We start from the raw sequence: 57671 nt of genomic DNA on the forward strand, positions 1-57671 counted from the left end.
ACCGAGGAAGAGCAAAAACTGATGGCCTCCGCAGAAGAGCGCAAAAAAATGCGCAAGGAGCGAAAAGGAAGCCTGCAAGCTTTTGTCAGCCAGTTGAACGTGGAAAAAACGATTTGATTTTCGCATGCTTTCTCCCTGAGCGACAGTTCGCTCAGGGGCTTTTCTACATAGTGGCACGAGGAGGAATCGGCGATGAAGTACCGCAGACTAGGCAAGACGGAACTGAATGTTTCGGTCATCGGCGTGGGAACGTGGCAGTTCGGCGGAGAGTGGGGGCAAGACTTCACTCAGCCTGAGGTCGACGCGATTTTGGACACGGCCAAAGAACTTGGAATCAACTTGATTGACACGGCGGAATGCTACGGAGATCATCTCTCGGAGCAACTGATCGGGGGCTATTTGAAAAAGGGCGGTCGCGCAGACTGGATTATCGCAACGAAGTTCGGGCATCATTTTCACGACAAGTTTTCCCGCACGGACGAGTATGGGGCAGCGCAAGTACAAGTGCAGCTAGAGAACTCGTTGCGAGCTTTGCAGACGGACTACATCGATTTGTACCAGTTCCATTCCGGGCCGGACGCAGCGTTCGACAACGACGAGTTGTGGACGTATTTGGACAAGCAAGTACAGGCAGGAACGATTCGCCACCTCGGTTTGTCGATTGCGAAAAATGACAACATGCATCAAGTTGCGAATGCAAGCTCCGTGCAGGCGAAGACGATTCAGGTCGTGTACAACCGACTGGACCGGAAGCCGGAGGAAGCGGTTTTTGCTTCGTGTACCGAACAAGACTTGGGCGTACTTGCGCGGGTGCCTTTGGCAAGCGGATTTTTGAGCGGCAAGTACAAGCCCGGTGTCGTTTTTGCCGGAAACGATGTGCGGCATCGCCGCGACCCGCAGCAAGTGGCGGAGTTGCTTGCAGAAGTAGCCAACATCAAGGAAACCGAAGTGCCGGAAGGAATGGACATGGCGCAGTGGGCGCTTGCCTGGTGCCTGAAGCATCCCGCCGTCACGGCGGTAATTCCGGGCAGCAAAAGTCCGGCGCAAGTGGAAGCGAATGCGAAAGCGGCAGCATACGCCGCGGACGACCATCCGCAAGCGCAAAAATAACAGCAAAAAGAGGAGCCGACGCCAAGTGCCGGCTCCTCTTTTTTATGGGCGGTCAATCGAGAAAACGCGCCTTGATTTCGCGGGTCGGCAGCATGCACTGCTCTTGCTTGCCAAACCAGCGGTAACGATTCCGGGCGACCCAGTCGTAAATGAAATCGCGGGCAGGACGGGGGAGGAAGCGGCTGAGGTAAAAGCACAGCGGCCACGCTCCAGACAGTTTGCGCGCGACCTGCGAAACCGCGTCCGATTTGGTATACAAGCGACCGTTGGCCAAAAAGACGACAGATGAAAGCTGCGTGGCATCGTACTGATGCGACGACAAAATCTGTTTCGCCGTCTCTGACTGCAAGGAAGCGAAGTGAATCGCGCCGGACGAGTCGCGTTTCAAAACAAATTGTACGGCGCTGTTGCACATATGGCATTCGCCGTCAAAAAACAGCAGATTGTCAGGGTGTTGCAACGGCGTGGATATCGGTTTCATCAGCCAGCCCTCCATGCTTCAAAGGCGAGTGAGTTGGAAATCACTCTTCTCTCTTAGGATAGCAAAGAACGGAGGGCATTCCCAGTGGCATGATGCTTTTTAGGAGCGTGGATGTGACCCGCTTGTGGTAAAAGCTCCTGTCTCCCAAAGCGGGTACAACGGTCAACGCTCAACAGTCGTGCCCCTTTTGTTTACACGATCACGAGTGTCCCTTTTTTGATCAATTCTTCGGCCTTGACCAAGTCCGGGTGCATCTCGCGGTCTTCGTGGAGACGAGGGATGACGCGGCGCAGTTCCGCGTATGCCTTGCTTGTGCCTGCTCCCAGATCGCCTGTTCCGAAGTCGATCGCTTGCGCTGCGGCCAAGTATTCGATGGCAAGCACCTTTGTTACGTTGGAGATCACGGTGCGCAGCTTGCGGGCAGCGGTAGTGCCCATGCTGACGTGATCTTCCTGGTTGGCCGAGGATGGAATCGAATCGACAGACGCAGGGTGGCACAGCACCTTGTTTTCGGACACGATGGAAGCGGCTACATATTGGGTGATCATAAAGCCGGAATGGAGTCCGCCGTTTTCAGTCAAAAACCCGGGCAAACCGCTAAGCTGCGGGTTCACAAGCCGCTCTGTCCGACGCTCGGAAATGTTCGCCAGCTCTGCCATGGCGATGGCGAGAAAATCGGCAGCGAATGCCATCGGCTGACCATGGAAGTTCCCGCCAGAGATGACATCGCCTGTCTCGGTAAAAAGAATCGGGTTGTCGGTCACGCTGTTGCACTCCCGGCTCACCGTCGTCCAGACGTACTCCAGCGTGTCGCGTGTCGCGCCGTGAACTTGCGGGAGGCAGCGCAGGCTGTAAGGGTCCTGGACGCGCAGCTCGCCCTGCTGCGAGGTGCGCTGGCTGCCGGACAAGTGTGCGAGCAGTCGTCTGGCCGATTCCTGTTGTCCGGGATGAGGACGAACGAGGTGCAGCTGTGGATCGAATGCTTTCGGGATTCCGCGCAAAGCTTCAATCGTCATCGAAGCGATCAGCTCTGCGCTTTCCAGCACTACCCGGGAATCATACAGCGCCAGGCAGAGCTGCGCGGTCATGGCTTGCGTGCCGTTGATCAGCGCGAGTCCTTCTTTCGCTTGCAGGCGAATCGGGGCCAGACCGACTGCTTTGAGCGCTTCGCTACCGCTCATTTGTTGCCCGTTTACATAAGCTTCCCCTTTGCCGAGCATGACCAACACCATGTGGGCGAGCGGCGCCAGGTCACCGCTGGCGCCAAGCGAGCCTTGCTGCGGGATGACCGGATGCACGCCGCGGTTGCACAGCTCTACAAGCTGGAGCAGCGTTTCTTCGCGGATGCCGGAATAGCCTTTTGCCAGAGCGTTGATGCGCAGTGCCATCATGGCGCGGACGACTTCTACCGGATACGGGTCGCCCATGCCGCACGCATGGCTCATGATCAAGTTTTCCTGAAGCTTGCTGACATCTTCGCCTTGAATCATCACATCGGAAAATTTGCCGAAGCCGGTAGTAATTCCGTACACGACTTTTTGTTGCTGGACCATCTCTTCCACCATGGCCCGGGAACGGCGCACATTTTCCAGTGCTTCCGAAGTCAATTCGATGTGGACGAACTCTCTGGCGATCAAGGCGACATCTTCAATGCGCAGTTGATCCCCGTTCATTTGGATAAGTGTTGGCTGATTCATGGATAGTTTCCTCCTTTAACAGAGCAGAGAACGAAAAGAGCGAGGGGTTAGGATACTAATATCCTAACCCCTCGCTCCTGGGTTCTATATGTGATTGGATGAAACGTGTAAGCCTGCTCGGCGGCTGCATACGTCTGTCCTCACTTTCGCTCTACAACTGTCAGATAATTTTTGTTATTAGTATTATTGTAACGGAAGTGAGCGCGCAGTCAAGAGCAAGATTGTCACGGCGGCTTCCCCAGGATAGAAAAAACGGGCTCAATCCATTTTTGGAAACTGGGCGAGTGTCGTTTCTTGAGCGGGATAAATGTCATACCATGTACTGTGTTATTTCATCAGAAAGGACGTGTTCGTTTCCGTGGAAAAGCGACGTAAGATGCCGCCAGTGCCGCCATCTTCTCCAAGGCGTCCAAAAGAAATGCCAAAACCGCCTTCCTCGATGATGCCGATGCCATCGCCATCGTTGCCGTCACCGAATGTGCCATCACCAAACGTGCCATCGCCGTCCAAACCAAATCCGCCGCAAAGCTCGGAGAATCCACAGCACAACATTCCGGCACGCCCGATGCCACAACGGCCAATCATGCCTTCGCCTAACCAGAATATGCCGAACATACCGAAGCCTATGCCACCAAAAGCGATGCCGTCGAATCCGATCCCGCCAAAAGCGATGCCGCCGAATCCAATGCCGCCAAACCGGATGCCAGCGAACCCGATGCCGCCAAACCGGATGCCAGCGAACCCGATGCCGCCGAACCGGATGCCAGAAAACCGGATGCCGGCGAACCCGATGCCGCCAAACCGGATGCCAGCGAATCCGATGCCGCCGAATCGCAGACCAGCGAATCCGATGCCGCCGAATCGCAGACCAGCCAATCCAATGCCGCCGAACTCCATGATGCCAAATCGGCGTCCGCCCAATTCTTCGCCGAACATGCGCCCGCCATCAGCGGAAAATGCACGTCCCGGAACGGAAATCGAGCTTTATTTGTTCAAATTCCATTTCCATATGGACCGGATGCAATACTTCCGCCACAAATGTGAGCAATACCGCGATCATCGCAAAAAGTACAGCGAGTACCGCAAGTATTACAAACACCATCAGCGCAGAATGAAGCATTATCACGATCGTTGCCAGGTTTGGCATCATAGGGGCGGCAGCAGTTCTTTTGGACGTGGCAGCTCCTCGTCTCATGGACATAGAGGATCTTCTTCCGGACATGGATGCGGCTGCGGTTGCGGCTGCGATTAAGCAAAGCCAAAAGGACGCCTGTTTCACCAGGGGCGTCCTTTTGTTTGTTGTTTCGCACGGAAATGGAAAGAACAGGCGTACTTTCTGGCGATCAAGGAGCGGAAGCGAACGCCTCGACTTCCAGCCCGCGCTTTTTCAAATGATGACGGAGCGACAGCAGGGCATCATCTTTGTTTTTGCATTCCAAAACAATGTCGACATGGTAATCGGCAAGGGCGCTGACAAAAGCGATAAACTCGTCGGGGTCAATATTGTCGGCATGGGCGCGAAATTCTTTGGCTGATTTTGGCGAGGACATATGCATTTTCGGAGTGCGCTTTCCCCATGTCTGGATGATGCGCGGAAGGTACTCCTTCCAATCTTCTCCATCCGAATGGCATTGATGGTGATGCATGTCAAACACCATAGGCACTCCGATTCGCTCGCATAGCCCCAGCACATCGAGCATCGTAAAAGACGTATCGTCGTTCTCGACGACCAGCCTGCGCTTTACGTGCTCGGGAAGACGCTCGAAGTTGGCGGCAAATCGATCGAGCGAAGACGCTTTATCCTCGAATACGCCGCCGACATGGGTGACCAGCACCGAGTTGTCGTCAAGCCCGAGCAGGTCGAAAACTTTGGCATGATAGGAAAAATCAGCGATGGTCGCTTCTACGACAGATGGCTTCTCGCTGTTTAAAATGCTGAAGTGGCCGGGATGCGCCGTCATGCGGATGCCGTTGTTGCGAATAAACTCCCCGGTTTTTTGAAAATCCCAGGCAAACTCTTTGGCCCAATCCCATTCTGCCGCAACCGGGTGAGTGGCGAGCGGTACAAACTCGGAAGGGAGGCGGTACAAAAAAATGCGGTTGTCCACGTTGTAGGCGAGCAAATCCATCAGGTTAAAGAAATTCGTCTGCAAAACTTGGCGAAGCTTTTTCAACCGCGCCTGCGGCTCCAGCTTGTTGATTTGGGCGACGGTCGTTTTTTTGTTCGGATTGTTTTTGAGCTTCACGCTGATGCAGGCATAGCCCAAACGGATCAAGGAAATCACCCCTAGGATCGTCGTCTTTCTGTAGTATCTCCCAAAAGCAGTCCCAAGGTCGGGATGAAAACTTCCCAGTGAAGGGAAACGAACCATGCAAGCAATCCCCCAAAGAAATATGTATGTGAGCAAAAGCAGACAGTGACTTGTTTCCGTCTGCTTTTTATGGAGAAAAAAACTTGGACGAGCCGTTAAACGGTCAGGTCGTCAAACATGTCCGCGATCAAGCCGATAGGTCTAGCTGTCAAACTGGCACGTAAAATGTACTGATCCTGTCATTTGTTATGAGTAGGAAGGGAGGTGACGAAGACATGCTGGTACTGGGCATCATCCTGATTTTGCTGACGGTTGCCGTTGCCATTGCCATTGGCTACAGGGCGAATGAAAGCGTGCGGAAATTTGACGAAAACGAGCATGAAAGCTTTATCGGTTCCAGGACTAATTCGTGACAGGGGGAAGGAGGGAGGCAATATGCAGCAGGATAAAGAACATCAGTTGCTTGAGGATAAAAAAGACTTGAACAAGTTCGGCTATGCCCAGGAGCTGCTGCGGGATATGGGCGGATTTTCGAACTTTGCGATTTCTTTTTCGATCATTTCGATTTTGACAGGGGCTGTTTCTTTATACGGGCACGGGCTGTTGTACGGCGGGCCAGGCATGATGGGGTTTGGCTGGACGATCGTCGCCTTGTTTGTCATCCTCATCGCGGCTTCGATGTCAGAGCTGGCATCCGCGATTCCCACAGCAGGGGCGCTGTATCACTGGGCGGCTATTTTGGGCAGCAAACGCTGGGGCTGGTACACCGCCTGGATCAACCTGATCGGACAAATCGGAATCGTAGCGGGAATCGACTATTCTTTTTCCTTGTTTGCCGATCCGCTGTTAGCCAGCGCGTTTGGCTATACTTCGACCGAGACGACCACCTTGATCTTGTTTGGCATCACTTTGCTTTTACACGGCATTTTCAATCATATTGGCATACGGCTTGTAGCGAGATTGAACGATTTTTCCGCCTGGTATCATATTGGCGTTGTCGTTGTGCTTGTAGGCAGTCTTGTGTTTTTCTCGCGCAATGAGTTGCAGCCGCTCGACTATTTGTTTCAGGTCGGACAAACGTTTTCCGACAAACCGTACGCCATCGCATTCCTGATCGGACTGTTGCAGGCGCAGTGGACGTTCACGGGCTATGATGCTTCTGCCCATACGATCGAAGAAACGATCAACCCAAGGGTTCGCGCCGCTTGGGGCATTTTCACTTCTGTGGCCTTTTCCTTTATTTTTGGCTTTATTATGCTTGCTTTTGTCACGCTGTCCATTCACGATGCAGCAGCTGCCAGCGCCGCGGACAATGCCTTTATTTACGTGATCAGCGCCGCGCTGGGTGGAACGTTCGGTTCCGTTGTACTGTGGCTGGTCACCTTTGCGATGTGGTTTTGCGGCCTTGCTTCGATCACCTCCTTTTCCCGCATGCTGTACGCTTTTTCCCGGGATAAAGGCATGCCGTGGAGCAGACAGTGGGCCGAAATCTCCAGGAAATACAGAACGCCTGCAAAAGCGATCTGGCTGGTGGTCATCCTCTCGTTTGCCCTTGCCCTGTTTGACTACATTTTGAAGCGGATCAACCCTGATGCCGAATACACGACATTGGCTTTTCTCACCGCAGTAAGCGTGGTCGGACTGTATGTCGCTTACGGTATTCCGCTCTATCTCAAGCTGCGTGCCGAGTCGCGAGGGGTGTTCCAGCGAAAGCATTTTGGCCCGTGGAACCTCGGCAACTGGAGCAAGCCAATCAACGTGCTCAGCTTGCTCTGGATCGTGTTTATTTCGATCATGATGGTGATTCCTCCGAACCAGACAGCAGCGTATGCGCTGATCGCCATGTTTGTCGTCCTGATCATTATGGATCTCGCTTACTACCGCAAACATTTTGCGGGTCCGCAGGCGGCGCTCTCGACTTCGGCAGAGGAAATCAAACGCCAGGAAGCGAAATTCCGCGAGTAACTCGCATCAATTCCAATGGAAAATCGTTACGAATATCAGCAAGCCCCCGCTCATGTGCGAGCTGCGGGGCTTTTTTGCATTCATCAGCGCTCATAACGGACGCACACGGGAGAAAAGCTAGTTGTATCCCGGCAAAATGAATGAAAAGGAGCAGCAGATCATGCAAAAAATGAAAAGCGCGATAGCGACTGTGACGGGGATCGTCATTTTGGCCCAACTGTCGGTACCAGCAGCAGCGTGGCAAGGCATGGAGATGGGGAAGCGAGCCATTCATACGATGATCAAGCAGGCTTCGGAGAAAGTGCACAACCGCTATGAAGCCGCTGGCATTACCGATCCGGTTGCCTTTGAAGCCTTTTTCCGAAAGCTGCAGGAGGCAGTACAGGCGGGAGATAAGCGCCAAGTAGCCAAAAAAGTACACTTCCCGCTGCGGATCAACAAAGACGGGAGTAGCCGCTACATCAGGGATGAGCAGCAATTTTTGGCGGAGTACGACCAGATTTTTAGCGATAAAGTCAAAAAAGCGTTGCTCGCGCAAAACGTCCAGGAGACGTTCGTCAACGCGGAGGGCGTGATGGTCGGCAACGGCGAGTTGTGGCTGGGGCAAATCGGCGGGAAATACGTGCTGTTTGCTGTCAATGAATAAACGGAAGGAGGAGGGCTTTTTTGCGGAAAAGCCCTAAAGTTTCATCAAAAAAATTTTATTGAACATTGTGTATATTTTACGTGGACATTATAGATAGAAAATTCTAAAATAACTAATAAATAGACAAGGATTGAGGTGGATTCGACAAAGAATGTCCGCTCGGAATGGACATTTGTAATTTTAGTTAATACGTGGTAAGATTCACGAAAAGCTGATTTGTTTAATTAAACTTAACTGAACATGAACGTAGAGAGAAAAGGAGTGGTTACAGTGAGTTTGGATACAAAACGATTGGCGGACGAGCTGGCAGAACAGGTTGTTGCGTGGCGCAGACATCTCCACCAACATCCGGAATTGTCATTCGAAGAAGAGCAGACGTCTCAATACGTCTATGAAACGTTGCAATCTTTCGGAAATTTGGAACTGTCGCGTCCGACAAAGACGAGCGTGGTTGCCCGTTTGATTGGTTCCCAGCCAGGGCCAGTGCTCGGGATGCGCGCCGATATGGACGCCTTGCCGATTCATGAGGAAAACGCAGTGCCTTACGCTTCCGGCAAAGCTGGCGTCATGCACGCATGCGGACACGATGGGCATACGGCCATGCTGCTTGGAGCGGCCAAAATATTGTCGCAATACAAAGACAAAATCAAAGGAGAAGTGCGCTTCTTCTTCCAGCACGCAGAGGAACTGCCGCCGGGTGGTGCCGTGGAGATCGTCCGGGCTGGAGCAGCGGACGGGCTGGATTCCATCATCGGCATCCACCTGGCCTCGTACATGCCAGTAGGAAAATTCGGTGTGCTGTACGGAGCGCTTACCTCTTCCACAGACCGGTTTGATATCAAAATCCAGGGCAAGGGCGGGCACTCCTCGCAGCCAGAGTCGGCGATCGACCCGGTTGTCATCGGCGCTCAGGTGATTACGGCCCTGCAACAAATCGTGTCCCGCAATGTCAGCGCATTGGACAAGGTGGTCCTGTCCGTCACGATGCTGAATGCAGGCACAGCGTACAACATCATCCCGGATTCGATGACGCTGACTGGCTCAACCCGTTGCTTCGACGCCAAGATTCGCGAAAATCTCCCGGTATGGATCGAGCGGATCGTCAAAGGAACGACGGAAGCGCACGGAGCCAGCTACGAATTTTCGTTCTCCCACGGCTACACATCGGTCGTCAACGACCAGCAAGTTACCAAGCTGATGGAAGACACGATTCGCGAGAGATGGGGCGAGGAAGACATTATTTACATCGATCCGCTGATGCCGGGCGAAGACTTCTCCGAATACTTGAAAAAAGCGCCAGGCTGCTTCATTCAGCTGGGAGCCGGCAATCCGGAAAAAGGCTTTGTTTACCCGCACCATCATCCACGCTTTGATTTCGATGAAGATGCACTTGCTCGAGGTGTAGAGTTGTTTGTTCGGGCCGCACAAAAAGTAGTCATGGAATAACAGACAGGAACGAGACCGAACAGGGGGAAACATTATGACTGAGGGACGCGTGAATGTGTTCAAGCTGCATTTCTTGGTGCTTATACTGGTTGCTTTGACAGAGTTTATCGGCACGAAAAAAATTAACATCGGTATCGGGGTAATCGCTTTGTTTCCAATGCTGTACGCACTTGTTTTGGGCGGTGTGATCAGTTGGCCTTCATTTAAATTTTTGAAAGAAAAAGACATGAATGTCGCTGCGAATATTTTGGGAGTTTCGTTCTTGCTCTTCGTATGCAAGCTGGGTGCGAATATTGGGCCGGAGCTGCCAAAGCTGTGGGGAGCGGGTGTATCTCTGCTCGTGCAGGAGGTAGGGCACATCGTCGGAACGATCATTTTGGGCTTGCCGGTAGCGCTCTTGCTCGGACTCAAGCGTGAATCGATCGGGGCCACTTATTCGCTCGACCGCGAGCCGAACCTGGCCATTGTTGTGGACAAGTTTGGCGCGAGTTCTCCTGAAGCGCGCGGCGCATTGGGCGTTTACATTTGCGGTACGCTGTTCGGCGCGATTTTCATGTCGCTTTTGGCAAGCATTTTGGGAAGCAGCGGACTGTTCCATCCGATTTCCCTCGCGATGGGCGCGGCAGTTGGCTCAGGCAGCATGATGGCCGCAGCGACAGGATCACTGGCTGTTATTTTCCCGGAAGCACAGCAAGACATCGCCTTTTACTCAGGTGCGGCCAACCTGATGATGAGCATCATCGGCACGTATGTATGTATCTTCGTGTCGTTGCCGCTGACTCAGCGCCTGTACGCATGGCTTGAACCGATTATTGGGCGTAAAAACGCTTCTGCGGAAACAGAAGGGGGGCAAAGAAGCGCATGAATCAAGTCCTGACGATTCTCATCATTGGTGCCATCACACTTGTCGGAAACTGGATCGGCTACAAGGTTCCCATCCTGGAATCCTTGCCAGGCATTGCGCTTTTGGCGGTCATTACCTTGATCGGGATGGGCTTCACGAAAATATTGCCGTTCAAATCTCCAGTCATCGTCTGGATTTCCTTGTTTGCCATGATTGCCACTTCGCCTTTTTTCCCAGGAAGCGCGTATACGGCTGCGGCGATTGCCAAAATCAATTTGCTGGCTCTCGCTACCCCGATTCTCGCCTATGCAGGTTTGTCGCTGGGCAAAGACATCCATCTGTTCAAGCAACTGAGCTGGCGGATCGTCGTCGTGTCCCTCGTTGTTTTCACTGGTACGTTCCTGTTCGCAACCTTGTTCGCAGAGATCGTATTCAAAATTCAAGGCAAGTTTTAACGCACAAAGCATGACCGAAAACCTTCGTGGCACATAGCGCGAAGGTTTTTTCGTCTCTACCCGGGGTGTACAAAAGAATTGATCGATCAGGATTAGACAGGTATACTCTTAATAATCAGAAAGATTACGGCATACGACAAAAAGAGAGAGTGGAGGCAGCACATGATCATTGACGTAAATCAGGTCACCTGGCAGCGGGACGACACAACGATCTTGAAAAACATTGATTGGCAAGTGCAAGAAAACGAACATTGGTGTCTTGTCGGCTTGAACGGTTCCGGCAAGACAAGCTTGTTGAAAATCATCTGCGGGTACACATGGCCGACGAAAGGACAAGTAAGCGTTCTCGGCGATTTGTACGGGACGGTTGATTTGCGTGAGGTGCGAAAATCGATTGGCTGGGTAAGCACGGCCTTGATCGCGCAGCTCCACGAACACGAAACGGCTTTTCGCGTGATTTTGAGCGGGCGGGAAGCGACGATCGGCTTGTACTCTGTTCCGAGTGAGGCAGATGTGCAAAAAGCGCAAGAGCTGCTGGAGACGTTTGGCTGCGCCGAGCTGAAGGACAGGCCGTTCGGTGCGCTGTCCCAGGGCGAGCGGCAAAAGATTTTGATTTCGCGGGCACTGATGGCATCTCCGCGTCTCTTGATTCTGGATGAGCCATGTACGGGGCTTGATTTGCTCTCCAGAGAGCAGCTTTTGTCGATGATTGAGCAGATTGCCAAACAGCCGGAGGGACCGACGCTTTTGTACGTCACCCATCACATCGAGGAGATTTTGCCGTGCTTTACTCACACGCTGCTGTTGAAATCAGGTGAGGTAGAGCGGGCTGGACGAACCGATGAGGTATTGACAGCCGAAGGGTTGACCCGCTTTTTCGGCGTTCCTGTCAACATCGCCCGTTCCCAGGGACGCTCCTGGGTCAGCCTGGGAGAAGAGGCATCTGTGCGTTAGCAGTCCATCATTTGGCAAGGATCGGCAATGTCGTGTATCATTGTGTATAATAATATCAATAGGAATAAAAAACTGGGAGGAGAGGAGAGATGGAAGCATGAACAACGCGATTGCGCCAATCACAGACTCCACCTGGGCGATCATCACTTATGAGGACGCATGGAACAGCTACGTGAACAGTTATGTGATCAAACAAGGTGACTCGTTTGTACTGATTGACTCCCATCAGCGAAAGCAACGGGCGTATTTTCAACAGGCATTGGAGGGAATTGGCGCCAAGCCTGAGCGGATTGACTACGTGTACTTTACGCATCGACACGCTGACCATATCGGGAATGCCGACATGTTCCCGTCTCGCAACAACTGGATTCATCTGGACGATTACTACGAACTGGACGATTTTTCGCAGACGCTGTTCGGACACACCTTCACGGGGAGCGGAGGAGATTTGCCGTCCTTGCGATTTCGTCAGCTGGCCTTTCATACGGAAGGCTCTGTCGCTTTTTTTGACCCGCAGAGCAAAATTTGCTTTGTCGGCGATCATATTTGCTTTGAGAAAACCGAGCTGGGCGAAGTGATCGGGAAGGAAAGCGAATGCCGGGCCGCATATAGGCAGCAGCTCAAAACATGGGCAGGGGAAGAACCGGATCGCGTTCCTGAATATGTAGAAAGTCTTGAAGCCTTGCTGGATTGGCCGATTGAATTTTTGGCGACCGGACACGGCCCGATTTTGCAAGGGGAGATTGCGGATTACTTGCACGAGCTGATTGGGGTGCTCCGCACGTAATGGTCGGAAGTGAAGACGTGCAAAAAGACTTGTGAAGCCAGGAGGCGACACAAGTCTTTTTGCTATCCCGATTGGCGTATGGGAACTATTCTTGCTCCGGTTCGATCAGGACAGGGTCGGAAATTTGCACATTGTATTTTTTTTTGAGTTGAGTGATCCACTCGTCGACGTTTTTGCGCTTGTTCCGATCTTGAAGCTTCTCGGCAATCTCTGGACGGGCTTCTTCCAGCGGTTTTCCGAGTTTTTCCTTGTTTTTCTCGTAGTATTCCTTGATTTGCTCGTCTGTTACCGGATACGCTTTTTCAAGCAGCTTGTCGCGCAGCAAAATCATTTTGATACGTTCGCGCAGCTCTTTTTCGTTCGTAAAGTTTTTTTCCTTCAAGTATTGTTGGAATTTTTCCGGCGTTTTCAGCTTGTCCTTGATCGGATTGACTTTTGCGTCAACCTCCTGCTCGGATACGGTAATGCCTTGTGCGGCGCCTTCCTGTCGGCACAGCTCGATGGCGACCAGATCGGACATGACACTTGCGCCGGACTCTTTTTTCATCTGCTCGTACAGTTCGTGTTGCGAGATGGAGACGTTGCCGATCTTGGCTACTGCATTTGTATCGAGTGCAGCGGAATCTTTTGCTTGGGACACTCCGATGACTGCCAGCCCGGTCAGGAGCACGGCTACAGTCAGGATGGAAACATCAAACTTTTTCATAAAGAAACCTCTCTTTCTGGCGTACCTATGTGAAAATAGTATAGAGCAGCGATGCGGGGGAAAAATGGAACGACTTTTTACGAGAATCCCACATTTGCCTGCCAACCATGCCTAGAGCTTGGGGCGAAAAGGCGGCAATAGAAAACCGCACACCTGAATCATGTGCGGTGTTTGGTAAAATTCATGCAACGGCAAGGCGTGTTTAGCTGACGTGGGTCGATGCCTTTTGCCACTCTTCCAGGCGTTTTTCCAGCTCGGAACGGTTGAAGTGCAAGGAGCTGGCCGATTTGTCCAGCAGCTGGCGAAGATAGGTCAAAGCGTGTTCGTAATTCCCTTTGGCCGCCTCGATTTCAGCCAGGCAAAACAGCTTCCATTCCTTGGCGGAGCGCTTGCTGGAGATCAACTGGTACGCTTCCAGCGCGCTTTCGATTTCGCCCAGTCTGGCGTGCGAGCAGGCGATGAGCGCCAAAGAATCGGTCATTCCCTGGTCGCGCTGGTAAATGCGGAAAGCCACTTCGAGCGATTCGTTGTATCGGCCGGAAGAGTAGTACACGACCGCCAAATTGTAGAACAAGTAGTGAATCATCGCTTGGTTGAACAAAGAAGGGCGTTCCTTGCACACATTGATGCCGGAAACAATATATTTTTCAGCCAGTTCGTAATTGCCAATCATAATTTCATGAGTCGATTTATCCAGCATGGCTACTGCACGCGAACGGTTTTTTCGGTAGGAAGCCTCCAACCAGCTAAGCCGTACATCCAAACGGCGTTTGTACAAATTCGCCATATATTGAAAACGGAAGGGCCAGTGCAGGCGAATGAACATGACCAACAGCACGGCTGCCAAACCCGCCAGTGTCGAGGTCAAATTAAGACTCAAATACTCCACGTAGTGACACCCTCTCTTTTTGCGCTGCCTCTATTACCCCATCTTAGCACAGAACCTGTCCGGGTGACAGACCATTCCCTTTATTTCGTCAGAGTGAGTGTCCGCCCTGCTTTTGACCCGTCAAGCTGCTGGGTTTTGAGGATGTCGTCCGAGACGGTGTACAGCGTGCGGTCAATCGTCAGGATGCGTTTGATGTTTTTGCTGTTTTCGTACCAGCCTTCTCCAGCTTTGTTCAAATCTTCTTGGCTCAGGTGCGTGATCTTGTCGGTCAACGTGAAGCCTTTGGCCAAATCGAGATGATAGACGTAGGCGCCCTGGAAGGTGAAGTGGCCGTAATCGCGTATGTCCGGGCTTTGCTTTTGCTCCTCCGTTAATTCAAAGACAGTGACAGGGAAAGCGAGCAGTTCCTTTTCTTTGGAGAAAAGCAGCGCCTTGTGATTGTACAGAAGCTCGGAATCGGTGCCTCTGTCGCCAATCACGGTTTTGAACTTTTCTTTTGGCTTGCTGACGTCGCTGACATCGAACAGCGCGATTTTCATCCCTTGGTAATAGGCTCTGTCCTTGTCAGATTCGGCTTCCTTGCCAAAACCGATAATGTGATTCTCGTCGTACGGGTGCAAATAGTCGCTGTAGCCGGGAATTTTCAGCGCTCCCAAAATGCGGGGTGCTGCGGGCTTCGACAAATCCAGCACAAACAGCGGGTCTACGTTTCTGAAAGTGACCATGTAGGCGCGCTTGCCCATGAACCGGACCGAGTAGATTCGTTCGGTAGGCGCGACGCCTTCCAGCTTGCCGTGCAGATCGAGCTTGCTGTCGAGGACGTAGACGTTGTTTTGCGAAGTGTTTTCATCGGTGCGCCAAATGTTCCCGCTCGTCGTCGCGAGCCGGAAATAGCCGTCGTACTCATCCATGGAAAACTGGTTGAGGATGCGCCCCGGCACGCTGCCTTTTGCTGCGTAGGTCACTTGGCCGTTGTTCATGCCAAAGCGATAGATGGTCGTGTCGGTTTGCATGGGCGGCGGAGCGAAGGTAGGGGCGATTGACTCTCCTTGCTTCATTTTCGTCGGCAACACTTTTTGTTCGGTCACGGCAACATACAGACTCGTTGGCGAGGCGTAAATGTTCTCGCCTGCCCCCAAATAGGCGGACAGCGACATTTTTTGCTTCGGATCGTCGAGATTGACGCCTGCGACCATCAAGTAACTCGGCTGCACGTTTTCGGGAAAATAGCGGATGTCGTCATACGGGACTGTCAGGAACTTGTCGCCCGAGGCGCTGTCGCGATAGGCAGGGCCGGGCAGTTCATTGTTTTCCTGCAAAATCCGGTACGTGTCGATGTAGCGGTTCGCTGTCAGGTACAAGCTGCCGCCGATTTTGCGGGAAGACAAATACTGGCCTTCCACATCCAGCTGCCGGATCAGGCGAGGATGCGCTTTGTCCGCAATGTCGTAGACAAACGCTTTGACCAGTTGATTGTTTTGATAGTACGGAATGCCGCGCTTGGAAGCAGGGAGGGGGGCCATTTCGACGGTTTCATTCGCCTGGCCGATCACGATCAGCCTGCGATCGTCGACGAACATTTCCAGCGGGGTGAACAAACCGTTTTCGTAGCCGATTCTGCTCACGACATGCATCTCGGTTGCAGGGTAAGCCTTGACGATTCGCACTTCCCGGTTCGTCGACTGGTACAGGTAGGTTCCGTCAATTTTGACGATGTCGGCTTCATCTACGCCTTGTACCTGCGTGTTCGTCGTTGAAAAATCGCGGGATGCACCTGCTGCTGCATTGTCCGCAACCGCTTTCGACATCGGGGCTGCTGTTGGCATGCTTAAAGCCGATTCTGCGATGGCGTAGTTGTACTCCGTTGCTTTGAGTAGCTTTTTCAATTGCCCGTAGCTGCCGACGAGTGGCAATCCGTCTTTTTCTGCGGCCGCAGTCACTGTCGGCTCGTGGAGCGTGCCTGCCGGGAACAAGAGCGGCATGGCGCAAAGCACGATGACTGTCGCGAGCAGCCCGGCTGCTTTTCTCTTCATTTTCAATCCCCCGTTTCTCTATCTGGTCAGGATGTGGATTCAGTAGTAAGACGTGGCAAAAGGCAAGAACGTTTCACGGATGATGAAGTCTTTGCCCAGCGGTGTACGGACAGGGGGGAGAGCGTGTGCTATAATAATAGGCGGTTTAAGCTACCATTCACACTTACGTCAAAAGGGGCGTCTTAGATGGAAAACTTGAAGCAAAGCATTCTGGAACTGATCACGGATACTTCTACGAACTTGCCGCCAGACGTGCGTCGCGCCGTCAATGCTGCCAAGGTAAAAGAAGATCTCGGAACACGGGCAGCACTGTCTTTGTCCACCATCGCGCAAAACGTCGTCATGGCAGAAGAAAATGTTTCTCCGATCTGCCAAGATACGGGAATGCCGACATTTGAAGTGAAAACTCCGATTGGCGTTAACCAGCTCACGATCAAAAAAGCGATCAAGGAAGCGATTGTAGAGGCGACCAAAACAGGCAAGCTGCGTCCGAACTCCGTTGATTCTTTGACAGGGGCAAACAGCGGCGACAACCTGGGGCCAGGTACGCCTGTCATTCACTTCGAGCAATGGGAAGAGGATGAAGTTGAAATCAAGCTGATCTTGAAAGGCGGCGGCTGTGAGAACAAGAACATCCAATATTCCCTCCCCTGTGAGCTGGAAGGTCTGGGCAAAGCAGGCCGCAACCTGGATGGCGTGCGCAAGTGCATCCTGCATGCTGTTTACCAAGCCCAAGGCCAAGGCTGTAGCGCCGGCTTCATCGGCGTAGGAATCGGTGGCGATCGCACCTCCGGCTATGCGCTGGCGAAGCATCAACTGTTCCGTTCTGTGGACGATGTCAATCCAAACCCGGATTTGGCTGCCCTGGAAAACTACATTATGGAAACAGCCAATCAACTGGGCATCGGTACGATGGGCTTCGGCGGAAACTCCACTTTGCTCGGCTGTAAGGTGGGCGTGGAAAATCGCCTGCCAGCAAGCTTTTTCGTTTCCGTCGCCTACAACTGCTGGGCATTCCGCCGTCAAGGGGTTCGTCTGCATGCAGAAACAGGCGAAATTTTGCGCTATCTGTACAAAGATGAAGCTGTGGCAATGGATCTGGCTCCGACCGCAGCTGCGAGCGAAGCGGCAGAAGAGCGCCGCGAGGTTGTGCTCCAGGCGCCGATTTCCGAGGAACAAATCCGCAGCCTGAAAGTGGGCGACGTGGTCATCATCAACGGGGAAATGCACACAGGCCGCGATGCTTTGCACAGCTACCTGATGGACCATGACTGTCCGGTCGACCTCAATGGAGGCATTATTTACCATTGCGGTCCGGTAATGCTGAAAGACGAAGCAGGCGAGTGGCATGTAAAAGCGGCTGGCCCGACAACCTCCATCCGCGAGGAGCCATACCAGGGTGACATTATCAAGAAATTCGGAATCCGCGCTGTTATCGGAAAAGGCGGAATGGGCGCAAAAACGTTGAAAGCGTTGAATGAGCATGGCGCTGTGTACCTGAATGCCATCGGCGGTGCCGCGCAATATTATGCGGAGTGCCTGGAAAAAGTCGAAGGCGTGGACTTCATGGAATTTGGAATCCCGGAAGCGATGTGGCACTTGCGCGTAAAAGGCTTCGCCGCGATTGTCACGATGGATTCGCACGGAAACAGCCTGCACGCAGATGTCGAGCAATCGTCTCTGGAAAAATTGGCGCAATTTGCCGAACCGGTATTTAAATAAGAATAACGAGATAGCCAAAAAAGCCTCTGGCGCCGCATTGTGCGCTGGGGGCTTTTTGCTTTTTTTGCCGCAACGGTACGCTGTACGCCGAGCTTTTGGCTCTGGCTGCCTTTAGCCTTTGCCGCGATTTTTCGAGCCTGTCACGGCGAATATACTGGGTGAATGACCATTTTCGCAAAGATAGGTATTGGTTTATTTCCGTTGCTTGCGGGCGGGCATAGGTTAGTAACGAACAAAGAAACGATAGGAGGAGTGAGATTCGTGAACTACACAGTTCGTGCGGGAGATACATTGAACAGTATCGCGGCCCGCTTTGGCGTGCCGGTACAGGAATTGATCCGAGTGAATAACATTGCCTATCCGTACTACATTTACGTGGGTCAAAACTTGTACATCCCCGTCAGTACAACACCTGCCCCCACAAGCGATGTCGAGCGGAGACTGACTCGCGTGGAAAACCGGGTGGACGCGTTGCGCGACGATTATACCAAGCTCGACGATCGGGTAGATCGCTTGGAGACGCGCATGAACCGCCTGGAAGCCCGCGTAACCCGTCTGGAGCGAATTGTCCCGGCACCTCCGCCGACACCAACCGTCAGACCGACACCTAGACCAACTGCGACCCCGCGTCCGCGTTGATTGAACAAATAGCCCGGCTATCCTTTCTTTGCAAGGGGCAAAGAAAATTCCCGCTTCGCCATTTCCTCTTGGCCCCGATCTGCATAAGGTGGTACTAGAGGATTACGAGGAGGTGCGGCCATGCTAGGGTTTTTCAACGGTAAAAACGTCAGACACCATTTCATGGGCGTCTATGGGAAAGTGGTGCAAATTCGGGAGCTGGTAGAAGTGATCGACCAAGTCTTCGATTCCTTCCACAAAGTGAACAGCATCAGCAAGACGATGCTCGGGCCCCGGAAGCCGAGTGCGAAAAAACTCGACAAACTCAGATGACGACCAGCTATGAAGCTGGACAGCAAAAAAACCGCCTCCAATCTCGGGGCGGTTTTTATGTAAACAAGTATTCAGCGAGGCTTTGCACGGAGTGTTTTTCTCCGGGATGCTCCTGATCCTCATCAGCCTGGCTACCAGTCTGCTTTTGGGCAAGGCGCGGCTAATCGAAAAAAAGAACCCCGCCGCTTGATTTCATCAAAAGGCAGGGTTCCCAAAGCGTGAGACTGTTATGATTTTGGCTTCATCGCTTGCGCAGCCATCCGCACCATTTCTTTGACCATGCTGCCGCCCAGTCTGCCGCCGATCCGGCCTGCATCGTGCGAAGTGAGCTGGCCGTTGTATCCGCGCTGCAAAGGGACGTGAAGCTCGGATGCCACTTCGTACTTGGCCTGGTTCGGGTCAGCGACATGGGCGACTCGTGCTTTCAACGCATCCAGCCCTTCTTGGGCACCCGGGACGAGAGGACGTTTTCGTCTGCTCATGGATCATCACCTCTCGTCTTAGCGTGCCCAACTAGACGAGTGCCTTGCGCATCGTGAAATTCGTCTCCGGGTAGTAAGTGTTGGCAACGAGCAGGTTTGGCCCTGCGCATTTGGCCGCTGGACAGAAGCAGTTGATTTTCTGGTTCATGGAATGTCCCTGCCAAGTGTCAAACATGCGTTGCAGCTCGTCTTTTTGAATATTGCCGAGCGGTTCCACGTCTCCGAAGTCTGTCACGATCACGTCGCCCGTAAAAATGTTGATATTCAAGCGATTCCGACCATCCGGATCGTTGCGGGTCGTGACATTTTTCGCCGTACGGAGCCGCTGGATCAACGCCCTGTCTGCTTCGTCCGCACTGCAAGCGAAAAACGGCAGCGTGCCGAACAGCATCCACAAATCTTCGTTACGGACATCGAGCATCCGGTGAATGGCCTGGCGCAGCTCATCGAGAGAAAGCACGTCGAGATCGCGGGCAAAGTCACTCGCGTACATCGGGTGCACTTCGTGTCTGCGGCTGCCCATTTCCTGAATTTGCCGATGGAGCGTCTCCAGCTTGGGCCAGGTGCGATGATTGAGCATCGTCTCCGCCGAGACAAACACGCCTGCCTCCGCGAGCTTGCGCGCGTTGTCCATCATCCGCTCAAACTGCACTTCTGCCTGTTTGCCTGAAACCGGCTGCCTGGCTTTTGCGTAAACAATATCATGAAACTCCTCCGGGGTAGACCAGTTCCAGGAAATATGCATGACATCTATGTAAGGCAAAACCAGTTCGTAGCGGGAAAAGGGCATGGACATGTTGGAGTTGATCTGGGTTCGCAGCCCGCGATCCGCGGCGTAGCGCAGGATGGGCTGGATGACTTCCTTGACAGTTCGTTCGCTGTACATCGGTTCTCCGCCTGTTATACTTAGCGTAAGCAAATCTTTGGCTTCGTCCAGGCGACGAAGGATGAGATCGACAGGCAGAGCGGGATCGTCTTTATATCGCAATGTATCGCCAACCGCACAATGCTCGCAGCGGAGATTGCACAGATTCGTTACAGTAAACTCGACGCTGGTCAATTTATAGGCGGGGGGTGTCGCATTAAACAACGGCTCCCATGGATCGTGTATCGGTGTTAGTGGTGTTGTTGGAACCATGCGGATCAATTGTGGAAACCTCCTTCATTCTGCGTACAACTCAACCTATTATAACGACATTAGAGCGGAAGGAGAATAGCTAACGACATGATTATGGGGATGTCTTTTGGGCGCGGTGTGCTTTTTCACGATCGCAATGTGCTGGCTTGTGCGGAAGTAAAAGACGGCGTTATCCACATGTGGGCGGAAAAAATCACACTCAAAACGATTGGAAAGCTATGGTATCGTATTTTTTTCTCCTTTCCCTGGTATTATCAGCTTTTTCACCTGCTCCTCGCCTGCTATGTAGTGGCGGCTCTGGTGCATCCGTCCTGGGCAGTCGTAGACCCGATGTGGGCGGCTGTCTATATCGGCGGCTTTCACTTTGTTTTTCCAAAAATGATGAAAAAGTTTCACGGTGCAGAACATAAAGTATTCAGCTATTCCGGCAGAAAATCGCTGACTGCCTTGCCGCAAATTGCCAAGGCTGACATCGTCAATGACGGTTGCTCGACTAACCTGGTCGTCTGGTTTTTCGTTGGCTTTCTGCTCTCTGTCTGGTTTTTGCCGATGGAGTGGAGCATCGTCTGCGGCGTCGGCGGACTTTTGGTGGGAATGTTCGGGGATCGCTACGTGCGCAAATATTGCGGAGTTGTTTACAAGCTCTCGGTCTTTTTCCAAAAGCATTTTACGACGAAAGAGCCGGATCGGCTGCATCTGGAGACGGCTATTCGCTCCTACATGCTGTTTGAGCACATACGCGATATGGAACGGCAGCACTCGGCATGAGAAGGAAAGAGAAGTGAGAAGAAACAAGCCTCTTGGGCAAAGGGGGCTTTTTTGGTCACGACAACGAAGGAGGCAGAGGGATATGAAAATAGCACCGCGAGATTTTGCTGGAAAAGGACTCGCTTATACGCTTCGTTCGGCTCAAGAGGAAGACGCGAGTGAGCTGGTAGCCGTACGACTGCAAATCGATGGGGAAACGGAAAATATGGACAGAGAGCGAGGCGAGGGGTTTCTGGATGAAGCTGCCTTTCGCGAATTGATCCGGGCTGACTCGGAAAGTGAGCGCAATCTGTTCCTGGTCGCGGTGGCGAATGGTCGCATCGTTGCCTTTTCGCGCTGTCAAGGAAGCTCGCTCAAGCGACTGGCGCACCGGGTTGAATTTGGCGTAGGCGTTTTGCAGGAATATTGGGGATACGGCATCGGGAAGCAGCTGCTTCAAGAATCGATCGCCTGGGCAGATGAACAGGGCGTGAAAAAAATGACGCTGCAAGTTCTGGAGACGAATGAAAAGGCGATTGAGCTGTATCAACGGCTTGGCTTTGAGACAGAGGGCGTGCTGAAACAGGACAAGCTGTTATCAGACGGCAACTATTACAGCACGATCGTGATGGGACGATTTGCCGAATAAAAAAGGTCGAGGGCATACGCATTGTCCTCGACCTTTCGCTTTATCTCTCCAGCGGGTTTTCTTCCAGCTGGCGGTACGTTTTTCCTTTGTCCACATAGGACTGGCGAATGCGCACCAGCTCCTTGAAGTCGGCTTCTGTCAGCTCGCGCTTTACTTTCGCGGGATTGCCGACGACGAGCGTGCGCGGTGGCACTTTCATTCCCGGAGGAACGAGCGCTCCGGCGGCGACCATCGCCTCTTCGCCGATTTCGGCCCGGTCCAAAATGATCGCTCCCATCCCGATTAACGCGCCGCGGCGCACCACGCAGCTGTGCAGGACGGCATTGTGCCCGACGGTGACTTCATCTTCGAGGATCAGCGGATTGTTCGGGCTTTGGTGCAAGGTGCTGTTGTCCTGCACGCTCACCCGTTTGCCGATCACGGTTGGCGCGATGTCACCGCGAATTACGGTGTTGTACCAAATGGAAGAGTCTTCGCCAATCTCAACGTCGCCTGTTACGACAGAGCCTTTGGCCAGAAAAACGCTGGGATGAATGTTAGGCTTGATGTTTTCAAAGGGAAGCAGTAGCATAAAAACCTCCTGGTCAGTGAGTAAGCGTGCAGCTGTTTTCTTGCGGACGGGGATGATGAATCGAGAATCGCCCCGTGACAGGGTCGCAGTCAATGACGGTGCCGATCAGCTTGTCCACATCTTGCGGTTGATAGAAGAAGCGGATGCTGTTGATTTCCTCAATCTGGTCGCGCTTGTCCGCTTCGGTAATGGCAATGCTGTAGGTGAAGCTGCCGCATCCGGTCGTGGTTGGAACAAGCTTGATTCCGAGCTTGTCTGCGTCGTGTTCTTCCGCAATCATCAGGGCAAGGCGCGCTGCCGCCTGCGAGGTAATGTTTATCACAATCAACCCTCCTTGTAGCCTCTCTATTGTACTACAGGTTTGCGATTGGATCGAATGCGAACATTCCAGCTTCTGTTAGTTGACCGCAAACGGCGCATGTGATAGAGTATGTAGTACTGATTCGTGAATGCGGGAAATGTGGGTAGTCGCTGCCGCAATCGCTTCGGCGGTTGGCGGTAGAGGAAAGTCCAGGCTCGCCCAAGCTGAGATGCTTGGAGTGTTCGTACCTGGCGCAAGCCAGGGCAGTGAGGCGCAAGCTTTGCTGACGGCGTGGAAAGGGCTCTCTCTGAGGCCCGAGTACGCTGAAAGTGCCACAGAAACGTAGCTTTTCTGGCGACAGAAAAGATGGAACGCGGTAAACCCTGCGAGCGAGAAACCCAAATTTGGTAGGGGAACCGTCCTGAAGGAACCAAACGGAAGGGACGGATGGTATCTTTGGATGCCATAGATAGATGGCTACCGCTCTTGGTGCGAGGGCTTGGCCCGTTTGAAGCACGGGAGAGACAGAACCTGGCTTACAGCATTTCCTGCTGGATATGATTGGAATACCGGGAGGCGCCAAGCTTTGGCGACGTTCCGGTTAAAAAGCAAAGACCGCCTTCATGCGAGGGCGGTCTTTTTGCATGCCAAAAGCAAGCGCGGCACAGCGGCAAGTGTGCTTTGGAGGAGCAAAAGACAACCTTCTGTGATAAGATAAAGGTATGTTTCTCGATCTGCTTACACGGAAAAAGGTTCGGGTGAGGGATCGAAGGAAAAAAGCGCAGACGAAAGAGGGATCGACCGTGAGCTTCACGACAGAGGAAAATGGGATTTTTCCAGCCGTTTGTTCGCTGGATTGCCCGGATCAATGCGGGTTGTTGCTTCACAAGCAGGATGGCAAGCTGGTCAAAGTAGTAGGCGATCCGAATCATCCTGTGACAAAAGGAAACATTTGCAACAAAGTGCGCAACATGGCGGCGCGATTGAATGATCCCAAGCGTCTGGCCTATCCGCTCAAGCGGGTCGGGAAAAAAGGCAGCGGCGAATTTGTCCGCATCAGCTGGGAGGAAGCCATCGATACGATCGTCTCCCGCTGGCGCAGCCTGATTGCCACAGACGGACCGGAAGCGATTTTGCCGTACAGCTTTTACGGGAACATGGGCAGAATCAATGTGGAGGGAATGGATCGGCGCTTTTTCCACCGGATGGGAGCGAGCCAGCTTGACCGGACGATTTGCAACAGTGCTGGCGGAGTTGGCTACAACTACACGATGGGCGGAGCTTTCGGGACCGACCCGGAGGATACCGTTCACGCCAAGCTGATGATCATGTGGGGGATCAACACGGTCAGCACGAACATGCACCAGGTAGTCCTGGCTGAACAAGCCCGGAAAAATGGCGCGAAGATCGTCGTCATCGACGTGCACAAAAACCAGACAGGGCGTTGGGCCGACTGGTTCATTCCGATCTTGCCGGGCACGGACACGGCGCTGGCCTTGGGACTGATGCATGTATTGTTTGCAGAAAACTTGGTTGATTCCGCCTTTTTGCAATCGTATACGGTTGGATACGAAGAATTGCGAGAGCATGTGAAGGCATACGATCCGGCAACAGTCTCTGCCATTACAGGCGTTCCGGTTGACGATATTGACAAGCTGGCCAGATGGTATGGGGAGACGTCGCCTTCGTTTATTCGCATTGGCAACGGCATCCAGCATCATGACAACGGAGGAATGTGCGTCCGGGCGATTTCCTGTCTGCCGGCGCTCACCGGACAGTGGCTGGTCCGGGGCGGCGGCGCGATCAAAGGGAACAAAGGCTTTTTGGAACACAACAAAACGGCCGTGCAACGGCCCGACTTGTTAGCGAACAAAAACACGAGAGTCATCAACATGAATGAACTGGGCAAGGTGCTGCTTGAAGTACAGCCTCCCGTGAAGTCGCTGTTTGTGTACACGAGCAACCCGGCTCTTGTCGCACCGGAAGGCAACAAGGTCAGACAAGGGCTGGCAAGAGAAGATTTGTTCACGGTCGTGCACGATCTGTTTTTGACCGAGACAGCCAAGTATGCGGATATCGTTTTGCCCGCCACGTCTTCCTACGAAAACATGGATTTCTACACGAGCTACTGGCACCATTACATCCAGTTGCAACAGCCCGTCCTCGCCCCGTATGAAGAGAGCAAGTCCAATACGGAGCTGTTCCGGTTGTTGGCAGCCGCCATGGGCTATGATGAACCTGCTTTCCGCGATTCCGACGAAGACATGATTCGCCAGGCGCTGGAAGGGCACGGCAATCCGCATATGGAAGATATCACCTTCGAGTCGCTGGTGGAGCACAACTACCGCAAAGCCAAGGTCGACTCGTACTTTACGGGCCGCCTGTCCACGCCGAGCGGAAAAATCGAGCTGTACTCGCAGACGATGGCGGACAGAGGGTATCCGCCGTTGCCGACCTATTCGCCGCTCGCAAAAGACGGCGATTATCCGTATCAGTTCGTGCCCGGGCCGAACCATAACTTTTTGAACTCGACGTTTTCCAACAACGAGAAGCATATGAAGATGGAAAAAATACCGAAGCTGCACATGAACCAGGCGGACGCCCAGCAAGTCGGGATTGAGGATGGGGATACCGTCCGGGTGTGGAATGACCGTGGAGAGTGCGAACTGGTTGTCTCTGTTGGCGAAAATGTGCTGCCGGGCGTGGTTGTCAGCCAGGGCTTGTGGGCAGATGGACCAGAGTCCAAGCATTACGTGAACGCGTTGACCCCGGATCGGATTGCCGACATGGGCGGTGGAGCGACATTTTTCTCCGGACGGGTGGATGTAGCCCGGATCGCGCGGTAAATCGGGCGTAAAAGGGCGTACTAGCATAAGCCCTTCTCCATACGGTTTATGGAGGGGGTGAAAACGTTGGATGAATTGCGTATGTTCAAGCAGTTTATCAGTTCCGCCGAGCAAGTCTGGACGCAGATTGCCACCTCGCCCCGAGGGAAGGTTGTCTACACCGTGAACGGCGTCGATTACACGCCGTTGCCGGATAAGTACAACACCAAGCGAAAAATCTCCCGCATTTTTCGCAGGTATTGGGGAAAGCAGCTGACAGAAACGATGATCCGCAATCTCCAATTACGGCTGCTCAAAGGAAAGCTGTGCATCCCGTGTGGAACCATCCCTTCCGTACCTTGCGCGGTGCAATCCTTGCAAGTAAAGGCCAATCTGCCGAATCAGCGGACGATTGCCGCTACTTTGGTCGGGGGAGAAAAGAAGACAAAAGTAGACTATCGGTTGATCCGTTCGGGGGAGACGCAATCGTTTACGATCATGAAGCGATCCGGTCGTGAGCTGGATGTGCGATACCGTCCGCCAGTCGCTCCCGCAGCCGCACCGAAAGCCGCCGCAAAACCTGTTGCCAAGCCAGCGCCGAAAAAAGCAGCGCCGAAACCGTTGCTGAATCCAGCCGTGAAGCCGGAAGCAAGCTCAAAGCGGAAACCCAAAGGCAAAGGCAAAGGGAAGCAAAAGCTCCTCAAAACCCCATGATGATGGGGTTCGGGGAGCTTTTGCCTTTTCCAAAAACGATTATGCCTTGATCGTCACGCGATATTCGCGCAGCCAGTAATCCATTTGGCCGAGGTAGGCGAACAGCTGCGGCGTGCTCATGAGCTGGCCGAAAAACGGAATGCTGGAAGCCTGGGCGTCCGACTCGGCGATTTTGCGAATGACCGGGACGTCAATCAGTTGCAGCAGCGGGGAGCTGGGATCGTTCAAAATGTCGAGCAGCCACGTGCGAACCGCTTTTGTATAGGAAGGATTGTGCGTTTTCGGATACGGGCTTTTTTTGCGGTACAGCACTTCGTCCGGCAAAATGCCCTCCATCGCTTTGCGCAGAATGCCCTTTTCGCGATTGCCGTGTGTTTTCATTTCCCAGGGGATATTCCAGACGTATTCCACGATCCGGTGATCGCAAAAAGGGACGCGCGCTTCCAGGCTTGCAGCCATGCTCATCCGATCTTTGCGATCCAGGAGCGTATTCATGAACCAGGTGATGTTGAGGTAAAACATTTCTCTTCGCCGTGCTTCAATCGGGTCCTCACTGGGCAGATGAGGCACTTCGTCCAGCGATTCCGCGTAGCGCATTGCGACGTACTCCTCCGGCTTGACCCAGGCGCGCAGCTCGGGCGACAGCCACGAAGCCCGTTCCTTGACCGCCCGCGACCAGGGGAATGTCCCTGCATGCAGCAGCTCCTCGCGGTAAAACCACGGATAGCCGCCAAATACCTCATCCGCGCATTCTCCTGAGAGAACGACGGTTGTCTCTTTTTTGATTTCCCGGCAGAACAAGTACAGGGAAGCGTCGACATCGGCCATTCCCGGCAGGTCGCGGGCGAGTGTCGCTACCTTCAGCGCATCGACCAGTTCGGCTGTGTCAAACTCAATCGTATGGTGCTGGGTGCCCAAGTATTGCGACACGAGCTGGACGTAAGGCGCATCTTCATTTGGCTGAAAAGAGCTCGCTTGAAAATGCTTGTCGTTGTCCACGTAATCAATCGAGTAGCTGTGGAGCGTTCCCCGGCCTGTTTCCTTGAAATGCTCGGCGGCTACCGCCGTAATGACGCTGGAATCAAGCCCGCCGGACAAAAGCGTGGCAACAGGGACGTCCGCGACGAGCTGCCGCTTGATCGAATCGACGACAAGCTCTCTGACCCGTGCCGCTGTGGTTGGCAAGTCATCGGTATGCGGACGGCTCGCAAGCCGCCAGTATGTTTCCTGTTTGACACGGTCGCGCGTTACGGTCAAAAAGCAGCCGGGCCGCACCTCGTGCACTTGATGGAAGACGCCGTGACCAGGGGTGCGAGCAGGGCTGATGCCGAACACTTCCGCCAGTCCTTCCCGCGAAAGCTCCGGTTTGACGTCTGGATGCGCCAGCAGTGCTTTGAGTTCGGAGGCGAACAAGAAAGAGCTGCCTCTTTGCGCGTAAAAAAGCGGTTTGACTCCCATCCGGTCGCGGGCGACAAACAGGCGCTGCGCCCGTTCGTCCCAGATCGCAAAAGCGAAAATACCGTTCAGCTTGGCAAGGCAGTTCGTGCCCCATTCGAGATAGCAGTGCAAAAGCACTTCGGTGTCGGAGTGGGACTGAAAAGTATGACCGCAAGCAAGCAGCTCTTGCCGGAGGTCTTCCGTGTTGTACAGCTCACCGTTGTAAATCATCGTGCAGGCATGTTCGCTTTTGAGAGCTGTCATCGGCTGCTGCCCGCCGGCAGGGTCTACGACGACGAGGCGGCGATGGCCGAGGGCGGCGCGTGGAGTCAGCCAAAAGCCTTCTGCATCTGGCCCGCGATCTTTGAGGCATTGCGTCATTTGCTGGAGTACCGGACGCTCCTGGGAAAGGTCTTTTTCCCAATCAATCCAACCTACGATTCCACACATGTTCTGATCACCCTTCCCATGAAGCATTGCACACTCAGCGTATGCAGGACGCCCAGTTAGATTGCCTGTCCAGCAGGGAATTGGGAGTAAAATGCGGAATTTATAGAAGATTTCAACAAGCAAGCAGGAGGACGCCGTGGACAATCTCACGCTGTTGCTCATCGAGAGAATGGGCATTCTCTTGACTCTCGGGTTTATGTTGACGAGGATTCCGCTGTTTCGGCAGCTGCTCGATCGCGAACTGCACGTTGGCACGTCTGTTGCCTTTTCCATGATGTTTGGCTTGTTCGGTGTGGCAGGTACATATGCAGGCGTAGTGGTGCACGAGGATGGATACGTTCCGAGCTTCTGGATTTTTCCGCTTTCCGGAGACGAGATTGTGGCAAATTCCACGCTGGTCGGCGTCGTGATCGGCGGTTTGCTCGGCGGGCCAATGGTCGGGATGGGGGCCGGAATCATTGCGGGCTTGCATTTGTATGATCTCGGCGGATTTGCAGCGCTTCCGATGGGGCTGTCTGTTCCGCTCACTGGATTTTTGGCAGGCTATGTGGCGCGGTTTTTTTCCCAGGAGCGGGTCATTTCTCCGTCCAAGGCATTGTTTATCGGAATGTTCGCGCCTGTGATCCAGATGTCGCTTTTGCTGATCATGTCGGGCCCGCCTGATCTCGTGCGCACGATGGTCAATGTGATCGGCATTCCGATGGTCTTGACCAACAGCATCTCGATTGCGATTTTTACGACGATGATTCGCGTCGCTTTGCAAGAAGAGGAGCGTTCTGCTGCGCTGGAGGCTGAGCGTGCGTTCACAATTGCGCAGCGAATTTTACCGCAGTTGAAAATGGGTCTGAATCCGCAAACAGCCCAGGCGGCGGCGCTCGTGCTTCAGCGGGAGGCGAAGGCGATCGCCGTAGCGGTGACCGATCGGGAGCGGCTGCTGGCCCACGTCGGAGCGGGTACGGACCATCACGCTCCGGGAGAGCCGATCCAAAGCGACCTCGATCAGCGGGCGATGGCGAGTGGCTGCATTGAAAAAGGCCATGGCCGGGAACTGCTTGGCTGCCGACAAAAAAATTGCCAACTGCATGCAGCCATCCTCATCCCCATCAAAGAAGGAGGCAGTGTCGCCGGACTGATCAAGCTGTACTTCCGCCGCCCCCAGCAAATCGGCAAAGTCCAGGAAGCATTGGCCAAAGGGCTGGGAAATCTGATCTCTAACCAGCTGACCATCTCGCTTGCGGAGCAGATGAAAGGGTTGATGAAGGACGCAGAGCTGCGAATGCTGCAAGCCCAGATTCATCCGCACTTTTTGTTCAATACGCTTAATTCGATCGTGACCTTGATTCGCATCGATCCGAAGCTCGCCAGACACATGACGATTCAGCTGGGAGTGTTCATGCGCTTCAACCTGAAGCTTACGTCAAGCGCACAAGTAACGGTCGGTCAGGAGCTGGAGCATTTGCACGCCTATTTGGAAATTATCCGCATTCGCTTTTCCGAGCAATTTGCCGTGCAGACGCTGGTTGATCCCGGTGTGGAGGATGTGCTTATGCCGCCTGGCACCCTTCAGCCGTTGATCGAGAACTGCATCCACCACGGACTGCGCGATATGGGCGCAGGCGGAGAAATCAGGCTGTGTGTGCAGCGACAGCCAACCGCCGTTCATTTTACGATCGAAGACAACGGCAGAGGATTCCCGGAGGAACTGCTTCCTCTGTTGGGCAAAATTCCGATGGAGCGCAAGGAAGGAAACGGCATCGGGGTTCATAATGTCAATCAGCGGCTGATCAGCTTGCAAGGCCCGGATGCCCAGCTTCATTTTGCCAACAGGCCAGAAGGCGGTGCTTTGATCACATTTACGATCCCGATCAAACAGGAGGTGAGTGCCTGATGCCGATTCGCATCATGATTGCCGAAGATGAACGACTGGCACGCGAAGAGCTGAGCTATTTGTTGCAGCAGGAGGAAGATGTCGAGCTGCTTCCCTGTGCCACCAACGGAAGAGAGCTGCTGGAAATGGTAGACGAGCACGAGCCGGACGTCGTTTTTCTCGATATGAAAATGCCGGAGCTGGAAGGGGCACAGGCTGCCCGAATGCTCGCCGCCAGAAAGCCGCAGCCGCTCATCGTGTTCTGTACAGCGTACGAGGCGTTTGCGGTGGATGCTTTCAAGCTGAACGCGGTCGATTATTTGCTAAAGCCGACCGAGCCAAAAAGACTCGTGGAAACGATGCAGCGCATACGCGAGCGACTGGTCAAGCCGAAGCCGGAGCCTGCGACTGCCAAGCGCTCCAAGCTGCTTGTCGAAGAAAACAGCAGGCTGGTGGTGATCGACCCGGCGACGATCGTCTACGCGGTGCGGGAAGAACGGCTCGTTCGTATCATCACCCAGTCGGACGCTTACTCCACGCGGATGACCTTGACGCAGCTCGCTGACAAGCTCAGTGGCTACGATTTTTTTCGCACGCACAAAAGCTATCTCGTCAATCTGAACTACGTGAGCGAGCTTGAGCCGTGGTTCAACGGCGCGTACAACCTGCTCTTGAAAGGAGAGGCGAAAACGCGAATCCCCGTTTCCCGGACTTCCGCCAAAGACTTGCTCAAACGACTCGAAGAAACGTAAACCGCAGATCGCGATGCAAAACTTGCCGTTGGCGCACGCCCCCAGACATCTTGCGCGCAAAACCACACGAATTACCAATGATTCCCTACAATAGAGGAAGCGCTTACATTTTGTTTGAAGAGGGGGAGGTTCCCATGAGCAATCCGCTATCGGCGAAAAAAGCCGGCAGTCAAAAGCAGGACGCTACCGATTACACGGCGATTATCCAATCAGCCACCTTCAAGGAACTTTTGCGAAGCAAAAGGGCGTTCATCCTGCCATCTTCCATTTTCTTCTTCGTGTTTTACTTTACTTTGCCGATCCTGACTTCTTACTTCACGGTGCTCAATCAGCCGGCGTTCGGGGCGATCTCGTGGGCGTGGGTGTTCGCCTTTGCCCAATTTATCATGACCTGGGGGCTCTGTATTCTGTACACCAAGAAAGCGGAACGTTTTGACGAGCTGGTGGAGAAAGTCAAACAGGAGACAGGGGGCAGAGGCTGATGAATGTAACGGCATTTTTACTGTTTTTAGGAATTGTTCTGCTCACGCTTGTCATTACGTACTTCGCTTCGAAGCGGACGAATACGACGAGCGAGTTTTACACGGCAGGCGGCGGGCTGACGGGGTGGCAAAACGGGCTGGCGATCGCCGGAGATTACATGTCGGCCGCTTCCTTCCTCGGAATCGCCGGAATGATCGCTCTCAGCGGGTTTGACGGGTTCTTTTACAGCATCGGCTTTCTTGTCGCTTATTTGGTCGTGTTGTACCTGGTGGCGGAGCCGCTGCGCAACCTCGGCAAGTACACGATGGCAGACATGATTGCCGCGCGTTTTGACAATAAGCAGGTACGTGGTGTGGCCGCGCTGAACTCCATCGCCATCTCGATTTTTTACATGATCGCCCAGCTGGTCGGGGCAGGGGCGCTGATCAAGCTGCTCCTGGGGCTGGAGTACAGCACTTCGGTGTTGATCGTCGGTGCGCTGATGACGGTCTACGTCGTGTTCGGCGGCATGACGGCAACCTCGTGGGTGCAAATTGTCAAAGCGGTGCTGCTGATGCTCGGGACGTTCGTGATTTCGCTCATGGTGTTCGCCAAGTTTGATTTCAATTTGCTGACGATGTTCGAGCAAATGAAAACAGCGACACCGCTCGGGGACCAATTTCTCAATCCCGGGAACAAGTTCAAAGTCGGGCTGGATACGATCTCGCTCAATCTCGCGCTCGTACTGGGAACAGCGGGTCTGCCGCACATCCTGATTCGCTTCTTTACCGTAAAAGATGCGACGACCGCGCGCAAGTCCGTCGTGTACGCGACATGGATCATCGGGATCTTTTACGTCATGACGATCTTCCTCGGGTTCGGAGCAGCCGCTTTCGTCGGCGCTGCCAACATGGATGCGGCTGGCAATATGGGCGCTCCGCTGCTTGCCCAATCGCTCGGCGGCAACTTCCTCTTCGCTTTCGTATCGGCTGTAGCGTTCGCGACTATTTTGGCGGTCGTGGCAGGACTCGTACTGACAGCGGCTTCGGCATTCGCGCACGATTTTTACGGCCATGTGATCCGTCAAGGCAAAGCGACGGAAAAAGAGCAGATGAAAATGGCAAAATGGGCTTCGGTCGGCGTCTCGATCGTTTCGATCTTGCTCGCGCTGTTTGCCCAGAAGCTGAACGTGGCCTTTCTCGTTGCGCTCGCCTTCGCGGTGGCAGCAAGCGCGAACTTGCCCGTCATCTTGTTCACGATTTTCTGGAGAAGGTTCAACACGACAGGGGCGATCAGCGGCATGCTCGTCGGACTGTTCAGCTCACTGATTCTCGTGGCGTTGAGCCCCAACGTCTGGAACCCGGTTGCCGGAAAAGCCATTTTGGTCGGCGAAGCGCTGTTCCCGCTGCCGAATCCGGGGATCGTCTCCATCCCGCTCGGGTTTTTGGCAGCCTGGATCGGAACGCTCCTGTCCAGCTCGCGCAACGATGCGAAGTACGACGAAATTTTGGTGCGGGCCAACACAGGAATGAAAGATTCAGCGTAGAAGCAATTAACGCAAGGAAGCTCGTGCCAGTTCAAAGGCTGGGGGTCATCCCCGGTCTTTTTCCATTTGTACGGGAGAGGGGGCTTGTCGGTGACGACGATCATTTTCTTTTTGGCTGTCATCATCGGGACGATGGCGATCACGTATTCGGCGGCCAAACAAACGGGAACGACCAAAGATTTTTATGCGGCAGGCAACCGCCTGACAGGGCTGCAAAATGGCATCGCGATTGCGGGCGACTACATGAGTGCCGCGTCGTTTCTCGGCATCGCCGGGACGATTGCGATGTACGGCTTTGACGGCTTCGTCTACGCTATCGGCTTTTTCGTCTCCTACTTGATCATTTTGTTCCTGATTGCCGAGCCGTTGCACAATCTCGGGCGCTACACCTTGGCAGATGCCATCGCGGTGCGGTTTGACAGCTTGTGGCTGCGCGGAGTGGTTGCCTGTACGACTTTGCTGATCACGATTTTTTACATGATCGCCCAGCTCGTCGGGGCGGGGGCGCTGATTCACTATTTGCTTGGGGTTCACTACGATACGGCGGTGATGATCGTCGGCAGTCTGATGACTTTTTACGTCGTCTTCGGAGGGATGGTCGCTACTTCGTGGGTGCAGATCATCAAAGCGATCTTGCTTTTGACCGGGACGCTGGTGCTCAGCCTGATCGTCTTTTCCCGTTTTGGCTGGAGCCTGTCGGAAATGTTTTCCCATGTCAGCACGATTACGCCTTTGCAGGAGCAATTTTTGCATCCGGGCAACCAGTTGAACGACCCGTTGGAAACGATCTCGCTGCATCTTGCGCTCATCCTCGGGACGGCCGGGCTGCCGCACATCATCTCCCGCCTGTTTACGGTCAAGGACGCAGTGACAACCCGTTCCTCGATCTACACCGCTACGTGGGTGATCGGCGCGTTTTATTTGCTGACGATTTTTCTCGGCTTTGGTGCAAGCACGTTTGTCGGGTATGAGGCGCTGAAAAATGTAGGCTTCGGCGGCAATTTGACGGTGACGCTTTTGGCGGACGCGCTTGGCGGCGAATTTTTGATGGCATACATCGCGGCTGTCGCTTTTGCCACGATACTGGCTGTCGTGACAGGGCTGGTGCTGTCCGCCTCGTCGGCTTTTGCCCATGACGTTTACAGCCACCTGATTCGCCGCGGGCTGGCTTCGGAAAAGGAGCAGGTCGTCATGGCGAAATGCTCGTCCGTTGCGGTCGGATTCGCCTCGATCTGGCTGGCGATCGGCGCGGAAAAAATGAACGTGGCGATTCTCGTCGGCTTGACTTTTGCCGTAGCCGCTTCTGCCAATTTGCCGCTGCTGTTGTTCACCCTGTATTGGCGCCGCTTTACCGTGCGCGGTGCGATTTGCGGCGTGCTTACCGGACTGGTTGCATCTGTCGTGCTCGTCATGGCCGGGCCGACTGTGATGAATCCCGATACTGGCTTCATCCGGGCGCAGCCTTTGTTCCCGCTGACCAATCCTGGCCTGATTTCCATTCCACTCGGCTTTTTGGGGGCGGTGCTCGGGACGCTGCTGGACCGGCGCGACATACAGGCCGAGACACATTACGACCGCGTGTTGCTCCAGGCTTTGACCGGCATTCGCGCCCATGGACCAAAAGTGGCGAGTAAGGCCGACTCTGCATAAAAAACGGCTTCTGCTCCAACCTATAGGGGAAGGAGGAGGGGCCACTTGTCGAAGAAAAAAGCAGCAGATGCCGTTTCCACTGATCAGCCGGATGTGTACGAACGGGCGCGAATCGCGCTGGATGAGTTGATCGCAGAGCTGTGCGAAGCATTGGATGAAGAAAATACGGAAACGTTCAAGCGAAAAGGCTATGAAATGATCGGGCATTATTTTCGCACACCAGTCAATACGGGAGATTTGACCTTGATCGTCGCGTCTGTGCTCTCGGATATCCTTTACAAACTGGAGCTGACCCAGCAAGGGGATGACGTCTCCATGGTCCGCGATGAATACAGTGTGATGCGAAAAGAAGAGTAAGGAACGGCGACCCGTGCAAAAGGGTCGTTTTGTTTTTTTACCGGGGGATTATTTGATCCCCCCTGATCCAAGCAGGTCGATGTTCACCTTGATGTTCCAGTCGAGCCGGGGGTAGATGCTCAGCCATTTTTCCCAATCTTGATCCCGTTGGTAATGGGTTGCCCGATAGCGTAGCCCGAATCCGATCGGATCGACTTTCAGTGACTGGAGCTTCCGCAGCACATGAGCGTATCGTTTCGCCGCCTCTTTTTCCGCTTCTGCTTTATAGCGATCCCAATTCGAGTTGTAAAAAGACTGATTCGATTCCTCTGACAATCCTCTGATGTGGACGTTCATTTTCAGCTTTGGTTCCGCTTCGTTGCGTTCATCAAACTCGTACGAATAGCGGAAAGAGGTGACATTCAAGGCAAAGCGGGCCTGCTCCGTCCTGGTTTCGATATCAAAGTTGCTGATTTTCTTGGACAATTCATTGAAGATCCGCGTTTCCTCGGGACTTAATACCGCTTTGATTTTTTCTTTGTCAAAAACAGCGACTTGATCGATCAAATACGTGTCTTTGAGCGGGCGGATGACGGGCATGTACGGGTCCAGACCCTTTTCGCTCAACCGCCGATGAAAATCAAACAAAAAAGCGGTGACGATAAAAGACGATTCCGTTCCTTCCTGATCAAAGCTCAGCATCAGGCTGTCAGCAGGCATGCGTTCGGACTTGGGGCGGACGCCCAGCACTTGTTCGGCTGTCGGGGAGCCTAGCGCCATGAAGGCGATGCCCTGAATTTCCGGCTTCCGCAAAAACCAGTCGATAGTTGTCTTGTCCAACCGTTCCTCGGCCAGCTTTGTCCCGAAAACGAGAATTTTCGTCTGCGAGAAATCGAGGTCTTTATCGACTTTTGATTTCAAATGCCGCACCGCTTCGGTTATCGTCGGGGCATCGTCGCTGATGAGATGAAACGTATTCGACTGCCCGGGTCTGATTTGCGCTGTCGGAATCGCGAGCTTCAACGATACGCGATAAGGCTTGTCTTTCAGCTCCGACTTATCGACGCCGACCGCCATGACTAAATAGCGCTTGTCAATATCTTTAAAGCCGCAGCCCGTAAACAGAAACAAGACCGCGAGCCACATCCAGACATGTTTCACAAAGCTTGCCTCCACCTGCTCAAGATATAAACGGAAAAGACCACACAAATATCGAGTGGGGATCGTATCATCATCCAATACGAGGATACCGAAAACAGGTCGTCTTCACCGAGCCAATTGCCGACGATCACGGTTCCGATCCCGAATACGATACAACTGATCGCGTTCGGCAGCACAGAGTTGATGGACGACGTGTTGGGCTGGTAGTGGGAGAAACAGCCGCGTATGAACTCGGACCCGACATGCCAGGTCGTCATGGCGAATAAGTAAGAGATGCCTAAATAAACGAGCAGAAAAATATAAACAACGCGTTCAATAAAGGCATACTTCATCCGAATCGCATCTGCCGTCGAAACCCAGGTGAAAATAAATTCGTTCACGCCATCTGTGCCCAAAATGCCGATCGGCACAAAAAAGGCGGTAAACAGGATGCTGAAGCCGATGCAAGGGACGGCCCAACGGTGCTTGAGCTTGGGGATATCGGCAAACACGCGGTTAAAAATCGACAAGCTGATGTATCCCGTAACGGCGTAAGTGGATACGGACAAGCTTTTCCAGCTGGGCAGGATGTTCGAGTAGTCAATCATGGCGCGGATTTCATCGTAATTCATGTTTTGATTCGTATACGCTTTGAAAATGGAAAACAGGAGAAACGGCAAGCAGAGAACGAGAATCATTTCCGTGCTGTACAGCACCGTTTGCGACGATTGCATGGCGCCAAAGCTCGCTACGAGAACGAAGAGAATCAGCACGACATAGATCGGGGTGTTCGGGATTAAATATCTGGACACGATAAAGGCGTAATTGATCAACACGAGCGCTCCCGAGATAAACGACACGCTGCCCATCAGGAGCAGGAACGGAACCACAATGCTTTTGGGCAAAGCCTGTCGCATGATTTCCGGCAACCCTTGACCGCGAAACTTGAACATGGAGCTGGTAAACAGGTACATGAGTGCGCCGCCGATGATCACCCCGAACAGCATGGACGAAATCGCCCCGTCATAGCGCTCGTCGATCAAAATGCGCGGGACAAACAGGATGGCATTAATCAGTATGGAAAGCGTCACAAAATAGAGAAAATAACGGGACAACCGATTCACCTGCTCTTTTTGGCTTCACCGATGAAAAGCTTCAAATAAGGTTGACCGAAGCTTCGCAAGCTGGTTGTGTAGACAAGGAAACAAAATAACCCCGTCAACACCCCCGTCAACCCGAAAAAGATCGCCAACACGACAAGGGGAAACTTGATTACCCGCAGGGCGAGGTTCATCGTATTAATCGGGATGACAAAGTTGGAGATCGCTACCATGGAGGCGACGATAATCATAATACTGCTTACCAATCCTGCCGTTTGAGCGGCTTGCCCCAAGATTAATCCGCCTACGGTAGTGGCCATCGAACCGATGTATTTGGGGAGACGGATGCTCGCTTCCGTCAACGCCTCAATCAGAAACAGCATGAAGAACACTTCGTAAAAGGAAGGGTAAGGCACAGCCGCGCGACTCCCTGCCATCTCGATCGCCAACTGGGCGCGAAAAATCTCCGGATTGTGCGAGACAGTCGCCACGTACAGAGCGGGAAGAGATGTGGTGATGAACGCGCCTATATAGCGCAAAGCCATGAGCGGCCGGGTGAACCACGGGACGTCGTAAAGATCGTCCATCGATGCCAGAAAGTCGAAAAAAACGGAAGGCACGATAATCGCAAAAGGGGTTCCGTGCAAAATCAGGATCACTTTTCCTTTGCTTAAATTCAGGACGGATCTGTCAGGCCGCTCGGAAACAATCGCAGTCGGCAGCAAATTAAATCGTTTCGTGATCAGCATTTGCAGTTGATTCGAAGCTTGGACGACTTCTGCGTCGACTTGTTGCAACTTGTTTTTCAGGCACAAAAGCACGTCGTGATTCACCTTGGAATGGTCGTAGACGATGGCTAAAGGAGTTTGGCTCACGGAACCGACTTTCATATATTCGACATGCAAGTCCTGCAACGGATAACGGGTGCGAATAATGTGAATGTTCGTTTCGATATCTTCGGAAAAAGCGTATTGCGGCCCCTGCAAGATGTATTCGATGGTGGCTTTTTGAGGTTGAAAGGGCGGGGGCTTTTTTGTGTTGATCGCACACGTTTCGCGGGGGAGAAACAGCAAAGCGTATCCTTGAATGAGCTTGTCTGCCAATTGCTGGCGGTCTTTCATCTGTTCGTATCCTGGCATAGCCTGCAACATCGCTTCAAACTCGGATAAATGCTGGCTTTCCAAAAATGGCTTCACGATAGTGCTGTGAATCGTGGAATTGTCGCACATGCTGGATAAATAGACGAGCTGAGCGGCTTCTGTGTTGAAGTTGAGTTTGCGGGTTACAAGATCGCCTGACTGAGCCAGCCCGTGAAGATGGGCGTCCAGGTTAAATTCTTGCATGAGAATCGCCCCTTTGTCTGTTGCATCATGGGCATAGGCTTCCTCGCTTCCTGAAAAATATGCATAAAGTTCCAGTTGCCTGCAAGCGGCAAGCTATTGGCACCGGGAGCTTTTTCGACGTTTTTTTGCTATAATGGTTTCGGAAAGCCCACAGATCGGCAGTCTTGAAACAATGCTGGCCGATCCTGGTATTTTCGTTTTTGCATGGCGGGATGGATCACAGGTATGAACACATGCCTGTTGCTACCCCCATAAAACTTTTGGCGTACAGCTTTTTTGTGCCGAAAAGTTTTATGGGGGTTTCTTTTTTGCAAAATAGCAAGGAAATAGTGTTCCGAAGGAGAGCGAGATTATGAATATCAAAAAAATGCTGGAAGCGTTGGAGCCAAGGGAAATCGACGGGGAACAGCTGATTGCCAATCTGCGTAACCAATTGGTTGACCTTTTCAACGACAAGAGCGTCGACAAGTACGCAGTTGTTTTAAGAGACATGTTGCATATAGCCGTCATTGAAAAGCACGAGCTTATTTTGAAACATTTTGCTGCTGCACCTGTCGTGGCCCGGGATGAAACGATGCAGCTTCAGGAAATGTTTACATGTCTGGCTCTGCGAAGCCGCAATCGGAATTGGTTTCTCGACTTGTTTGCTCTCTTTCTCGGATTGGCGGTCGTCCTCCGCTTCCCGTCAGCTGACGTCGAGAACGCTTTTTTCAAGGGGAAAGACTGACCAGGGGTAGCGCCCTGGTTTTTTTGTGGGCAAATCCGACCTTGGCCGTCCCTGAAAAACACATGCATAAAAATGTATATCCAACCATTTTTACGGAACAATACAGTCGAATAGCAAGGTGAAAGGCGTTTTTGTGCCGCGATTTTGGAGGGATATAAAATGGACGACCGATCGTACTCGATCCAGATCAACGACGAAACGTACCATGCCGTGCAAGGGCAAAGTATCTTGGATGTGGCAGAGTCGCACGATTGTTATATACCTCATATCTGCAAACATCCCAATTTGCTTCCGATTCAGACGTGCGACACTTGTATGGTGGAAGTCGATAGTCAGTTGGTGCGTGCCTGTGCAACCGCCAGCGAGCCGGGAATGAGAGTGAACACAAAATCAGAATTTGTCAAAGAAGCGCAATTGGAAGCCATGTCCCGCATTTTACGAAATCATGAGCTGTACTGTACGGTTTGTGATAACAACAACGGCAACTGCGTCGTCCACAACACAGCAGAGTATTTGGAGATTGAACACCAGAAATACGAGTTCAAACCGAAGCCGTATCCCCCCGATCTATCCCACCCGATGTATCGCTACGAACCCGATCAATGCATCCTCTGCGGCCGCTGTGTGGAAGCCTGTCAGGATCTTCAGGTCAGCGAAGTGCTTTCGATCGACTGGAACCGTGAAAGTCCGCGAGTAATCTGGGACAACGATGTGCCGATCGATCAGTCATCCTGTGTGTCCTGTGGTCATTGCGTAACAGTCTGTCCATGCAATGCGCTGATGGAAAAATCGATGCTCGGCGAAGCCGGATACATGACAGGCATCCCGGCAGATGTGCTGGAGCCGATGATTAACATCACGAAAGAAGTGGAGCCTGGCTACAAAGAAATTTTTGCCGTATCAGAAGTAGAGGCAAGCATGCGAAAAAGCCGGATCAAGCGGACCAAAACGGTCTGTACATACTGCGGCGTAGGCTGCAGCTTCGAGGTTTGGACCAAAGGACGCAAAATCTTGAAGATCGAACCGCAAGTAGAAGCTCCCGTAAATGGCATTTCCACCTGTGTAAAAGGAAAGTGGGGGTGGGATTTCGTCAACAGCGAAGAGCGCTTGACGAAGCCGCTGATTCGCAAAGGAGACAAGTTCGTAGAAGCGAGCTGGGAAGAAGCTTTGACTTTTATCAGCAATAAATTGAACGAGCTGAAAGGAAAGTACGGGCCAGATTCGATCGGGTTTATCGCTTCTTCCAAATGCACCAATGAGGAAAACTACATTTTCCAAAAGTTCGCCCGTTCCGTGATCCGGACGAACAACGTGGACAACTGCTCCCGGTATTGCCAATCGCCAGCGTCGATGGCGTTGATGCGGACCGTAGGCTACTCCGGCGACTCGGGAACGATTCAGGACATTGCCAGTGCTGGATTGGTCATCGTGGTCGGGGCGAATCCTGCTGAATCTCATCCGGTGCTGACAACTCGCGTGAAGAGAGCGCACAAGCTGTTCGGGCAGAAGCTGGCAGTGGTCGATCTGCGGAAAAACGAATTGGCGCAAAAAGCGAATTTGCATCTGCACCCGAAACCAGGCTCGGACTTGGTGTGGATTTCCGCGATTACGAAGTACATCATCGATCAAGGCTGGGAAGCCAAAGAGTTTCTGGAAGCGAGAGTGAACGGCTACGACGAGTTCGTCCAGTCGTTGCAAAAATACACCTTGGACTATGCCGAAAAAGTTACGGGCTTGTCAAAAGAAGACATGATCAAACTGGCTACGATGATCCACGAAGCAGACGGGACGTGCATCCTCTGGGCGATGGGGGTCACCCAGCACGTTGGCGGAACTGATACGAGTACAGCCATCTGCAACCTGCTGTTGGTCACGGGCAACTTCGGACGTCCAGGCGCGGGAGCGTATCCGCTGCGCGGACATAACAACGTTCAAGGAGCGTGCGATTTCGGGACAATGCCTGCCTGGTATCCGGGCTATCAGCCTGTGCAGGACGCGAAAGTAAGAGCGCGTTTTGAAGAGGCGTGGGGCGTGCCATTGCCAAAAGATCCCGGTTTCAACAACCACCAGATGGTCGAGGGAATTTTTGAGGGGAAAATCAAGGCGATGTATTTGTTTGGCGAAGACATGGCTGTGATTGACTCCAACATCAATCACGTCGATTCTGCTTTTGAGAAGCTGGAGCTGTTCGTTGTTCAAGATATCTTTTTTTCCAAAACGGCGCATTTTGCCGATGTCGTGTTGCCTGCATCGCCAAGCTTGGAAAAGGACGGGACGTTCGTGAACACGGAACGGCGGATTCAGCGGCTGTACAAAGTGTTTGAACCACTCGGCGAGTCGAAGCCGGACTGGATGATCATCCGCGATCTGGCGAACAAGATGGGGGCTAACTGGAACTATACGCATCCAGGGGAAATCATGGCGGAAGCGGCCAGCTTGTCTCCGATGTTTGCCGGGGTCAGCTACGAGCGGCTGGAAGGCTGGAACAGCCAAATCTGGCCCGTGCAGCCTGACGGAAAAGACACGCCGCTGCTCTTTACCGAGCGGTTCCCGTTCCCGGATGGCAAAGCCAGATTAATCAAGGTCGACTGGACCCCGCCGATGTTTGAGCCGACGCAGGAGTTCGACTTGCACCTGAACAACGGTCGCTTGCTGGAGCATTTCCACGAAGGCAATATGACCTACAAAGCCAAAGGAATCACGCACAAGGTTCCCAATCCATGGCTGGAAGTATCGCCGGAGCTGGCAGAAGAACGAGACATCAGGAATGGCGCGCTCGTCCGCCTGTCGTCGCCATACGGAGAAGTGGAAGTGCGCGTATTGGTCACGGATCGGGTAAAAGGAAACGAGCTGTACTTGACGATGAATACATCCAAAGACAAGAAATCGGTCAATCGCCTGACCAGCAGCTACCATGACAAGCTGACGCATACGCCTAACTACAAGGAAATGGGCGTGAAAATGGATATTCTCGAACGGGAAGGAGAGCCGCCACTTCCCCCTGTCAACTACCGTTTCGGCAATCGTCAGCCGCAAATGGGCGTAAAGGTAGAAGAAAAATGGCAGCGCGACGATTGGATTTCAATCCCTGACTTACTCGGAACAGGAGGACAAGCCGATGGCCAAAGCGATTTCCAACATTGAACGATACGTGCCCACTCCAGAGGAAGAGAAACAACAGGCGATTCAGCAAGTGCTGGATGCCGTGGGCGAAAACCACCAGGCGTTGATCACTTTGTTGGACATTGTCAAAGAATTGCAGGAGATAGGCGTATTGGACATCGTGCAAGGGGCGCTAAAGAATCGGCATGATATCGGGGTCATTGCCGTGTCGCAGCTCAATAAGCCGGGCATGCACCGCATCATGAAAAACGGGATGAACGCGCTGCAATTCATGGGCAAGCTGGAGCCTGCCAAGCTGCAAAACATTTTGAACGCCGTCGATCATGGCATTGAGCGATTAACGGATACGAAAAGCGATAAACCGATGGGCTTAATGGGGATGGGAAAGGCTATGATGGAACCGAACGTCACCTTGGCCCTCGGCTCCATGATCAACTTTTTGCGCGGGATGGGCGAAGGAATGCAGCAAGCGGAGAAGCAAGTTCACTAACCGTGAACCGTTACGGCAAGGAGGCGAGAGAATGCATACAGAGAAAATTCCCGTACAAGGAATGCGTGACGAACAGGATGCGCAAAAAGTGAACGATGCCCTGCACAACGTGTGGGGCATCCGGCAGGCGGAGGTGAGCCTGGCAAAAGGCGAAGCGCTCGTCTCCTATGATGAAAAGGCAGCGTCGCTGATTGATTTTCAACAGGCGATTCGCGATTTGGGGTATGAAGTGGCTTTGAAATAACGCGGACAACGGGAGGTGGATGAGATGACCAGGGTATGCGAAGTGTGCGGGCGGGTAGAGGAAGAGTCCCCGCAGGATCAGGAGGCGGAAGCCGTCTCCTCTACGCAGATGAGCCTTCTGCACGTATGCGAAAGCTGTATAGCCGACCGGCAGCACCCTCATTTTTAAATGAGCGGTGCTGGCGAAGTCAACAGCCAACAGCCAGGCTGTGCCGTGCAGAGTATGACTTACGGTTCCAAGGAGGAAAGTCGATGGAGCTTGCTTTGCAAAGCAGAATCTTGTTCGGGCTTACGTTAGGGTTTCACATCATTTATGCCACGATCGGGGTAGGAATGCCGTTACTGCTTCTGCTGGCTGAAACAATGGGGATTTGGAAGAAGGATTACCAGTACAGGCTATTGGCGAAAAGGCTGGCAAAAGGCTATTCGATTACCGTGGCGGTTGGCGTTGTGACCGGAACGATTATCGGACTTCAACTGTCGCTGCTTTTCCCGGGGTTTATGCGAATCGCCGGACAGGTGATTTCCTTGCCGCTGTTTATGGAGACGTTCGCCTTTTTCTTTGAAGCGATTTTTCTGGGGATTTATTTGTATACGTGGAGCCGGTTCAAAAAGCCGCTGTTTCACTTGCTCGTCTTGATCCCTGTCGCCATCGGCTCCGGTCTTTCCGCCTTTTTTATTACAACGGTAAATGCGTTCATGAATACACCGCAAGGATTTACGATCGACAACGGAGCGATCACCAATATCGAGCCTTTGAAAGCGATGTTCAACCCGGCGACACCGACCAAAGTAGCGCATGTCCTCACGTCTGCCTACATGACGACGGCGTTTGTGATCGCGGCGATTACGGCGTGGTTTATCTTGCGCGGCCACCGCAATGAGTATTATAAAAAGGCGTTGCGATTGACCATGGCGATCGGGCTTGTTTTTGCGGTGGCGACAGCGGTAGTCGGGGATTTGTCGGGCAAATTTCTCGCTGCCTACCAGCCGGAAAAATTGGCTGCGGCGGAATGGCATTTTGAGACGAAAACGCACGCTGACCTGCTCGTGGGCGGAACTTTGGACCGAACGACAAACGAGGTGAACTACGCGCTCAAATTGCCGAACATGCTTTCCTTTTTGGCGACAGACAGCTTTCAAGGAAAAGTGGTCGGCTTGAACGATATTCCCAAAGAAAATTGGCCGCCGTTAATCATTCATTACTGGTTTGATCTGATGGTAGGAATCGGAAGCTTCATGATCGCTCTCTCGGCTGTCTTTGTCGCTTGTCGCATCTGGAAGCCAAAGCTGGAGTGGAATCGCTGGCTGCTTGGTCTGATCGTGCTCGGAGGGCCGCTGTCTATGCTCGCTATCGAATTTGGCTGGGTTTTTGCAGAAGTCGGTCGCCAGCCGTGGATTTTACGGGGCTATATGACCGTTTCAGAGGCGGCTACAACCGAGCCGCACGTTGGCTCCATGCTCGTGCTGTTCAGTGTGATCTACGCCCTGTTAGGCATCCTGACCGTATTCGTTTTAGTTCGCATGGCACGCAGAAATCCGGTGGAACCGTTGCTGGATGCGAGGAGTGAGCAAACGTGACGACAGAAGGGCTGGGGATCTCCATCCTCTGGCTGTTTTTATACGGGTATATCATCGTGGCGTCGATTGATTTCGGCGCAGGCTTTTTCTCCTACTACGGGAGGATTACAGGCAAAGGTGAAATCATCAACAAAGTGATTTCCCGCTATTTATCGCCTGTCTGGGAAGTTACGAACGTATTTCTGGTGTTCTTTTTTGTCGGCATCGTCGGTTTTTTCCCGGAGACAGGCTATTACTATGGAACAGCTCTGCTTGTCCCTGCGAGTATTGCCTTGGTGTTGTTAACGATTCGCGGCTCTTTTTACGCCTTCAGCAAGTACGGGAATCCGAACAGTCACCTGTACCACTTTTTGTACGCGGCGACGGGCGTATTGATTCCCGCGTCTTTTTCCACCGTCTTGACGATTTCGGAAGGCGGGTTTATCGCGGTAGAAGATGGCGTCCCTCGCTTTTTGGCGGGCAATTTGTTTTATAGCCCGTATTCATGGGCCGTCGTCTTCCTCGCACTGGTGAGCGTGCTGTTTATCAGCACAAGCTTTCTCACGTACTACGCCAATCGGGCAGATGATCCGCAGGCAGAAAGCGTGTTGCGGCAATGGGCGTTGTTTAACAGCCTGCCGACGATTTTTGCCTCGCTGCTTGTCTTCATGGCCTTGTGGAAACATAATCCGGAGCATTTCGCGTCGTTAATGGGAAACAGCATCTGGTTTATTTTATCGTTCGCTTTCTTTTTGAACGCTTTGCGTTTGCTGATCGTGAAAAGGTCGTACGGATGGATGTTTATTTCTGTGATGCTGCAATTTTTCACGGCTTTCTGGGGATACGGAAAGGCTCATTTGCCGTACTTGCTTTACCCGTATGTCTCCTTCCACACGAGCGTGACGAATCCAACCATGGCCAAATTTTTGGTCGCGGCGTTCATCGGCGGGATGGTGTTGCTGATTCCATCGCTGTTCCTGCTTATGCGTTTGTTTATTTTTAACGCGAAATACGTGAAAGGGAAGCTGAGTTAACGGGGTGCGAATGAAAAAAAGTTGGATTTCCCGCCAGATTCGGTGCTATAATGGACCCATAGCCGATCATTGATGATTAGTAATGCGAATTGCTGAATCATCCTGATCACTTCCATAGTTTATGGCGGGACGGATAATGGGCATCAGTTGATGTTTGATCATTAGCCCACCATAAAACAATTTGTGCATGTATTTGCCCAGATTGTTTTATGGTGGGCTTTATTATTTTTGCTGGAGGTTTTTGGGAGATGAAAAAAGTAAGCTTCGTATTAAATCAGGAGCAGCATGAGGCAGAAGAAGGGACGCGAATCCTCGATTATTTGCTGGAACATGGCATCGAGCATCCGCACATCTGCTATTCGCCGATTTTAGGCCCGATCCAGACTTGCGATACGTGCATGTGCGAGATTGACGGCAAAATCATGCGGGCTTGTTCGACTGTGATCGAGGATGGAATGAACATCCTGACTGCTTCCGAACTGGCAAAAGGCGCTCAGAACGAAGCGATGGACCGCATTTTGGAAAACCACATGCTGTACTGTACCGTGTGCGACAACAACAACGGAAATTGCCGCGTGCACAATACGGCAGAGCTGCTGGAAATCGACCACCAAACACGCCCGTTCCGCGGAAAAGAATACGAAGTGGACATGTCGCATCCGTTTTATCGCTACGATCCGGATCAATGCATTCTTTGCGGACGTTGTACAGAGGTTTGTCAAGACTTGCAGGTCAATGAAACGCTCACCATCGACTGGGAACGGGAAATCCCGCGAGTTATCTGGGATGACAATAAATCAATTAATGAATCCTCATGCGTGTCTTGCGGTCAGTGCGTGACGGTTTGCCCATGCAATGCCTTGATGGAAAAATCGATGCTGGGCGAAGCGGGCTTTATGTCCGGGATCAAAAAAGATTTGCTGAACCCGATGATCGATCTGATCAAAGAAGTCGAGCCTGGTTACAGCAGCATTTTCGCGATCTCGGAAGTCGAAGCGGCGATGCGCGAAACGCGAACCAAGAAAACAAAAACCGTGTGTACGTTCTGCGGGGTAGGCTGCACGTTTGAAGTATGGACGAAAGGCCGCCACATTTTGAAAGTGGAACCGACGGAAAACTCTCCGGTCAACAGTGTCTCCACATGTGTCAAAGGCAAGTTCGGTTGGGATTTTGTCAACAGTGACCAGCGTTTGACGACGCCTTTGATTCGCAAGGGAGATGCATTTGTACCGTCTACGTGGGATGAGGCGCTGTCCCTGATCGCCGAGCGAATGGGCGCAATCAAGCAAACGTATGGCGGAAAAGCTCTTGGATTCGTCAGCTCCTCCAAAACGACAAACGAAGATGCGTACTTGATGCAAAAACTGGCGCGTCAAGTGTTTGAATCGAACAATGTCGACAACTGTTCCCGCTATTGCCAATCGCCTGCCACGGACGGATTGCTCGCCACTGTAGGACACGGCGGTGACTCAGGCACGATCAAAGACATCGCCAGTGCCGGACTGGTCATCATCGTCGGGGCGAATCCGACAGAAGGCCATCCTGTTTTGGCAACACGGGTGAAACGGGCGAAAAAATTGCACGGCCAAAAACTGATTGTCTCTGATTTGCGCAAGCATGAAATGGCAGAACGCTCCGATCTGTTCCTGCATCCGAAACAAGGAACCGACTTTGTCTGGCTGACGGCGGTTGCGAAGTACATCATCGACCAAGGCTGGCACGACAAGGCGTTTATCGAGCAGCGGGTGAACCAGTTTGACGAATATCGCAAGATGCTGGAAAAATACACTCTGGATTACGCCGTCGAAGTAACCGGACTGCCCAAAGAACAGTTGATCCAGACAGCGAAAATGATTCACGAAGCGGATGGCACTTGCGTCTTGTGGGGAATGGGCGTGACGCAAAATGTCGCTGGCTCGCATACGTCTGCCGCGATCTCCAACCTGCTTTTGGTGACCGGAAACTACGGCCGACCTGGTGCCGGAGCCTATCCGTTGCGCGGGCACAACAACGTCCAGGGCGCTTGCGACATGGGCACGCTGCCTACATGGCTGCCAGGGTATCAGCATATTACCGATGACGCAGCGAGAGCCAAATTTGAACAAGCATACGGCGTAACGATCTCCAATAAACCTGGTTTGACCAACATCGAAATGCTGGAAGCAGTCGAAAAAGGCGAGCTGAAAGCCATGTACCTGATGGGCGAAGACATGGCTTGGGTAGATTCCAACGCCAACCACGTGCACGATACGCTCGGCAAGCTTGACTTTTTCGTGGTACAGGATGTATTCCTGACCAAAACGGCGCAATTTGCCGATGTCGTCTTGCCCGCGTCTCCATCGCTGGAAAAAGACGGCACCTTCGCGAACACAGAGAGACGTATCCAGCGTTTGTATCAAGTGTTGGAGCCGCTGGGTGAATCCAAACCGGACTGGGCGATCATCCAATCGATCGCACAGCGCATGGGAGCCGATTGGAACTACCAGCATCCGAGTGAAATCATGGACGAAATTGCCAGTCTGGCACCGCTGTATGGCGGAGTATCCTACGAGCGCCTGGAAGGATGGAACAGCCTGCACTGGCCGGTACAAAAAGACGGCACGGATGAGCCGCTTCTGTACAAAGAGCGCTTCAACTTCCCGGACGGAAAAGCAAGACTATCCACAGTGGAATACATTCCGCCAGTCGAGTATCCATCGGAATTTGACCTTACCTTGAATAACGGACGTTTGCTGGAGCATTTCCACGAAGGCAACATGACGAATAAATCGAAGGGAATCCAGTATAAATTGCCAGAAGTATTTGTGGAAGTTTCCCCTGAGCTTGCGCGCGAACGCGGTGTGCAAGACGGTTCATTGGTGCGTCTCGTCTCGCCATACGGAGCGATCAAGCTGCGGGTGCTCGTGACAGATCGGGTAAGCGGCAACGAATTGTACGTGCCGATGCACTCCGTCAGCCATGAAAATGCGATCAACTTGTTGACGGGCAGCGTAGGAGACGTTCGCACACAGACACCTGCTTACAAGCAAACGAAAGTGCGCATGGAGTTCCTCAAAGAAAAAGGCATGACTCCGTTGCCTATGTACAATCCGCGCTATGCGAAGCGCAACCCGCAAATGGGCGTCCAGGTCGAGCGCAAGTGGGCGAGAGAAGATTATGTACCGATTGCGGAAGTAAACGTTGCGGGAGGCGAAAAATAATGGCAAGACCGATCACGAAAATAGTAAAGCCCGAAGTTACTGAGGAAGAAAAGCAAGCGCAAACGGTAGATCGTGTCCTGGAATCTCTGGCGCAAAACCCCGAGGGCATTCAGGCGACGATCAAGCTGCTCCAGGAGCTGCATGACAGCGGCATCCTGGGAGCGCTCAACGCCGCCGTCGAGGCGAAAGAGGACATTGCCAAAATCGTCGTCGGACAAATGGTGCGTCCGCCTGTCACGAACATGATCAACAACGCGATGGCAGCAGCGGGAGGCTTGACAGAGCTTGATCCTGACATGACGAAAAAGCTGATGTCCGGTGTGACCAAAGGGTTGCAACGGGCTGACGAAGCGCTGCAATCGGGAGCCAAGGTCGGCATTTTCGATTTGATGAAAGCACTGCGCGATCCGGACATCAACCGCGCGATGGGCTTTGGCATCAACCTGTTGAAGGGGATAGGGGAAGGGCTAAAAGAATGAGGAGAGCCGCAGCAATCCTGATCAGAAGGAGGGCAGAAGCTTGGATGCGAACAAGTAAAAACGAAGCGTCAATCGTACGCTTCTATCAAATGATGCTAAACGCGTCTCTGATCATTCTTGGATTGGTACTCAGCTTTTATTTGTTGCGTGAGCTGTACGCCATCGTAGTAGATGCGGTGCAAGGCAATACTAATGTCCATGATATTTTGGAAAAGGTTCTGGCCTTTTTTCTGTATTTTGTCTTTGTTTCGATGATCGTCAAATATTTTCATGAAGCGTACCACTTTCCCCTGCGCTATTTGATTTATATTGGAATTACGGGTACCGTGCGCTTTATTATCGTCAACCGCGACGATGCCATGAACAATCTGATTTTGTCGCTGGTCATTTTTATTCTGGTGATCAGCTATATCATGCTGGCCCCCCGGCAAAACAAGGCGGGGGAAGCAAAGGAGATAATCGAATGACGAAAAACCTGGAACATCAATTCAGCATGCTCGTCCGCGAAATCCGCAAAGAACACGTCGGCAACGGCCCGCGGGAAATTCTCACCCGCTTTTGCGGCCCCTGGGTCATCTGCGAGATGAAGGGAAATCTGACCAACGTAGAAAAGTTCATGATTCTTTCCGAAGACGGCAAGCGCATGGTCCACGAGGCGCGCACCAAGCTGGTCAAGAACATTTACCACGATCAGGCGGTCGTAGCGAAGCTTGAGGAATTGATTGATGCCAAGATTTTGCGGATTTTTTCGGATATCAGCTTGGAAGAGGATATCGCCATGACGGTCTACGTATTGGACCGTCCTCTCGCATGATCGAGACCTGGAGGAAAGGCAGGGAGCTTTCGTGATCCAACCCGTCTTTGTTTTGTCGCCTGTCCTGCACTATGAAAACGGCTCTATGCAGGAAAAAGAAGATTCAATCGTGACAGAGTCGCCCATTACGATCGTGCTGAATGACGAGGAATTTGCGACTCTCGTATGCAGTCCGGAATACATCGAGGAGCTTGTCATCGGGTTTTTGGCGTCCGAAGGAGTGATTCAGAGCTATCAGGACATTTCGGACCTGTTCATTGACGAGCCAACCGGATTCGCTTACGTTCGCGCTAAAAATGTAAACACGTATAACCAACTGTTTCATTCGAAAAGGTACGTGACTTCCTGTTGCGGAAAAAGTCGGCAAAGCTTCTACTTTTACAATGACGCCCGAACGGTGAAAAAGCGGGATGACACAGCCGTGACGATCTCGGCGGCTGACTGCTTTCGCTTCATGCAGGCGATGCAGCAATCGGCTACGCTTTTTCAGGATACGGGAGGGGTGCACAATGCTGCCCTGTGCGATCCAAACGGGATTGTCGTCTCCCGAATGGACATAGGCAGGCATAATGCCCTCGATAAACTGTACGGCTACAGTTTGATGCATGCAGTGTCCGTTCATGACAAGGTCATGGTGTTCAGTGGCCGAATTTCTTCCGAAGTATTGCTGAAGGTAGCCAAGATCGGCTGCAGCATCGTTTTGTCCAAGTCAGCGCCGACCGAATTGGCGCTTCGTCTGGCAGATGAACTCGGCATTACTACCGTTGGCTTTATTCGCAATCAGTCGTTTAATGTGTACACCTGGCCTGAGCGAATCGTGCAGGAAAAAGGGGGGAAGTCCAGTGATTCCCAGTGAATTAGTGGACTCGTTTGGCCGGATTCACGATTATTTGCGCATTTCCGTGACAGATCGCTGCAACTTGCGGTGTGTGTACTGCATGCCTGCTGATGGCATGGAATTTGAACCCGCAGAAAACATTCTGTCTTTTCACGAGATTACCGAGGTTGTCAGAGTTTTGGCCGAAATGGGCGTGAAAAAAGTGCGGTTGACCGGCGGAGAGCCGCTCGTCCGCAAAGGATTGGAAGAGCTGATCGAGAGCGTAGCGGGGATACCGGGAATCGAAGATATTGCGCTGACGACCAACGGCATTTTTTTGGCGAAAAAGGCCAAGAAGTTAAAAGAAGCGGGCTTGAAGCGCATCAACATCAGCCTGGATACGTTGAGGCCGGAGCGTTTTTCGCTGATCACCCGCGGGGGAGACGTCAACCGCGTCCTCGACAGCATAGCGGCGTGCCAGCAAGTCGGGATTCAGCCGATCAAGCTGAACGTCGTGCTGATGAAGGGAATCAACGATGACGAGATTGCAGATTTTCTGCGGCTGACCATCGATGGTGCTCTGCAAGTCCGCTTTATCGAGTACATGCCGATCGGCCACAACGACACGAGATGGAAACAGTCGTATTTGCCGTTGTCCACCGTGCTGGATCGCTGCAAGGAACTGGGCTGGAAAGTCGCAGAGACGCATGATGGCTGCGGCAACGGGCCTGCGCAAACGTTTCGCATAGCAGGTGCCAAAGGCAGCTTTGGGCTGATTCATCCTGTGAGCGAGCATTTTTGCGAAACGTGCAATCGGCTGCGCTTGACGGCAGATGGCAATATTAAGCCGTGCCTGTACTGGTCAGATGAATTTAACGTCCGCAAATGCATCGGCGATGACGAAGCGGTTCGTCAGCTTTTTTTCAAAGCGCTGAGCATCAAGCCGCAAAATCATGAAATGGCCTTGGCTTTGGCGGGGGAAAGTCAGTCGCACGTACCAACCGTAAGACGTATGTCGCAAATCGGAGGATAGTCGACATGGAAAAAGGGGCAAGCGTCAACCGTTTTCGTCGAAATACCGTCCAGGTGGAGGAAGCGCAGCGCAGAATCGAGCAGCATCTGCGTCCGCTTGGCGTGGAACAAGTTTCGTTGGAAAATGCCTACGGCCGCACATTGGCAGAGGATGTGTTCGCGCCTTCGCACATGCCGCATTTTCGCCGCTCCGGGATGGACGGTTTCGCTATTATGTCCAGTTCTACCAAAGGAGCGTCGCCTGAATCTCCCGTCTGTCTGGAAGTGATCGAGCATATTCCGTGCGGCTTTGTCCCGACGAAAGCCGTCTCGCCCAAAACGGCTTCGCGGATCATGACAGGCGCGATGGTGCCCGAGCAAGCAGACGCTGTGATCATGCTGGAAATGACGGAGGAGAGCGAAAAAGAGGGCAAAATCTGCATTTCCATCCGAAAAGAGATTCCAGCCGGAAAAAATCTGACTCCGATCGGTGACGAAATCACGCAGGGCGATTGTGCGTTGCAGAAAGGAACAAAAATTGGCGCAGGTGAAACGGCGCTGTTGGCTACATTCGGTTTCCACCATGTCCACGTATGCAAGCGTCCGACGATTGCGATTTTCGCAACGGGCTCGGAGCTTTTGCCTGTGGAAGCGCCACTGACGCAGGGGAAAATTCGCAACAGCAACTCCTATATGCTGCAAGCGTTGATCCGCGAAGCAGGAGGAATCCCTTTGCTGATGGGCGCCATCCCGGATGAAGCGGCGAAAGCGCAGTCGCTTGTCTTGGAAGCATTTTCTCAAGCGGATTTTGTCGTGACATCCGGTGGGGTATCGGTAGGCGACTACGATATTTTGGTAGACCTGTTTCAAAACTGGGACGGAGAAATGCTGTTTAACAAAGTAGCGATGCGTCCCGGTAGCCCGACGACGGCAGGCGTTTGGAACGAGCAGTTTTTATTTGCGCTGTCAGGCAATCCGGGAGCGTGTTTTGTCGGTTTTGAGCTGTTTGTCCGCCCGGTTATTTTGGGGATGCAAGGCCAGTCCCAGAGATACCGACAGGAATGCACAGCCTTTTTGGGAAAAGAGTTCAGCAAAGTCAATGCCTATCCGCGCTATGTTCGCGGCAAGTCTTATGTAAGCGAAGGCAAGCTATTCGTTGAGCCTGTCGGAATGGATCAGTCAAGCGTTACCGTATCGATCAAAGATTCCGATTGCCTGATCAAGATTCCCGCTGGCGGGAAAGGAGTACAACAAGGAGAGCTCATCTCCGCTCTCCTGCTCAAAGGGTAGCGAGCGTGCCGACGCATTTTTTGGATCGAGGAGGCACCATTGCAAAAACTGTTAAAAACAATGTTGTATTGTCATCAAGCCACGACGAATCTCATGATCGACACGATTCATTCGCTCATCACCAGTGTGAATGCTCGCGATCCGTATACGTACCAACACTCGCTCAACGTCGGGTTTTACGCCTGGAAAATCGCCAATCAGTTTCAACTCGACGAAGAGGAATGTGCCAATATGTATATCGCTGGCCTGCTGCATGACATCGGAAAAATCGGTACGCCAGATTCGATCTTGCGGAAATACGGCGAGCTGACGAAGGAAGAATGGGAACTGATCAAGAAACACCCGGAGACAGGGTGCGCGATCGTGCAAATGATTGGCCCGCTGCAAAATCGGGGAATCGATCAGACGATCCTGTACCATCACGAACGGATGGATGGGCAGGGCTATCCCCATGGCCTTTCTTCAGCACATATTCCACTCGGCGCCAAAATCGTCTCTGTAGCAGAAGCTTTCGATGCGATGACAACCGTTCGACTGTACCGTCCCGCTCTCCCATACGGCGAAGCAGTCGAGCAGTTGATCGACGGCAAAGGAACGCAATTTGACCCGATTGTGGTTGATGCCTTCCTGAAAAGCATGGCTGATCGCAGCTGGTGGGACTGATTCCTTTAAAAAATAACGACACGAAAGACTTTTGTGCAAAAAGTACCGGATCAATCAGGTGCTTTCTGCCCGCAAAGGTCTTTTTTGTGTGGGAATGTTCATAAAAACAGCGGCGAAACATGTTTTTTCAATGCTAATATAGGGAAAAAGCATCAGGGGAAGAGGAATCAGGAGGATTGACCCCATGAAATATGTGAGTGTGGATCAAGTCGAGCCTGGAGATGTGCTGGCTCGCAGCATTTATACAAGCGAGGGCTTGACGCTGTTGCAGACGGGCGTGCAGCTGACCGTCGGAATGATTAACAAGTTGCGTCGTTTCGGGGTGACGATGCTCAGTATCAAAGACCCTTTTTTCGACGAGATCAAAGAACAGGAAGTCGTGACAGAGACGACGAGAAAAGATGCGATCCGCAATCTGTCCGGGGCGATTGCATGTGTCCAGTCGGGCAAGCAGTTCGACGTGCGCGGCATCCAAAAGTCGGTCGGAAATATCGTCGAGGAGACGCTGCGCAATCGCAAGGTGCTGCTCAATCTGGGGGAAATTCGCACGACCGACAACGCCCTGTACATCCATTCACTCAATGTTTGCATGATGGCGACGGTCATGGGCGTGGGTCTCGGGTACAACACGACGCAGTTGAAAGAACTGGCGATTGGCGCCCTTTTGCATGACATCGGCAAACTGTCGGTTGACAAGGAAGCGCCTGCCTACAAGAAAAACAACAAGACCAATCATCATACATGGCTAGGGTTTGATATATTGCGCAAAAAACACGAGATGAGCATCGTGTCTGCGCACGTTCCCTTGCAGCACCACGAATGGGTCGACGGGACAGGCGTGCCCCGCGGCCTCAGCGGAGACGAGATTCACGATTTCGCCAAAATCGTCTCGATCTGCAATTACTACGACAATCTCATTTCGCCTTTTTCCGAAGAAGAGGAGACGCTGGCTGCCTATGAAGCATGCGAGCAGGTCATGGGATTGGCGGAAAAGCGTTTCGATCACAAAATGGTCGTTCATTTTCTGCGCTCGATTGCCATGTATCCGACCGGAACGTCACTCAAGCTGAGTACAGGCGAAGTCGGCGTCGTCATCGACCAAAACCGCGGCTTGCCAGCCCGCCCTGTCGTCCGGGTCATCCGGCGAGAGCAGCAGGCCAATCGGCGGATGGCAGAGGATCACGAGATTTGCGACATCGATCTCGGCGCAGAGCCTACCATTTTTATTACAGGGGTGATGGAATAGCGCACAGCCAGTCCTAAGGGTTTTTGGAATGCCAAGATCAGGGAATTCCCCTACATACATAACTAGGGAGCAAGTCTACAATGAAAGCAGGCAAAAAGTCGTAAGAATCGACTTTTTGCGACGAAGAAGAGGAAAGGACGTGTCCTTATGTCCCGTATTCTAGTACCAGTAGATTTTTCTGCACAGTCGATCCAGGCGGTTCGCTTCGCTCTTGCGTACGCCAAAAATAAGCATGAATTGACCTTGCTTCATGCCATTCCTCCATTTCCTTCACGCAATGTCGTAAGAAAGCTCGGACAACAGAGCGTGGAAGATTTTCAATTGGACGAAGCAAAAGAAGATTTGAAAAAGTTCCTCACGATCGTAGAAGAGGCAGGCGTTCCTTACGAGCTGGAAATCGAGTTCGGAGAGCCGCATGAAGTCATCTCCAAGCACGCTACGAACGGCGAGTATGCTGCGATCGTGATGGGTACGCACGGATATGGCCGGATTACCGGATTCTTGCTGCAAAGCGTCAGCTACCCAACCATTCACGATGCGCAGTTGCCTGTGTTCCTCATTGCCGAGGAGACAGATGCCGACAGCTTCCCATGGCAAAAAGTTTTGATCACGGTGGACGGCTCGGAGCAAGCGAAAAACGCGGCGCAAAAAGCAATCGCTTTGAGCGAGGGCATTCCTGGCGTTTCTTACCTGCTCCTGAGTGTCGTCACTCCTCCGGTTGCTTACGCTGGTGTGTACGGTGTAGGCTGGGAAGACACAGCGACTCTGGAAAACTGGGGAAAAGAAACCGTTCGCACTTGCGAAGAAGTGCTGGAAGCAGCGCAAATCCCTTATGAGAGCAAAGTCGTGATTGGCGATCCTGCAACAGCGATTCGTCAAACAGCCGAAGAGGAAAACGTTGGCCTGATCGTACTCGGCCACCATGGCCTGGGCGGCATCGCGGGCACTCTGCTCGGCAGCGTCACCTTCAAAACGATCCACCGCACCAAAACACCGCTGTTGATCGTCAAATCATAAGCTCATTCATGAACTGGCAAGCTGTCCGCACTGCGGGCAGCTTCTTTGCTTTCCAGGGCGGGGGCATCCGAGGCGGTTTCCCACGGAATCCGCGAGCATCCCCAGGCAGCGACGAGGACGATGGCACCTGCGATTACAAACACGCTGATCAGCGAGGTCATCTGCATGAGCGGGCCGGCTGCGAACGAACCGATCATCATCAATCCGACGAGCAGCGGGGTAATCGTTCCGTTTACCCGACCAACGTACGCCTCGTCGACGAACTTGATCATGCGCATGCCGATCACGATTTCCAGAAAAGCCATCCCGATTCCGGTGAAAAAGCGCATGGAAGCTGTCACGATAACCCAGACAGACAAGGCTTCCACCACGATGGAAAGCGCGAAGAAGATCAAGCCGCCCGTGATGACAAAACGGCTGTTCAAGCGTTGCACGGACAAGGAGGCGAATACGCCGCCCACAAGCATGCCCAACCCTTCCAGGGCGACAAACCATTGGACCGATTCTTTCGGCAGCTGGAGCCGCTCCGTGACCAGGAACACTTCGAGCGGGTTGATCAACCCAGAGGCCAGACCGAGGCAGGCAAAGGCAAGCGCAATTCCGCGCAAGGACGGGTGGTTTTTGACGTAGGCGAAACCTGCCTTGATCTCGGAGAAAAGTGTGCCGTTCTGTTCTTCTGGAGCTGTTGCAGCGTTAGGAAGCAGGCTCAAAATGAGCGTGGAGAGCAGAAACAGAGCTGCCATGGCAATCAGCGAAGGGTAGATGCCCCATTGTTCGTAAAAAAAGCTGCCGATGACCGGGCCGCCAAGCAAAAAGAGTGCGCTCATGCTTTGCGAGATGGAGACGGCCACTCCGACATGTTCTTCCGGGATGTGTCTTTTTAACAGCTTGGCAGACGACGGCTGGGAAAACTGGGACACGACTGCCGAGATGAAAGTAGCGAAAAAGACGGCAACCCACATCCCGTGCCAGAGCAAATACACGATCAACAGCACGGACAAGGCACTTAACAAGTTGCCCGTCATCATCGTCCGCTTCGGATTCCAGCGGTCCGCAAGCGCCCCGCCGATGATCGAAAACAACAAGATCGGCACAAGCTCGATCGCGGTTAACAGCGACACGGCGGTCGGATTGTTGCCGCTCGTTTCCATGACGTAGTACAGCAAAGCCATATTCCTGATCCAAATCCCGATATTTTCCAAAGTATCGGTGACAAAAACGGTCAAAAAGATCCGGTTTCCCCAAATCGATTTCATTTCAACCACTCCCGCAAGAAATTAAACCGAACGTTCGGTCTAAATAAACCTGAAAAAAAAGCTACTTGGCGGCGATACCATGCAGCAAAATATCAATTCCTCTTTTCATCAGGTCAAAAAGGTTTTCTTCGCCCATATTCAAGCCGACATTGATCAGGCCCGTTATGTACCCTTCCAAAATCATCGCCAATTC

58 protein-coding genes and 1 other RNA gene (2 of these 59 running past the window's edge) are annotated in these 57671 nt (G+C 52.8%); 41 read left to right on the plus strand and 18 right to left on the minus strand.

The annotated features are described in order from the left end of the window. Together NST23_RS10500 and NST23_RS10505 are read left to right on the plus strand one after the other, a co-directional pair. Positions 1-117: the 3' portion of an acyl-CoA thioesterase gene (locus NST23_RS10500; RefSeq protein ID WP_173595978.1), read on the plus strand. It extends 393 nt beyond the left edge of the window; 117 of the gene's 510 nt are visible here — the last part of the coding sequence; the start codon falls outside the window, past its left edge; it ends in the stop codon at positions 115-117. Positions 118-192: 75 nt separating this feature from the next. Continuing rightward, a complete protein-coding gene (locus tag NST23_RS10505) occupies positions 193-1110 on the plus strand; it encodes an aldo/keto reductase (protein ID WP_173595599.1) in 918 nt (305 codons plus the stop codon). Between the two features lie 52 nt (positions 1111-1162). On the opposite strand, the gene NST23_RS10510 is transcribed toward NST23_RS10505, so the two are convergent. The 5 genes from NST23_RS10510 to uvsE form a co-directional block, all read right to left on the minus strand. Next, a complete protein-coding gene (locus NST23_RS10510) occupies positions 1163-1591 on the minus strand; it encodes a thiol-disulfide oxidoreductase DCC family protein (RefSeq protein WP_242771913.1) in 429 nt (142 codons plus the stop codon). Between the two features lie 191 nt (positions 1592-1782). Next, positions 1783-3288 carry a histidine ammonia-lyase gene (hutH, locus tag NST23_RS10515; RefSeq protein WP_122965676.1) on the minus strand — a complete coding sequence of 502 codons (1506 nt, stop codon included), beginning with the start codon at positions 3286-3288 and terminating at the stop codon, positions 1783-1785. Positions 3289-3615: 327 nt separating this feature from the next. After that, positions 3616-4224: a hypothetical protein gene (locus NST23_RS10520; protein ID WP_173599749.1), complete on the minus strand. Its 609-nt coding sequence runs from the start codon at positions 4222-4224 to the stop codon at positions 3616-3618. Between the two features lie 10 nt (positions 4225-4234). Further along, positions 4235-4567, minus strand: coding sequence for a hypothetical protein (locus tag NST23_RS10525; RefSeq protein ID WP_173595601.1), 333 nt, complete (start codon positions 4565-4567; stop codon positions 4235-4237). Positions 4568-4631: 64 nt separating this feature from the next. Continuing rightward, positions 4632-5564, minus strand: a complete 933-nt coding sequence (gene uvsE, locus NST23_RS10530) for a UV DNA damage repair endonuclease UvsE (RefSeq protein ID WP_122965678.1) — start codon at positions 5562-5564, stop codon at positions 4632-4634. A 311-nt stretch (positions 5565-5875) separates the two neighbouring features. On the opposite strand from uvsE, the gene NST23_RS10535 reads away from it, so the two are divergent. The 8 genes from NST23_RS10535 (at position 5876) to NST23_RS10570 (ending at position 12697) form a co-directional block, all read left to right on the plus strand. Beyond that, positions 5876-6013, plus strand: coding sequence for a hypothetical protein (locus NST23_RS10535; protein WP_167470353.1), 138 nt, complete (start codon positions 5876-5878; stop codon positions 6011-6013). A 22-nt stretch (positions 6014-6035) separates the two neighbouring features. Then, positions 6036-7565: an amino acid permease gene (locus NST23_RS10540; protein WP_122965679.1), complete on the plus strand. Its 1530-nt coding sequence runs from the start codon at positions 6036-6038 to the stop codon at positions 7563-7565. Positions 7566-7725: 160 nt separating this feature from the next. Then, the gene (locus tag NST23_RS10545; protein WP_173595602.1) at positions 7726-8211 is read left to right on the plus strand and encodes a hypothetical protein; all 486 of its coding nucleotides are present in this window, start codon (positions 7726-7728) and stop codon (positions 8209-8211) included. A 270-nt stretch (positions 8212-8481) separates the two neighbouring features. Further along, positions 8482-9657, plus strand: a complete 1176-nt coding sequence (locus NST23_RS10550) for an amidohydrolase (RefSeq protein ID WP_122965680.1) — start codon at positions 8482-8484, stop codon at positions 9655-9657. Positions 9658-9691: 34 nt separating this feature from the next. Continuing rightward, positions 9692-10522, plus strand: a complete 831-nt coding sequence (locus NST23_RS10555; RefSeq protein ID WP_122965681.1) for a DUF3100 domain-containing protein — start codon at positions 9692-9694, stop codon at positions 10520-10522. Continuing rightward, positions 10519-10956, plus strand: coding sequence for a hypothetical protein (locus NST23_RS10560; RefSeq protein ID WP_122965682.1), 438 nt, complete (start codon positions 10519-10521; stop codon positions 10954-10956). The genes NST23_RS10555 and NST23_RS10560 overlap by 4 nt, the downstream gene beginning before the upstream one ends. 162 nt (positions 10957-11118) lie before the next feature. Next, positions 11119-11910, plus strand: a complete 792-nt coding sequence (locus NST23_RS10565) for an ABC transporter ATP-binding protein (protein ID WP_122965683.1) — start codon at positions 11119-11121, stop codon at positions 11908-11910. Positions 11911-12007: 97 nt separating this feature from the next. After that, positions 12008-12697: an MBL fold metallo-hydrolase gene (locus tag NST23_RS10570; RefSeq protein WP_122965684.1), complete on the plus strand. Its 690-nt coding sequence runs from the start codon at positions 12008-12010 to the stop codon at positions 12695-12697. A gap of 85 nt (positions 12698-12782) precedes the next feature. Here the strand turns inward: NST23_RS10570 and NST23_RS10575 are convergent, their stop codons facing one another. From NST23_RS10575 to NST23_RS10585, 3 genes are all read right to left on the minus strand, one after another. Then, positions 12783-13403: a peptidylprolyl isomerase gene (locus NST23_RS10575; protein ID WP_340963631.1), complete on the minus strand. Its 621-nt coding sequence runs from the start codon at positions 13401-13403 to the stop codon at positions 12783-12785. 202 nt (positions 13404-13605) lie between these two features. Continuing rightward, positions 13606-14292 carry a tetratricopeptide repeat protein gene (locus NST23_RS10580; RefSeq protein WP_340963633.1) on the minus strand — a complete coding sequence of 229 codons (687 nt, stop codon included), beginning with the start codon at positions 14290-14292 and terminating at the stop codon, positions 13606-13608. A gap of 80 nt (positions 14293-14372) precedes the next feature. Continuing rightward, positions 14373-16325 carry a beta-propeller domain-containing protein gene (locus NST23_RS10585; protein ID WP_340963634.1) on the minus strand — a complete coding sequence of 651 codons (1953 nt, stop codon included), beginning with the start codon at positions 16323-16325 and terminating at the stop codon, positions 14373-14375. Positions 16326-16511: 186 nt separating this feature from the next. Here NST23_RS10585 and NST23_RS10590 point away from each other — a divergent pair, with 186 nt between their 5' ends. The 3 genes from NST23_RS10590 (at position 16512) to NST23_RS10600 (ending at position 18998) form a co-directional block, all read left to right on the plus strand. After that, entirely contained in the window at positions 16512-18047 is a 1536-nt protein-coding gene (locus NST23_RS10590; protein WP_173599746.1) for a fumarate hydratase, read from the plus strand. 261 nt (positions 18048-18308) lie between these two features. Continuing rightward, positions 18309-18686, plus strand: a complete 378-nt coding sequence (locus NST23_RS10595; protein ID WP_122965689.1) for a LysM peptidoglycan-binding domain-containing protein — start codon at positions 18309-18311, stop codon at positions 18684-18686. 120 nt (positions 18687-18806) lie between these two features. Continuing rightward, positions 18807-18998 carry a hypothetical protein gene (locus tag NST23_RS10600; RefSeq protein ID WP_063227780.1) on the plus strand — a complete coding sequence of 64 codons (192 nt, stop codon included), beginning with the start codon at positions 18807-18809 and terminating at the stop codon, positions 18996-18998. Between the two features lie 227 nt (positions 18999-19225). Here NST23_RS10600 and NST23_RS10605 read toward each other — a convergent pair whose 3' ends face one another. Then, on the minus strand, positions 19226-19480 hold the full coding sequence (locus tag NST23_RS10605; RefSeq protein ID WP_173595608.1) for an alpha/beta-type small acid-soluble spore protein: 255 nt from the start codon (positions 19478-19480) through the stop codon (positions 19226-19228). 31 nt (positions 19481-19511) lie between these two features. Beyond that, complete coding sequence (gene yfkAB, locus NST23_RS10610) at positions 19512-20627, minus strand: radical SAM/CxCxxxxC motif protein YfkAB (RefSeq protein ID WP_173595609.1); 1116 nt, start codon at positions 20625-20627, stop codon at positions 19512-19514. 78 nt (positions 20628-20705) lie between these two features. Here yfkAB and NST23_RS10615 point away from each other — a divergent pair, with 78 nt between their 5' ends. Beyond that, entirely contained in the window at positions 20706-21386 is a 681-nt protein-coding gene (locus NST23_RS10615; protein ID WP_340963635.1) for a DUF1385 domain-containing protein, read from the plus strand. 82 nt (positions 21387-21468) lie between these two features. Next, positions 21469-22014, plus strand: a complete 546-nt coding sequence (locus tag NST23_RS10620; RefSeq protein ID WP_281868229.1) for a GNAT family N-acetyltransferase — start codon at positions 21469-21471, stop codon at positions 22012-22014. A gap of 40 nt (positions 22015-22054) precedes the next feature. Here the strand turns inward: NST23_RS10620 and NST23_RS10625 are convergent, their stop codons facing one another. Together NST23_RS10625 and NST23_RS10630 are read right to left on the minus strand one after the other, a co-directional pair. Further along, positions 22055-22585, minus strand: coding sequence for a gamma carbonic anhydrase (locus tag NST23_RS10625; protein WP_122965695.1), 531 nt, complete (start codon positions 22583-22585; stop codon positions 22055-22057). A 13-nt stretch (positions 22586-22598) separates the two neighbouring features. Next, entirely contained in the window at positions 22599-22907 is a 309-nt protein-coding gene (locus NST23_RS10630; RefSeq protein ID WP_122965696.1) for an iron-sulfur cluster biosynthesis family protein, read from the minus strand. 134 nt (positions 22908-23041) lie between these two features. On the opposite strand from NST23_RS10630, the gene rnpB reads away from it, so the two are divergent. The 3 genes from rnpB (at position 23042) to NST23_RS10645 (ending at position 26425) form a co-directional block, all read left to right on the plus strand. Then, positions 23042-23430: RNase P RNA component class B (gene rnpB / locus NST23_RS10635), an RNA gene on the plus strand. A gap of 259 nt (positions 23431-23689) precedes the next feature. Further along, positions 23690-25732, plus strand: coding sequence for a molybdopterin-containing oxidoreductase family protein (locus tag NST23_RS10640; RefSeq protein WP_340963636.1), 2043 nt, complete (start codon positions 23690-23692; stop codon positions 25730-25732). A 57-nt stretch (positions 25733-25789) separates the two neighbouring features. Further along, on the plus strand, positions 25790-26425 hold the full coding sequence (locus NST23_RS10645) for a hypothetical protein (RefSeq protein ID WP_173595614.1): 636 nt from the start codon (positions 25790-25792) through the stop codon (positions 26423-26425). Between the two features lie 39 nt (positions 26426-26464). Here the strand turns inward: NST23_RS10645 and asnB are convergent, their stop codons facing one another. After that, positions 26465-28312 carry an asparagine synthase (glutamine-hydrolyzing) gene (gene asnB / locus NST23_RS10650; protein WP_173595615.1) on the minus strand — a complete coding sequence of 616 codons (1848 nt, stop codon included), beginning with the start codon at positions 28310-28312 and terminating at the stop codon, positions 26465-26467. A gap of 136 nt (positions 28313-28448) precedes the next feature. Here asnB and NST23_RS10655 point away from each other — a divergent pair, with 136 nt between their 5' ends. The 6 genes from NST23_RS10655 (at position 28449) to NST23_RS10680 (ending at position 34946) form a co-directional block, all read left to right on the plus strand. Then, a complete protein-coding gene (locus NST23_RS10655) occupies positions 28449-30200 on the plus strand; it encodes a LytS/YhcK type 5TM receptor domain-containing protein (protein ID WP_122965700.1) in 1752 nt (583 codons plus the stop codon). Then, positions 30200-30931 (plus strand): LytR/AlgR family response regulator transcription factor, encoded by a 732-nt coding sequence (locus tag NST23_RS10660; protein WP_122965701.1) that lies wholly within the window; start codon positions 30200-30202, stop codon positions 30929-30931. The genes NST23_RS10655 and NST23_RS10660 overlap by 1 nt, the downstream gene beginning before the upstream one ends. A 134-nt stretch (positions 30932-31065) precedes the next feature. Further along, positions 31066-31413 (plus strand): DUF485 domain-containing protein, encoded by a 348-nt coding sequence (locus tag NST23_RS10665; RefSeq protein ID WP_122965702.1) that lies wholly within the window; start codon positions 31066-31068, stop codon positions 31411-31413. Next, positions 31413-32939: a solute symporter family protein gene (locus NST23_RS10670; protein ID WP_217021693.1), complete on the plus strand. Its 1527-nt coding sequence runs from the start codon at positions 31413-31415 to the stop codon at positions 32937-32939. The genes NST23_RS10665 and NST23_RS10670 overlap by 1 nt, the downstream gene beginning before the upstream one ends. An 84-nt stretch (positions 32940-33023) precedes the next feature. Beyond that, positions 33024-34589: a solute symporter family protein gene (locus NST23_RS10675; protein ID WP_370641099.1), complete on the plus strand. Its 1566-nt coding sequence runs from the start codon at positions 33024-33026 to the stop codon at positions 34587-34589. 45 nt (positions 34590-34634) lie between these two features. Further along, entirely contained in the window at positions 34635-34946 is a 312-nt protein-coding gene (locus NST23_RS10680; RefSeq protein WP_122965705.1) for a hypothetical protein, read from the plus strand. A gap of 48 nt (positions 34947-34994) precedes the next feature. Here NST23_RS10680 and NST23_RS10685 read toward each other — a convergent pair whose 3' ends face one another. From NST23_RS10685 to NST23_RS10695, 3 genes are read right to left on the minus strand one after another with little or no spacing between them, the layout of a single operon-like run. Continuing rightward, positions 34995-36086 carry a Ger(x)C family spore germination protein gene (locus NST23_RS10685; RefSeq protein ID WP_122965706.1) on the minus strand — a complete coding sequence of 364 codons (1092 nt, stop codon included), beginning with the start codon at positions 36084-36086 and terminating at the stop codon, positions 34995-34997. After that, a complete protein-coding gene (locus NST23_RS10690; protein WP_167470354.1) occupies positions 36083-37180 on the minus strand; it encodes a GerAB/ArcD/ProY family transporter in 1098 nt (365 codons plus the stop codon). Before NST23_RS10690 ends, NST23_RS10685 begins: the two co-directional genes overlap by 4 nt. Before the next feature lie 5 nt (positions 37181-37185). Beyond that, the gene (locus NST23_RS10695) at positions 37186-38508 is read right to left on the minus strand and encodes a spore germination protein (protein WP_340963639.1); all 1323 of its coding nucleotides are present in this window, start codon (positions 38506-38508) and stop codon (positions 37186-37188) included. A gap of 352 nt (positions 38509-38860) precedes the next feature. Here NST23_RS10695 and NST23_RS10700 point away from each other — a divergent pair, with 352 nt between their 5' ends. From NST23_RS10700 to NST23_RS10780, 17 genes are all read left to right on the plus strand, one after another. Further along, the gene (locus NST23_RS10700; protein ID WP_173595620.1) at positions 38861-39235 is read left to right on the plus strand and encodes a hypothetical protein; all 375 of its coding nucleotides are present in this window, start codon (positions 38861-38863) and stop codon (positions 39233-39235) included. Positions 39236-39394: 159 nt separating this feature from the next. Then, positions 39395-42379 (plus strand): formate dehydrogenase subunit alpha, encoded by a 2985-nt coding sequence (gene fdhF, locus NST23_RS10705; protein ID WP_340963641.1) that lies wholly within the window; start codon positions 39395-39397, stop codon positions 42377-42379. Further along, positions 42354-42848 carry a DUF1641 domain-containing protein gene (locus NST23_RS10710; protein ID WP_340963643.1) on the plus strand — a complete coding sequence of 165 codons (495 nt, stop codon included), beginning with the start codon at positions 42354-42356 and terminating at the stop codon, positions 42846-42848. The genes fdhF (NST23_RS10705) and NST23_RS10710 overlap by 26 nt, the downstream gene beginning before the upstream one ends. A gap of 31 nt (positions 42849-42879) precedes the next feature. Continuing rightward, entirely contained in the window at positions 42880-43092 is a 213-nt protein-coding gene (locus tag NST23_RS10715; protein ID WP_122965712.1) for a heavy-metal-associated domain-containing protein, read from the plus strand. Between the two features lie 24 nt (positions 43093-43116). Continuing rightward, positions 43117-43260, plus strand: coding sequence for a hypothetical protein (locus tag NST23_RS10720; RefSeq protein WP_167470355.1), 144 nt, complete (start codon positions 43117-43119; stop codon positions 43258-43260). Positions 43261-43343: 83 nt separating this feature from the next. Continuing rightward, positions 43344-44672: a cytochrome ubiquinol oxidase subunit I gene (locus NST23_RS10725; protein WP_122965713.1), complete on the plus strand. Its 1329-nt coding sequence runs from the start codon at positions 43344-43346 to the stop codon at positions 44670-44672. Then, on the plus strand, positions 44669-45685 hold the full coding sequence (locus NST23_RS10730; RefSeq protein WP_122965714.1) for a cytochrome d ubiquinol oxidase subunit II: 1017 nt from the start codon (positions 44669-44671) through the stop codon (positions 45683-45685). The genes NST23_RS10725 and NST23_RS10730 overlap by 4 nt, the downstream gene beginning before the upstream one ends. A gap of 248 nt (positions 45686-45933) precedes the next feature. Further along, positions 45934-48885, plus strand: a complete 2952-nt coding sequence (gene fdhF, locus NST23_RS10735; RefSeq protein WP_173595624.1) for a formate dehydrogenase subunit alpha — start codon at positions 45934-45936, stop codon at positions 48883-48885. Further along, positions 48885-49364, plus strand: coding sequence for a DUF1641 domain-containing protein (locus NST23_RS10740; RefSeq protein WP_173595625.1), 480 nt, complete (start codon positions 48885-48887; stop codon positions 49362-49364). Before fdhF (NST23_RS10735) ends, NST23_RS10740 begins: the two co-directional genes overlap by 1 nt. Before the next feature lie 44 nt (positions 49365-49408). Next, the gene (locus NST23_RS10745; protein WP_173600089.1) at positions 49409-49831 is read left to right on the plus strand and encodes a phosphate-starvation-inducible protein PsiE; all 423 of its coding nucleotides are present in this window, start codon (positions 49409-49411) and stop codon (positions 49829-49831) included. After that, entirely contained in the window at positions 49828-50178 is a 351-nt protein-coding gene (locus NST23_RS10750; protein ID WP_122965718.1) for a DUF2294 domain-containing protein, read from the plus strand. The genes NST23_RS10745 and NST23_RS10750 overlap by 4 nt, the downstream gene beginning before the upstream one ends. 34 nt (positions 50179-50212) lie before the next feature. Next, the gene (fdhD, locus tag NST23_RS10755; RefSeq protein WP_340965180.1) at positions 50213-51034 is read left to right on the plus strand and encodes a formate dehydrogenase accessory sulfurtransferase FdhD; all 822 of its coding nucleotides are present in this window, start codon (positions 50213-50215) and stop codon (positions 51032-51034) included. Beyond that, positions 51024-52028 carry a GTP 3',8-cyclase MoaA gene (gene moaA / locus NST23_RS10760; RefSeq protein ID WP_229049946.1) on the plus strand — a complete coding sequence of 335 codons (1005 nt, stop codon included), beginning with the start codon at positions 51024-51026 and terminating at the stop codon, positions 52026-52028. Before fdhD ends, moaA begins: the two co-directional genes overlap by 11 nt. Positions 52029-52033: 5 nt before the next feature. Further along, positions 52034-53296: a molybdopterin molybdotransferase MoeA gene (locus NST23_RS10765; RefSeq protein WP_340963646.1), complete on the plus strand. Its 1263-nt coding sequence runs from the start codon at positions 52034-52036 to the stop codon at positions 53294-53296. Between the two features lie 39 nt (positions 53297-53335). Beyond that, the gene (locus tag NST23_RS10770) at positions 53336-53959 is read left to right on the plus strand and encodes an HD-GYP domain-containing protein (RefSeq protein ID WP_280648259.1); all 624 of its coding nucleotides are present in this window, start codon (positions 53336-53338) and stop codon (positions 53957-53959) included. A 184-nt stretch (positions 53960-54143) separates the two neighbouring features. Further along, the gene (locus NST23_RS10775; RefSeq protein ID WP_314303317.1) at positions 54144-55205 is read left to right on the plus strand and encodes an HD-GYP domain-containing protein; all 1062 of its coding nucleotides are present in this window, start codon (positions 54144-54146) and stop codon (positions 55203-55205) included. A 147-nt stretch (positions 55206-55352) separates the two neighbouring features. Continuing rightward, complete coding sequence (locus tag NST23_RS10780; RefSeq protein ID WP_122965723.1) at positions 55353-56222, plus strand: universal stress protein; 870 nt, start codon at positions 55353-55355, stop codon at positions 56220-56222. Between the two features lie 2 nt (positions 56223-56224). Here NST23_RS10780 and NST23_RS10785 read toward each other — a convergent pair whose 3' ends face one another. Both NST23_RS10785 and NST23_RS10790 read right to left on the minus strand, forming a co-directional pair. Next, the gene (locus tag NST23_RS10785) at positions 56225-57478 is read right to left on the minus strand and encodes an MFS transporter (protein ID WP_173595629.1); all 1254 of its coding nucleotides are present in this window, start codon (positions 57476-57478) and stop codon (positions 56225-56227) included. A 61-nt stretch (positions 57479-57539) separates the two neighbouring features. Beyond that, positions 57540-57671: the 3' portion of a TetR/AcrR family transcriptional regulator gene (locus tag NST23_RS10790; protein WP_122965725.1), read on the minus strand. The gene runs 462 nt beyond the window's last position; only the last 132 of its 594 coding nucleotides appear in the window; its start codon lies off the right edge, out of view; the stop codon is at positions 57540-57542.

This window comes from Brevibacillus sp. FSL K6-0770, assembly GCF_038000275.1.
GTDB classification, from domain to species: Bacteria; Bacillota; Bacilli; order Brevibacillales; family Brevibacillaceae; genus Brevibacillus; species Brevibacillus parabrevis.

Coding starts and splice junctions, on each gene's coding strand:
- NST23_RS10505 (WP_173595599.1), top strand. CDS start 193: ATGAAGTACCGCAGACTAGGCAAGACGGAACTGAATGTTTCGGTCATC.
- NST23_RS10510 (WP_242771913.1), bottom strand. CDS start 1,591: ATGAAACCGATATCCACGCCGTTGCAACACCCTGACAATCTGCTGTTT.
- hutH (WP_122965676.1), bottom strand. CDS start 3,288: ATGAATCAGCCAACACTTATCCAAATGAACGGGGATCAACTGCGCATT.
- NST23_RS10520 (WP_173599749.1), bottom strand. CDS start 4,224: ATGTTCGGCGAAGAATTGGGCGGACGCCGATTTGGCATCATGGAGTTC.
- NST23_RS10535 (WP_167470353.1), top strand. CDS start 5,876: ATGCTGGTACTGGGCATCATCCTGATTTTGCTGACGGTTGCCGTTGCC.
- NST23_RS10540 (WP_122965679.1), top strand. CDS start 6,036: ATGCAGCAGGATAAAGAACATCAGTTGCTTGAGGATAAAAAAGACTTG.
- NST23_RS10545 (WP_173595602.1), top strand. CDS start 7,726: ATGCAAAAAATGAAAAGCGCGATAGCGACTGTGACGGGGATCGTCATT.
- NST23_RS10555 (WP_122965681.1), top strand. CDS start 9,692: ATGACTGAGGGACGCGTGAATGTGTTCAAGCTGCATTTCTTGGTGCTT.
- NST23_RS10560 (WP_122965682.1), top strand. CDS start 10,519: ATGAATCAAGTCCTGACGATTCTCATCATTGGTGCCATCACACTTGTC.
- NST23_RS10565 (WP_122965683.1), top strand. CDS start 11,119: ATGATCATTGACGTAAATCAGGTCACCTGGCAGCGGGACGACACAACG.
- NST23_RS10570 (WP_122965684.1), top strand. CDS start 12,008: ATGAACAACGCGATTGCGCCAATCACAGACTCCACCTGGGCGATCATC.
- NST23_RS10575 (WP_340963631.1), bottom strand. CDS start 13,403: ATGAAAAAGTTTGATGTTTCCATCCTGACTGTAGCCGTGCTCCTGACC.
- NST23_RS10585 (WP_340963634.1), bottom strand. CDS start 16,325: ATGAAGAGAAAAGCAGCCGGGCTGCTCGCGACAGTCATCGTGCTTTGC.
- NST23_RS10590 (WP_173599746.1), top strand. CDS start 16,512: ATGGAAAACTTGAAGCAAAGCATTCTGGAACTGATCACGGATACTTCT.
- NST23_RS10600 (WP_063227780.1), top strand. CDS start 18,807: ATGCTAGGGTTTTTCAACGGTAAAAACGTCAGACACCATTTCATGGGC.
- NST23_RS10605 (WP_173595608.1), bottom strand. CDS start 19,480: ATGAGCAGACGAAAACGTCCTCTCGTCCCGGGTGCCCAAGAAGGGCTG.
- NST23_RS10615 (WP_340963635.1), top strand. CDS start 20,706: ATGATTATGGGGATGTCTTTTGGGCGCGGTGTGCTTTTTCACGATCGC.
- NST23_RS10620 (WP_281868229.1), top strand. CDS start 21,469: ATGAAAATAGCACCGCGAGATTTTGCTGGAAAAGGACTCGCTTATACG.
- NST23_RS10625 (WP_122965695.1), bottom strand. CDS start 22,585: ATGCTACTGCTTCCCTTTGAAAACATCAAGCCTAACATTCATCCCAGC.
- asnB (WP_173595615.1), bottom strand. CDS start 28,312: ATGTGTGGAATCGTAGGTTGGATTGATTGGGAAAAAGACCTTTCCCAG.
- NST23_RS10660 (WP_122965701.1), top strand. CDS start 30,200: ATGCCGATTCGCATCATGATTGCCGAAGATGAACGACTGGCACGCGAA.
- NST23_RS10665 (WP_122965702.1), top strand. CDS start 31,066: ATGAGCAATCCGCTATCGGCGAAAAAAGCCGGCAGTCAAAAGCAGGAC.
- NST23_RS10670 (WP_217021693.1), top strand. CDS start 31,413: ATGAATGTAACGGCATTTTTACTGTTTTTAGGAATTGTTCTGCTCACG.
- NST23_RS10695 (WP_340963639.1), bottom strand. CDS start 38,508: ATGCAAGAATTTAACCTGGACGCCCATCTTCACGGGCTGGCTCAGTCA.
- NST23_RS10700 (WP_173595620.1), top strand. CDS start 38,861: ATGAATATCAAAAAAATGCTGGAAGCGTTGGAGCCAAGGGAAATCGAC.
- fdhF (WP_340963641.1), top strand. CDS start 39,395: ATGGACGACCGATCGTACTCGATCCAGATCAACGACGAAACGTACCAT.
- NST23_RS10710 (WP_340963643.1), top strand. CDS start 42,354: ATGGCCAAAGCGATTTCCAACATTGAACGATACGTGCCCACTCCAGAG.
- NST23_RS10715 (WP_122965712.1), top strand. CDS start 42,880: ATGCATACAGAGAAAATTCCCGTACAAGGAATGCGTGACGAACAGGAT.
- NST23_RS10720 (WP_167470355.1), top strand. CDS start 43,117: ATGACCAGGGTATGCGAAGTGTGCGGGCGGGTAGAGGAAGAGTCCCCG.
- NST23_RS10725 (WP_122965713.1), top strand. CDS start 43,344: ATGGAGCTTGCTTTGCAAAGCAGAATCTTGTTCGGGCTTACGTTAGGG.
- fdhF (WP_173595624.1), top strand. CDS start 45,934: ATGAAAAAAGTAAGCTTCGTATTAAATCAGGAGCAGCATGAGGCAGAA.
- NST23_RS10740 (WP_173595625.1), top strand. CDS start 48,885: ATGGCAAGACCGATCACGAAAATAGTAAAGCCCGAAGTTACTGAGGAA.
- NST23_RS10745 (WP_173600089.1), top strand. CDS start 49,409: ATGCGAACAAGTAAAAACGAAGCGTCAATCGTACGCTTCTATCAAATG.
- NST23_RS10750 (WP_122965718.1), top strand. CDS start 49,828: ATGACGAAAAACCTGGAACATCAATTCAGCATGCTCGTCCGCGAAATC.
- NST23_RS10765 (WP_340963646.1), top strand. CDS start 52,034: ATGGAAAAAGGGGCAAGCGTCAACCGTTTTCGTCGAAATACCGTCCAG.
- NST23_RS10775 (WP_314303317.1), top strand. CDS start 54,144: ATGAAATATGTGAGTGTGGATCAAGTCGAGCCTGGAGATGTGCTGGCT.
- NST23_RS10780 (WP_122965723.1), top strand. CDS start 55,353: ATGTCCCGTATTCTAGTACCAGTAGATTTTTCTGCACAGTCGATCCAG.
- NST23_RS10785 (WP_173595629.1), bottom strand. CDS start 57,478: ATGAAATCGATTTGGGGAAACCGGATCTTTTTGACCGTTTTTGTCACC.